Source organism: Agrobacterium sp. 719_389 (genome assembly GCF_900188475.1).
GTDB lineage: Bacteria > Pseudomonadota > Alphaproteobacteria > Rhizobiales > Rhizobiaceae > Agrobacterium > Agrobacterium radiobacter.
In genome coordinates, this window is the sequence record NZ_FYEM01000013.1 from 114,679 (window position 1) to 162,873 (window position 48,195).

The 48,195-nt window shown below is 57.2% G+C and carries 33 protein-coding genes and 2 tRNA genes (1 of these 35 only partly in view); 21 read left to right on the forward strand and 14 right to left on the reverse strand.

Going from position 1 to position 48,195, the window contains the following annotated elements; all coding sequences use genetic code 11:
* Window positions 1-822, reverse strand: partial view of an ABC transporter permease subunit gene (locus tag CFB10_RS21545; protein WP_020009146.1) — the 5' portion only. It extends 108 nt beyond the left edge of the window; 822 of the gene's 930 nt are visible here — the first part of the coding sequence; it begins with the start codon at window positions 820-822; its stop codon lies off the left edge, out of view.
* Between the two features lie 246 nt (window positions 823-1,068).
* Here CFB10_RS21545 and CFB10_RS21550 point away from each other — a divergent pair, with 246 nt between their 5' ends.
* Window positions 1,069-2,856, forward strand: a complete 1,788-nt coding sequence (locus CFB10_RS21550; protein WP_020009145.1) for a heparinase II/III family protein — start codon at window positions 1,069-1,071, stop codon at window positions 2,854-2,856.
* Between the two features lie 10 nt (window positions 2,857-2,866).
* A complete protein-coding gene (locus CFB10_RS21555; protein WP_020009144.1) occupies window positions 2,867-3,664 on the forward strand; it encodes a hypothetical protein in 798 nt (265 codons plus the stop codon).
* A gap of 56 nt (window positions 3,665-3,720) precedes the next feature.
* On the opposite strand, the gene CFB10_RS21560 is transcribed toward CFB10_RS21555, so the two are convergent.
* The 7 genes from CFB10_RS21560 to CFB10_RS21590 all read right to left on the reverse strand — a co-directional run bounded on the left by CFB10_RS21560 (window position 3,721) and on the right by CFB10_RS21590 (window position 15,481).
* The gene (locus CFB10_RS21560; RefSeq protein ID WP_026363389.1) at window positions 3,721-4,473 is read right to left on the reverse strand and encodes a FadR/GntR family transcriptional regulator; all 753 of its coding nucleotides are present in this window, start codon (window positions 4,471-4,473) and stop codon (window positions 3,721-3,723) included.
* Between the two features lie 145 nt (window positions 4,474-4,618).
* A complete protein-coding gene (locus CFB10_RS21565) occupies window positions 4,619-5,629 on the reverse strand; it encodes a 2-hydroxyacid dehydrogenase (protein WP_020009142.1) in 1,011 nt (336 codons plus the stop codon).
* Window positions 5,630-5,691: 62 nt separating this feature from the next.
* Window positions 5,692-7,314 (reverse strand): ABC-F family ATP-binding cassette domain-containing protein, encoded by a 1,623-nt coding sequence (locus CFB10_RS21570; protein WP_003506023.1) that lies wholly within the window; start codon window positions 7,312-7,314, stop codon window positions 5,692-5,694.
* Window positions 7,315-7,456: 142 nt separating this feature from the next.
* Window positions 7,457-8,695 carry a TadE/TadG family type IV pilus assembly protein gene (locus CFB10_RS21575; protein WP_020009141.1) on the reverse strand — a complete coding sequence of 413 codons (1,239 nt, stop codon included), beginning with the start codon at window positions 8,693-8,695 and terminating at the stop codon, window positions 7,457-7,459.
* A 169-nt stretch (window positions 8,696-8,864) separates the two neighbouring features.
* Entirely contained in the window at window positions 8,865-9,743 is an 879-nt protein-coding gene (locus tag CFB10_RS21580; protein WP_020009140.1) for a transglutaminase family protein, read from the reverse strand.
* Between the two features lie 4 nt (window positions 9,744-9,747).
* Window positions 9,748-12,153, reverse strand: coding sequence for a circularly permuted type 2 ATP-grasp protein (locus CFB10_RS21585; RefSeq protein WP_020009139.1), 2,406 nt, complete (start codon window positions 12,151-12,153; stop codon window positions 9,748-9,750).
* A 1-nt stretch (window position 12,154) separates the two neighbouring features.
* Window positions 12,155-15,481 (reverse strand): DUF2126 domain-containing protein, encoded by a 3,327-nt coding sequence (locus CFB10_RS21590; RefSeq protein WP_020009138.1) that lies wholly within the window; start codon window positions 15,479-15,481, stop codon window positions 12,155-12,157.
* Window positions 15,482-15,774: 293 nt separating this feature from the next.
* Between CFB10_RS21590 and CFB10_RS21600 the strand changes: the two genes are divergently transcribed.
* Window positions 15,775-17,583, forward strand: a complete 1,809-nt coding sequence (locus CFB10_RS21600; protein WP_020009136.1) for an ABC transporter ATP-binding protein/permease — start codon at window positions 15,775-15,777, stop codon at window positions 17,581-17,583.
* 31 nt (window positions 17,584-17,614) lie between these two features.
* Here CFB10_RS21600 and CFB10_RS21605 read toward each other — a convergent pair whose 3' ends face one another.
* Window positions 17,615-17,809: a hypothetical protein gene (locus CFB10_RS21605; protein ID WP_026363388.1), complete on the reverse strand. Its 195-nt coding sequence runs from the start codon at window positions 17,807-17,809 to the stop codon at window positions 17,615-17,617.
* Between the two features lie 173 nt (window positions 17,810-17,982).
* Here CFB10_RS21605 and CFB10_RS21610 point away from each other — a divergent pair, with 173 nt between their 5' ends.
* The 4 genes from CFB10_RS21610 (at window position 17,983) to CFB10_RS21625 (ending at window position 22,769) form a co-directional block, all read left to right on the forward strand.
* Complete coding sequence (locus CFB10_RS21610) at window positions 17,983-18,372, forward strand: acyl-CoA thioesterase (protein ID WP_020009134.1); 390 nt, start codon at window positions 17,983-17,985, stop codon at window positions 18,370-18,372.
* A 169-nt stretch (window positions 18,373-18,541) separates the two neighbouring features.
* Window positions 18,542-20,785 carry a polysaccharide deacetylase family protein gene (locus CFB10_RS21615; RefSeq protein WP_026363387.1) on the forward strand — a complete coding sequence of 748 codons (2,244 nt, stop codon included), beginning with the start codon at window positions 18,542-18,544 and terminating at the stop codon, window positions 20,783-20,785.
* A 231-nt stretch (window positions 20,786-21,016) separates the two neighbouring features.
* A complete protein-coding gene (locus tag CFB10_RS21620) occupies window positions 21,017-22,057 on the forward strand; it encodes a four-carbon acid sugar kinase family protein (protein ID WP_026363386.1) in 1,041 nt (346 codons plus the stop codon).
* 4 nt (window positions 22,058-22,061) lie between these two features.
* Window positions 22,062-22,769 carry a FadR/GntR family transcriptional regulator gene (locus CFB10_RS21625; RefSeq protein ID WP_003506041.1) on the forward strand — a complete coding sequence of 236 codons (708 nt, stop codon included), beginning with the start codon at window positions 22,062-22,064 and terminating at the stop codon, window positions 22,767-22,769.
* A 47-nt stretch (window positions 22,770-22,816) separates the two neighbouring features.
* Here CFB10_RS21625 and CFB10_RS21630 read toward each other — a convergent pair whose 3' ends face one another.
* From CFB10_RS21630 to CFB10_RS21640, 3 genes are read right to left on the reverse strand one after another with little or no spacing between them, the layout of a single operon-like run.
* Window positions 22,817-23,944, reverse strand: a complete 1,128-nt coding sequence (locus tag CFB10_RS21630) for an iron-containing alcohol dehydrogenase (protein ID WP_020009129.1) — start codon at window positions 23,942-23,944, stop codon at window positions 22,817-22,819.
* A complete protein-coding gene (pdxA, locus tag CFB10_RS21635) occupies window positions 23,941-24,897 on the reverse strand; it encodes a 4-hydroxythreonine-4-phosphate dehydrogenase PdxA (protein ID WP_020009128.1) in 957 nt (318 codons plus the stop codon). Before pdxA ends, CFB10_RS21630 begins: the two co-directional genes overlap by 4 nt.
* Window positions 24,894-26,090 carry an exo-alpha-sialidase gene (locus CFB10_RS21640; RefSeq protein WP_020009127.1) on the reverse strand — a complete coding sequence of 399 codons (1,197 nt, stop codon included), beginning with the start codon at window positions 26,088-26,090 and terminating at the stop codon, window positions 24,894-24,896. The genes pdxA and CFB10_RS21640 overlap by 4 nt, the downstream gene beginning before the upstream one ends.
* A gap of 321 nt (window positions 26,091-26,411) precedes the next feature.
* Here CFB10_RS21640 and CFB10_RS21650 point away from each other — a divergent pair, with 321 nt between their 5' ends.
* The 8 genes from CFB10_RS21650 to CFB10_RS21685 all read left to right on the forward strand — a co-directional run bounded on the left by CFB10_RS21650 (window position 26,412) and on the right by CFB10_RS21685 (window position 36,460).
* Window positions 26,412-27,920 carry an ABC transporter substrate-binding protein gene (locus CFB10_RS21650; RefSeq protein WP_026363384.1) on the forward strand — a complete coding sequence of 503 codons (1,509 nt, stop codon included), beginning with the start codon at window positions 26,412-26,414 and terminating at the stop codon, window positions 27,918-27,920.
* A gap of 76 nt (window positions 27,921-27,996) precedes the next feature.
* Window positions 27,997-28,911 carry an ABC transporter permease gene (locus CFB10_RS21655; RefSeq protein WP_020009124.1) on the forward strand — a complete coding sequence of 305 codons (915 nt, stop codon included), beginning with the start codon at window positions 27,997-27,999 and terminating at the stop codon, window positions 28,909-28,911.
* Window positions 28,912-28,926: 15 nt separating this feature from the next.
* Window positions 28,927-29,850 (forward strand): ABC transporter permease, encoded by a 924-nt coding sequence (locus CFB10_RS21660; RefSeq protein ID WP_020009123.1) that lies wholly within the window; start codon window positions 28,927-28,929, stop codon window positions 29,848-29,850.
* Entirely contained in the window at window positions 29,843-31,486 is a 1,644-nt protein-coding gene (locus CFB10_RS21665; RefSeq protein ID WP_020009122.1) for an ABC transporter ATP-binding protein, read from the forward strand. Before CFB10_RS21660 ends, CFB10_RS21665 begins: the two co-directional genes overlap by 8 nt.
* Window positions 31,483-32,364, forward strand: coding sequence for a dihydrodipicolinate synthase family protein (locus tag CFB10_RS21670; protein WP_020009121.1), 882 nt, complete (start codon window positions 31,483-31,485; stop codon window positions 32,362-32,364). Before CFB10_RS21665 ends, CFB10_RS21670 begins: the two co-directional genes overlap by 4 nt.
* Window positions 32,365-32,561: 197 nt before the next feature.
* A tRNA-Ser gene (locus CFB10_RS21675) sits at window positions 32,562-32,651 on the forward strand.
* A 195-nt stretch (window positions 32,652-32,846) separates the two neighbouring features.
* Window positions 32,847-35,357, forward strand: a complete 2,511-nt coding sequence (locus CFB10_RS21680; RefSeq protein ID WP_020009119.1) for a toll/interleukin-1 receptor domain-containing protein — start codon at window positions 32,847-32,849, stop codon at window positions 35,355-35,357.
* 110 nt (window positions 35,358-35,467) lie between these two features.
* The gene (locus CFB10_RS21685) at window positions 35,468-36,460 is read left to right on the forward strand and encodes a site-specific integrase (RefSeq protein WP_026363382.1); all 993 of its coding nucleotides are present in this window, start codon (window positions 35,468-35,470) and stop codon (window positions 36,458-36,460) included.
* A 1,324-nt stretch (window positions 36,461-37,784) separates the two neighbouring features.
* On the opposite strand, the gene CFB10_RS23860 is transcribed toward CFB10_RS21685, so the two are convergent.
* Window positions 37,785-38,087: a hypothetical protein gene (locus CFB10_RS23860; RefSeq protein WP_141097744.1), complete on the reverse strand. Its 303-nt coding sequence runs from the start codon at window positions 38,085-38,087 to the stop codon at window positions 37,785-37,787.
* A gap of 198 nt (window positions 38,088-38,285) precedes the next feature.
* Here CFB10_RS23860 and CFB10_RS21690 point away from each other — a divergent pair, with 198 nt between their 5' ends.
* The 6 genes from CFB10_RS21690 to CFB10_RS21715 all read left to right on the forward strand — a co-directional run bounded on the left by CFB10_RS21690 (window position 38,286) and on the right by CFB10_RS21715 (window position 47,380).
* Window positions 38,286-38,885 carry a recombinase family protein gene (locus CFB10_RS21690; protein WP_020009117.1) on the forward strand — a complete coding sequence of 200 codons (600 nt, stop codon included), beginning with the start codon at window positions 38,286-38,288 and terminating at the stop codon, window positions 38,883-38,885.
* A gap of 388 nt (window positions 38,886-39,273) precedes the next feature.
* Window positions 39,274-41,373 (forward strand): N-6 DNA methylase, encoded by a 2,100-nt coding sequence (locus CFB10_RS21695; RefSeq protein WP_020009116.1) that lies wholly within the window; start codon window positions 39,274-39,276, stop codon window positions 41,371-41,373.
* Complete coding sequence (locus tag CFB10_RS21700; RefSeq protein ID WP_020009115.1) at window positions 41,370-42,626, forward strand: restriction endonuclease subunit S; 1,257 nt, start codon at window positions 41,370-41,372, stop codon at window positions 42,624-42,626. Before CFB10_RS21695 ends, CFB10_RS21700 begins: the two co-directional genes overlap by 4 nt.
* A gap of 16 nt (window positions 42,627-42,642) precedes the next feature.
* On the forward strand, window positions 42,643-45,885 hold the full coding sequence (locus CFB10_RS21705; protein ID WP_020009114.1) for a type I restriction endonuclease subunit R: 3,243 nt from the start codon (window positions 42,643-42,645) through the stop codon (window positions 45,883-45,885).
* Between the two features lie 285 nt (window positions 45,886-46,170).
* Window positions 46,171-47,103 carry a hypothetical protein gene (locus CFB10_RS21710; protein WP_020009113.1) on the forward strand — a complete coding sequence of 311 codons (933 nt, stop codon included), beginning with the start codon at window positions 46,171-46,173 and terminating at the stop codon, window positions 47,101-47,103.
* Window positions 47,104-47,290: 187 nt separating this feature from the next.
* Window positions 47,291-47,380: transfer RNA gene (locus tag CFB10_RS21715), tRNA-Ser, on the forward strand.
* Window positions 47,381-47,944: 564 nt separating this feature from the next.
* Here the strand turns inward: CFB10_RS21715 and CFB10_RS21720 are convergent.
* Window positions 47,945-48,195: IS3 family transposase (locus tag CFB10_RS21720; protein ID WP_141097745.1), on the reverse strand; the 251-nt coding region annotated here is incomplete at its 5' end.

The following is a 48,195-nucleotide window of genomic DNA, read 5'->3' on the forward strand; positions in this document are numbered from 1 at the left end:
CTCATTGTAGATGTGGTAGACGAGAACGAGCGTCGAGGTGCCGGGGCCGCCCTGCGTGATCATGTAGACCTGATCGAAAACCTTGAAGGACTGGATCGTCAGCATCACGGTGACGAAAAAGGTCGTCGGCGCAAGCTGCGGCAGGGTGACGTGGATGAATTTCTGCCAGGCATTGGCGCCATCCAGCCCTGCGGCTTCGTAAAGCTCCGAATTGATGCCCTGCAGCCCGGCGAGATAGATGACCATGTAATAGCCCATGCTCTTCCACACGCCGAAGAGAATGACCGTGACCATGGCCCAGTGCCGGTCCGCCGCCCATCCCGGCATATCGGCGGGATCAAGGCCGAGCGTATAAAGCAGCATGTTGACCGGACCCATTTCCGGATTGAAAATCATGTTCCAGACGACAGCCACCGCAACCAGCGATGCGACATAGGGAAAGAACATCGCGGTGCGAAAGAAATTGCGGCCGAAGATTTTCTGGTTGAGCAGGATAGCAAGCCCCAGCGCGCAGGCGAGTGTCGCCGGCACTGATGCAACGGTGTAGATGACCGTGTTCCAGAAGGCCGCGATGAAGGCCCTGTCTTCGAAAAGCCGCCAGAAGTTATCGAGACCGGCAAAACGCATCGCATTGGAGCCGTCCCAGTGCATGAAGGCCAGCGCAAAGGCGAAGAGGATCGGTCCGAGCGTGAAAATCGCAAAGCCGAGAAAATTGGGTGCGATGAAGGAATAGGCGACGAGCGCATTTTCTATTCCGCGCCGCCGCTTGGAGACGATCCGGACTTTTTTCCTGCGATAAGGAACCGCCTGCTTGTCGGACATGGTCGTGGTTGCGATTGCCACAGCCTACCTCCCATTGCTGCCGTTTCACCGCGTCATCGGTCTTGGCTGCTGCATTTTCCATTGCGGCCGTGGTCTTCACCCTGCCGCCTCCCGCGCTCTGGATAACACAATATCAATATTGGTCAAACAACTTTGCATAAAGTCAGACAAATTTTCTGGTTTTCTAGAAATACGTATGATAGGAGCCGCATATCGGATTGCGGAACGCGCGGGAGGTTTGAGGGCGTGTTTGTCGAAATGATGCGGCTCCTGCCCGAAGGGCTCGCCGATTTCGGTGTGGAACTGACGGTGGAAAAAATACGGTCTTCAGCGCCGGATACGGTTTGCCGCAGCCTCGTCGAGGCGGCGGAAAAGGCGCTTGGCGAGCCGTGGTCGGTCATTCTGGCGGGCGATTACCGGGAATATAGCCGTACTGGCAATCGCGATCGTTTCGAGGCGCTTTATTTTTCCCGGCGACTGAAGCTGAATGCGCTGGTTCTGGGGGAATGCGCCGAAGGGCAGGGCCGTTTTCTCGATGCCATCATCGATGGTCTCTGGCTGATATGCGAAGAGAGCGGCTGGCAATTGCCCGCCCATAACTCCCATATTCGCGGCGGCCCACGAGATCCTCTGCCCGATCCGCAAAATCCGGTGATAGACCTGTTTGCTGCTGAAACGGGCGCCAACCTCGCCGTGTGCCTGCATTTGCTCGCACCGGAGCTGGAGCGGGCAAATACAAATCTCGTTTCGCGGGTCCGCGCCGCGATCGATCAGCGTATAACAAAACCCTATCTAGCCCGGCATTTCTGGTGGATGGGGAATGGCGACGAGCGAATGAACAACTGGACGGCCTGGATCACCCAGAATGTTCTTCTCTCGACCATGCTATCTCCCACTGACCAGCCGACGAGACGTTCGGTCATCGAAAAGGCGCTCAAGAGTCTCGATGCGTTTCAGAAGGATTACGCGGAAGACGGCGCCTGCGAGGAGGGCGTTCTTTATTATGGCCATGCAGCACTATGTATGTTCGGGGCGATGAGCATTATCGACGCCTGCGCGCCCGGCTCCATGGAGCCGCTTTTTCATGCGCCGAAGCTTCGCAACATGGCCGAATTCATCGCCAACATGCATGTGGCGGGAGATAGGTTTTTCAACTTCGCCGATGCGCCGGCGAAGATCGAGACGTCCGGCGTGCGGGAATATCTTTTCGGCAAGGCCGTTTCTTCGCCGTCACTCCAGGTTTTTGCTGCCGCCTGCTGGAACCGCTCGTCGGACCGGCTTATGCACAAGGAGTGGAACCTCTGGTATCGGGTCCAGGCGGTTCTCTCCATTCCGCAATTGTCAGCGCTTTTGCCTGCAGAACCTGCGACGACCGACATCGCCTACCCCGGCATCGGTCTGGCGATTGCCCGGGACGGGGTTTTCGATCTCGCCGTGAAGGCGGGCCATAATGGCGAGAGCCATAACCACAACGATGTCGGCAGCTTCACGCTTTATAAGAACGGCCGGCCGTTTATCATCGATGTCGGGGTGGAAACCTACACCGCAAAAACCTTCTCTCCGCAGCGCTATGACATCTGGACGATGCAGTCGGCGTTTCACAATCTGCCGACCTTCGCCGGCGTTATGCAGGTCGCCGGGGCAGAGTTTGCTGCAAGAGATTTTGTGACCGAATTCTCTGAAGAGCAGGCGGAAGTCTCCTTCGATATAGCCGGAGCCTATCCTGCCTTGGCAGGTGTTGAACACTATCGTCGCCGCGTCCGACTGCTGCGTGGCAGTCATGTGGAGGTCGTTGACGACTATCAGGGCGGCCGGGAGGCGGTTCTGTCGCTGATGGTTGCGGAAAAGCCTGCCGTCACGCCGGGTGGCCTGATCTTTGCGGGGCTTGGAGAGATCGCCTGCGAAGGCGCAGGAGAACCCGCCATCAAGGCCATCACAGTCAACGATGCCCGCCTTCGCCAGTCCTGGCCGCCGGTGATCTATCGCATCCTCATCCCAATCAAAGCCAAACGTCTGTGCGTGACGATCAGTTAAGGAAGTGCCGATGAAGCTTACACTCAAGGTCGTCAATGCGGTGGGCGATGTTCTGGCGGAGGCCGGGGCGGAGGACGAAGCTTTGCTTGTCTATCGCGCGGAATATTGCGAGGGCGACAGGCTTGTTGTCGCGGTTTCGCAGCCCGGTCACATCTGGCTCGCGCTCGATGCCGGCATGCCGCCGACGCTGGTTTTCTTGCACGGAAACGAATTCATCCTGCCCGTTCCGTCCGCGGCGAAACGCAAATCCTATCCGCCGCAGGCCTTCAGCGGTAACCTTCACCGGATTGCTGCCCGCCGCACACTTGCCGGCGAGATTGGAGTTCGAAGGAATCTGGCCCTGAACCCGTTTGACGATCATGAAAACACCTCGCTGTTTCCGCATGTCTATGCGAGCACCGAAACGCGTGGGGAGCCGGCCTTTGCGGCTCGCAACGTCATTGATGGCGAAAAGGCGAGCGCCGGTCATGGTTTCTGGCCCTATACCAGCTGGGGCATCAACCGCGATCCTGAAGCCTCGTTGACGCTGGTATTCGGTCGTGCGGTCCTCATCGACCAGCTGACCTTTTATCTGAGAGCGGATTTCCCCCATGATGCCTGGTGGGAGAAAGCGAGCGTCACTTTTTCCGATGGTGAAAGCGCGAGCTTTTCCCTGCAAAAAACCGGGGTCGCACAGAGTTTTCCAGTCGCCCCGCGCCGGGTGGAGTGGATCCGCCTACATGATCTCAAGAAAGCGGATGATCCTTCGCCCTTTCCCGCACTGACGCAGATCGAGGTCTGGGGTGCGGATTTGCGGGAAGCGCCGTAGTTCCTGACCGCGCCCTTCAGAGCATAAAGCTAGGACCCAGTTCTACTCGAAATCCCTTAGCTGTGCGCGATGCCGCGCAGGTCGCGCATCATGTCGCGGTAGCGGTGCTGGCTGCCGCGCAGATGCGCCTGCATCGCCAGTTTCGCGACCTGCTCGTTTCGGTCCGATATGGCGATGACGATGGCTTCATGTTCCTTGTGGATCAATCGCCGGTAAGCTGTCTGGTCGCTCTCGCCGGTTTCGGAAACCACGCGCGATTGTGGAATAACGGCCTGGCCGTGCAGTTCGAGGAACTGCGTGAAAAGCGGGTTGTTGGTGGCGGCCGCAATGGCCAGATGCAGCGCGAGATCGGCTTCGCGAATGGAACGGTTCTCTTCGATACATTGCAGAAGCCGGGCGTGACAGTCGAAAATCGCCTCCTCCTGCGATGGCGAGCGGCGAAGGGCGGCGAGCCCCGCCGCTTCGATTTCGAGCGGCGTCCTGATTTCCAGCACTTCCAGATCGGAAGAGAGACGGGCGCGGTCGATACCGGGCGTGGGTGAAGCTTCCTTTTCGCGCTTCAGCACAAAAATGCCTGCCCCCTGGCGAACCTCCACCAACCCGTCGCAGCGTAGCGCCGTGACCGCCTCGCGCACGACGGTGCGGCTGACACCATGGGTTTCCGTCATCTCGATTTCGCTGGGCAAGCGGTCACCGGGTCCGTATTGCCCTGAGGCGATCGCGTTTCTCAGACTGAGGCTAACTCTACTGACCAGAGAACCGGAGGATTTGCTGCGCTGTTTTTGCTGTTCAGGCACGTCGGTCACCATGCATTAAAATCGAGGCAGGCGTGGAGCCTGTCAAATATGTATGATGAATTTCAATAAAACTCAATGATCATACCAATTTTACCCGCTTTCATGCCGAAGTCGCGCAGGATGGCATTAAAAATCTTCCCGACTCTGGCCGGAGACACTAGGCTGGGCCGGCAAACTGCTCGGTGGAAACAGCATGCAAAGCTCTACCGGTTCTGAAAAAGCTCTCGATATTGCCGATCGTGGTGTCCGCGATGTTCGTGAGGGCTTCCTGCGTGAAGAAGCCCTGATGGCCGGTCACCAGGACATTGGGGAAGGTCAGCAATCGGGCGAAAACGTCATCGCGCAGCACGTCGTTGGAAAGGTCCTCGAAAAAGAGATCGGCTTCTTCTTCATAGACATCGATGCCGAGGCTGCCGATCGTGCCGTCTTTCAGACCGGCAATCGCTGCCTGCGTGTCGATGATGGCGCCGCGGCTGGTATTGACGAGCATCACGCCCTTTTTCAGCCGCGGCAGTGTCTCCCTGCGAATGAGGTGACGGGTCTCCGGTGTCAGCGGGCACATCAGCGCCACAATGTCCGATGTCTGGAACAGTTCCTCGCGCGTGACGTAGGCCATGCCCAGCGCCTCGCAATCGGGATTGGGCCGGAGATCGTGGCCGACGAGACGGCAGCCGAAGCCTGCCGCAATGCGTGCGAAAATCGCCCCGATCTTGCCCGTACCGACAATGCCGATGGTCTTGCCGTGAAGATCAAAGCCAAGCAGGCCATCGAGGGCGAAGTTTCCTTCGCGGACACGGTTATAGGCGCGGTGGATCTTGCGGTTGAGCGACAGGATGAGCGCCATGGTGTGTTCGGCGACCGCATAGGGGGAATAGGCCGGCACGCGCGCAATGGTCAGGCCGAGCTTTTCGGCAATGGCGAGATCGACCTGATTGAAACCGGCGCAGCGCAGGGCGATGAGCCGAACCCCCATTTCCGCCAGTTTCTCGAGTACGGATCGTGAGAGGTCGTCATTAACGAAGGCGCAGATCGCCGCCGCTCCCTCCGCCAGCGCCACCGTCTCAAGAGACAGGCGTGCGTCGCAATATTGCATCCGCATGCCAGGGCGCGCGGCGGCGTCAAGGAACTGCCTGTCATAGGGTTTGGCGCTGTAGACCACGATCCGCATCTGTTTCTCCAGTCTCCAAACGAAAGCTGCCGTTACAGGGCGGGGTGCGTCCGGCAGGCAGCTTAGCTGCGAAGACCCGGTGCTTCCTGTCCCGTGCTTTCGACATATTCGGTATAGCCGCCGCCATATTGGTGAATACCATCAGGCGTCAGTTCCAGCACCCGGTTCGAGAGCGCAGCCAGGAAATGGCGATCGTGCGAAACGAACAGCATCGTGCCTTCATAACCCGACAGGGCCTTGATCAGCATTTCTTTGGTGTCGAGATCAAGGTGGTTCGTCGGCTCGTCCAGCACGAGGAAGTTCGGCGGATCGAACAGCATGGCTGCCATGACGAGGCGGGCTTTTTCACCGCCGGAAAGAACACGGCAGCGTTTTTCCACGTCGTCGCCGGAAAAGCCGAAACAGCCGGCAAGGGCGCGCAACGGCGCTTGACCCGCCTTCGGAAAACGCTCCTCCAGCCATTCAAGAATGGTGCTGTCGCCATCAAGCACATCCATGGCGTGCTGGGCGAAGTAGCCAAGCTTGACGCTGGCGCCGAGGGTGACATTGCCGGAATCCGGTTCCGCCGTGCCCGTCACCAGCTTCAGCAGCGTTGATTTTCCAGCGCCGTTGACGCCCATGATGCACCAGCGTTCCTTGCGCCGCACCATGAAGTCCAGCTCACCATAGATCGTGCGGCTGCCATAGGCCTTATTCACCTTCTTGAGCGCCACGACATCTTCGCCTGAGCGAGGCGCCGGCGCGAATTCGAAAGCAACCGTTTGACGTCGTTTAGGCGGCTCGACGCGGTCGATCTTCTCGAGTTTCTTCACACGGCTCTGCACCTGCGAGGCGTGCGAAGCGCGGGCCTTGAAGCGTTCGATGAACTTGATTTCCTTGGCGAGCATGGCCTGCTGGCGTTCGAACTGCGCCTGCTGCTGCTTTTCGTTCTGCGCGCGCTGCTGTTCGTAAAAGCCGTAATCACCGGAATAGGTGGTGAGGTTGCCGGCATCGATTTCGATGATCTTGGTGACGATGCGGTTCATGAATTCGCGGTCATGCGAGGTCATCAGCAGCGCGCCGTCATAATTCTTCAGGAAATCCTCGAGCCAGATCAGGCTTTCAAGATCGAGATGGTTCGAGGGTTCGTCGAGCAGCATCACATCCGGGCGCATGAGAAGAATGCGGGCAAGCGCCACGCGCATCTTCCAGCCGCCGGAAAGCTTGGAAACATCGCCGTCCATCATCTCCTGGCTGAAGCTCAGCCCGTCCAGCACCTCACGCGCACGGCCTTCCAGCGCGTAGCCGTCCAGCTCTTCGTACCGCGCCTGCACTTCACCGTAACGTTCGATGATGGCGTCCATCTCGTCCATCCGGTCGGGATCGGACATGGCTGCTTCCAGTTCCCGAAGCTCCGCCGCCACTTCACTGACCGGGCCTGCGCCTTCCATGACTTCGGCAACGGCAGAGCGGCCGGACATTTCACCGACGTCCTGATCGAAATAACCGACCGTCATGCCCTTCTCGACAACGACCTGGCCCTCATCGGGCTGCTCTTCACCCGTTATCATCCGGAACAGCGTGGTCTTTCCAGCGCCGTTCGGACCGACAAGGCCGATCTTCTCGCCGCGATTGAGCGCGGCGGAGGCCTCGATGTAGAGAATGCGGTGACTGTTCGACTTGCTGATATTTTCGATGCGGATCATGACAGGGCCTGTGAATGGGAGCGGCCCTCCTATGCCACGGGCCGCTGCCGCTGTCACCTGCCATGCGTGTCTTGCCAGCCATGCAGTCTGGCGACATCAGCCCCGAAGCAATGCCGTCCCCCGGGGCTTCCTTGTGCGCTTGTCAGTTGGTGAGCGTAGCTATGCTGCCTGCGGCCTTGCGGGCGATTTCACCAAATGCGGTCACGATCTGCTCCATATTCTCGGGCGCGTAATAATTATCGGCGCTGGAGGCGCAATATTGCAGCAGCGATTTGCCCTTGTCCGGCGCCATGAAGGCGACGCTGAAAATCTTGATTCCGTCTTTCTTGGCGGTCTCGCAGGTGGTGCGTACCGACTGGTCGATGCTGGAATTCCAAGAGGCGCTGTTTCCCGTCATTTCGCCATCGGTCATGAGAACGATATAGCGCTCGAAGGATTCGTTACCCTGTGTTTTATGTGCTTTCGCTTCATCGGGGTTAGATTTTTTAAGGGCATTATAGGCGGCAGTCAGGCTGCTGCGGGCATCCGTGCCGCCGGTCGGAAACTCCGGGATTTGCTTGTCCACGTAGCTGACCACGCTGCTCGTACCCCAGCTGATGGACTGGGCCGCATAGGTCTCGTGCGTATAAACCGAGGCGCCCGTGCGAACGAGTTCGGAACCGCCGCTAGCGGTATAGGTCGGGTCAGCCTTGTTCAATGTTGCGACGAGGAACCCGACGGCGGTTTTGAGCGACGTGGCCTTGTTGACATAGCATGGACTGGATGTGACCTGCGCTTCGCTCTTGCCCCAATTGCTTGAAGTATAGTTCGGGCACGATTTTTTCGCGGTATTGATGGTATCTGTCTTGAAAGACATCGATCCCGAGCGGTCGAGCGCAAGATACATGGAGATCGGCGCGCCCTTGTCGACGGTGCTTTTTGCAGTGCCCGTTACCGAAAGGTTGAGCGTACTTGCTCCAAGGAATCCAAGCATCGGATTGAGATTTATGCGGCGGTTGATCGTGGTCTCGACCGTGTATGTCTTGCCGCGCTTATTTTCAGTTGTCGTGATGTTGGTTGGAGAGTTTTGCTCCAGCTCCTTTTTCTCCTGCTCGGTCAGGGGCTTTTCCATCTGAGCTGCAATAAAGGCCTTGGCGATCTCCTTGAGCTGTTCGTCGCTCAGTTCGCCTTTTTTCAGGCGGGCCTCGGTGGCCGCTGCAAGAGCCGCAGAATCCGCCGTATTCTGCATGTCTGCTTTCGCCTGCATGACGTTCGCAAGCTCCATGCCAGCGCCGGCAACACCCAGCAACACTGGCAGCAATATGGCCGTCATCATACCGAAATTGCCGCTGGTATCAGCAAGAAAACGGTACTTCTTTTTTTGATGTGTGGAGGCGGTCATAGTGGTGCTCAACGATTAGAATATTCGATTGAGCGCAGGAAACCCGCAAACGATGTAGAATCCGCTAACGTGACCGGTTCAATTTTACGCAGCGTTCAATTTGGTGCAGGTTTCAAAGTATTTTCAAGAATTGTTTCGCACGATGGCCGCAATAATACACATCGTGTCATTATTGGACGGGGATGACGTCGACGGCCTGTTTTATCTGCTGGTTGCCATAGCTCTTCAAGACACCGATCACCGGGGCGACATCGGAATAATCCCGGCCATAACCGACGACGATGTGGTCGCTTCCCGCGACGATATCATTGGTGGGATCAAGCTCCAGATAACCGGTTGCCTCGCCGCACCAGATACGAACCCAGGCATGCATGGCATCGGCCCCTTCCAGCCGTTCCTTGCCCGGTGGGGGAATGGTACGCAGGAAGCCGCTGACGTATCCGGCGGGAATGCCGAGGCTGCGCAGCGCCATGATCATGATATGCGAGAAATCCTGACACACGCCGCGCTTCAGCTTGAAAGCTTCCGATGGCGTCGTATCCACGGTCGTCGCCTCGCCATCATAGGTGAAATCCCTGTGGATGCGTTTGCACAGAGAAAGCGCGATTTCGCGAATGGTCATTCCGGGTTTCAGCAATTCCCGCGCATAGGCGGATATCGCCGCGTCCATTCCAATCCTCGGGCTTGCGCCAATGAAATGGTGCGGCGACTGGAAATCGAGTGACCAGACATCGGCAAGCTCCTGCGGCAGGCGGTAAAGCTCTGGAGAGAAATCCGCCGTCAGCGCCTGTGCCTCCACCATCACGCGGGCCTGCATGCGGATGTCGAGCTTTTCATGCGGAGCGCGAAGATGCACCGAGGTGGCCGATTGATGAAAGAAATCATCGAAGGCGACACGTTCTTCCGGCGTCGGTGAAACATCGATGGAACCGGCGACAAGCCGCTGCCGGCCGGGAATGGAGAGCGGCAGGACACGGATGATGTGGCGCGCGCCGTGGGCCGGCGTGTCGTAGGTATAACCCATATGCAGGGAAAGGTCGTAGAGCATAGGATTATCCAAGATAGGTCCGTGCAAGAACATCGGAGAGATGTTCCATATCGGTTTCGAGCTGACGATAGATCGCGCCGTTCATGTTTTCAGGCGTCATGACCGCCAGCCCGGAATGCAGGCGCATCGCCTCGCGGTAGAAGGGCGACATCTGGCCATTGACGAAGGCGTTCGGAAGCTGCTCCACCTCGGTGCGGATCTCGTTCAGCTGGAACAGGATCGAACGAGGATTGAGCGGGTCGAGCGCCAGAAGATCGGTCACGGTCAGGCCGGCCGTGCTGACATTGTAGCGGCGGCGATGGGTCATGACGCTGTCGCCGATTTCGAGCAGCATGTCATAGGAACCGTCAGGCGCGTCCGGGCCGGTCATATGGCCGAGAAGACGTGTCATGTGCAGGCCGCGTTCGAGATAACGGCCAATCGACAGGAAACGCCAGCCGGTGAAGCGATACATGTTTTCGTGCACGAGACCGGCAAAGCCCGCAAGCTTGCGCAAGAGGATCGTCATGGCATGGGTGGCGTCATCGCCGGGGGCCACCTTCGCGTGGAAGCGGCGGGCGGTCTTGGCAAGGTCGTTCAACGCCAGCCATCCGTCAGGCGAAAAGCGGTCGCGGATATTGCTGGCGGAATAAAGCGCGCTGTTGATGTTGTTCAGCAGGCTTTCCGGCACGGCATCGTTCATCTCCACGTCCAGCGCTTCGAGATAGCGCGTCACATGGGCGAGCAGCGGCTGGCGCGGATCAGCGGATTCGGCATAACGGCCGTGCCAGGCACGCAGGATACGCAGGGCGCCTTCCGAACGCTCGATATAGCGGCCAAGCCAGAAGAGATTGTCGGCCGCACGGCTCGGCAGGCTTCCCGGCATGTTTCGGGTGAAGCTTTCTTCCGCCGGCAGAAGCGTGGTGCGTTCCACCGGCTTGTCGCTGACGATCCAGACATCCGCCGCGCTGCCGCCCGATTGCATGGCGATTGCGGAAACGTCGTCGCCGCTTCCAATCCGTGCGAAGCCACCCGGCATGATCTGCCAGCCGTCCTGGGTGCGGGCGGCAAAAACACGAAGGCTCATCGGGCGCGGCACGAGCTTGTTGTCAATATAAGCGGGGGTGGTTGAAAGCTTCACCACTTCCTGACCCACCAGCTTGTGACCATCGGAGGCGAGCCAGTCGCTGATCGATTCCTTCGCCGTTTCACGCAGCGAAGAGCCGAGGACGGATTGGCCGTTATCATCAAAGAACGGCATCCGCGAATAGGCGGGGCCGATGACCATACCTTCAATATTGCCGGCAACATGGCGGCGCTCGGCCTCCTGCCCGCACCACCATGTGGCGATGGAGGGCAGCTTCAGTTCTTCACCGAGAATGTGGCGGCAGATACGCGGCATGAACGCGAGCAGCGCTCGCGTTTCGAGAATGCCGCTGCCAAGCGCGTTGACGATGGTGAGCGCTTCATTGCGCAGCGCCTGCACCATGCCCGGCGTGCCGATATGGGATTGCTGGTTGAGTTCCAGCGGATCGGAATAGGAAGCGTCCAGACGCCGCCAGAGAACACCGACCGGTTTCAGCCCGGCGACGGTTCTGACCATGACACGGCCGTTGACGACGGTCAGATCCTCGCCCTCCAGTAGCATGAAGCCGAGATAACGGGCGATATAGGCGTGTTCGAAATAGGTCTCGTTGGCGGGGCCGGGCGTCAGCACCGCGATCCGGTCATCAGGATGTTTGCGGTGCGCCTGCAGCGTATCGCGGAAAGCGCCGAAAAACGAAGCCAGACGATGCACATGGGTTTCCGCATAGATGTCGGACAGTGCGCGGGTGGTCGCCACCCGGTTTTCGAGCGCGAAACCCGCACCGGAAGGCGCCTGCGTCCGGTCGGCCAGCACCCACCAGTTTCCATCGGGCCCGCGGCCGATTTCAAACGAGCAGAAATGCAGATAATGGCCGCTCGCCGGTTTCACGCCGACCATGGGCCGCAGATATTCCGGATTGGAGGCGATCAGCGCCGGCGGCACGTAACCTTCCTTCACCAGCCGGTTTTCGCCGTAGAAATCGGCGACCATGGCTTCCAGAAGGTCAGCGCGCTGTTTCAGACCTTCGGAAAGGACGGTCCATTCCCTGTCGTCGATCAGCACGGGAATATGGGAGATCGGCCAGTTTCTTTCGCTGCTGCCCTTGCCGTAATCGCGGTAGAACACGCCGGCATCGCGCAGATAGCGGTCGGTGCGGGCGAAGCGCTCATGCAGCTCCCGTTCCGACATGCGCGACAGGGCGTCGAGCAGGGTTTTCCAGACCGGCCTCACCTTGCCGTTGGTATCGAGCATTTCGTCGGCGACGCCCGGCAAGGGGGAATATTCAAGCCCGCGCGGTTGCGCGCTCGTTTCCGTTTTGCGTTCCGTTGCCGGGGCTTTGGACAATTTACACTCCGTAAGGCCGACGCAGATCAAGCGTCAGCGGAAATTCTGGCGACACGGTTTCCACCTGTAACGGATATTGCCCTGCCGTATGTCCCCATGGTTCGAAACGGGCGAGGCGGCGTGCCTCGGCCTCATTGCCGTTGACGGGAAAGGTCTCGTAATTGCGCCCGCCCGGATGAGCAACATGGTAGATGCATCCGCCGATCGATCGCCTCGACCATGTATCATAAATGTCAAAGGTCAAGGGTGAATTGACGGGTAGAACGGGATGCAGGCCGGAGGCGGGCTGCCATGCCTTGAAGCGGACACCGGCAACCGCGACGCTGCGGTTTTCCGTCTGCGTCAGTGGAACGGCGCGGCCGTTGCACGCCACGGTGTAGCGGGTGGGATTGGAGGTTTCCAGCCGCACCTGCAGGCGCTCAACGGAGCTGTCGACAAAACGCACGGTGCCGCCAATGGCGCCCTGTTCGCCCATCACATGCCAGGGCTCCAGCGCCTGGCGCAACTCAAGTTTCGCGCCCTCATATTCCACTTCGCCGAAGAAGGGGAAGCGGAATTCCTGCTGGGCGGTGAACCATTCCGGTTTCACGTCGAAGCCGTTTTCCCGGAGATCGGCGAGCACATCCAGAAAATCCGCCCAGATATGATGCGGCAGCATGAAACGATCGGCGAGCGCCGTGCCCCAGCGCACGAATTTGCCGGCGGCCGGATTTTTCCAGAAACGGGCAATGAGGGCGCGTATCAGCAATTGTTGGGCAAGCGACATGCGTGCGTTCGGCGGCATTTCGAAACCGCGAAACTCCACAAGGCCGAGGCGACCGGTCGGCCCGTCAGGCGAAAACAGTTTGTCGATGCAGATTTCGGCGCGGTGGGTATTGCCGGTCACGTCTGTCAGCAGGTTGCGGAACAGGCGGTCGACCAGCCATGGCAGCGGCGGCACGCCCTCGCCGGGGGCGGGCACCTGCGCAATCGCGATTTCCAGCTCGTAGAGGCTGTCGTGGCGCGCCTCGTCGATGCGCGGCGCCTGACTTGTCGGGCCGATGAACAGGCCGGAAAAGAGGTAGGAGAGCGATGGATGTCGCTGCCAGTGCAGGACGAGACTCTTCAGAAGGTCAGGACGGCGCAGAAAAGGGCTGTCATTGGGGTTCGCCCCACCAACCACCACATGGTTGCCGCCGCCGGTGCCGGTGTGGCGGCCGTCGATCATGAACTTGTCGGCGCCGAGACGCGACTGGCGCGCTTCTTCATAGACGGCCGTGGTGATATCGACACAGTCCTTCCAGCCCGCGGCGGGGTGGATGTTGACTTCGATGACACCGGGATCGGGCGCGACGCGGATGACATTGATACGCTCGTCATGGGGCGGCGCATAACCTTCGATATGGACGGGCAATCCGAGATCGGTTGCTGCCGTTTCGGCAGCGGCGATCAGTTCCAGATAATCCTCGATGCGCTCGACGGGCGGCATGAAGACACAGAGCCGGCCATCGCGCGGCTCGACGGACAGGGCAGTGCGCACCGCGCCGCCGATTTCACCCAGCGTCTGCTCGATGCGCTCCTGTCCCGCCCCCTCGCTCGCCTGGAAGGAAGCCTCAGGCATGGCGCGGCCCGATGGTGTCAGGACATCGGGAAGCGGTCCTCTCGGGATCGAAGGGTCGGCCTCGTGAATATAAGGATAGGCGGATGGCGGCACATGAGGCAGCGTGCCGAGCGGCAGGCGGTAACCCACCGGGCTGTCACCGGGAACGAGGAATATTTTACCGCGTCGCGTTTTCCATTTTTCGCTGATCCAGCGCTTGCCGGCGGCGCGTGCATTCCACGCCTGAACGGGAAGAATATAGCCGGTCGGTGTCGTCAGTCCACGCTCGAAGACGCGGGCAATGCGGTTTCGCTCTTCCGGGTCTTTCAGTTTGGAATTGGACGGGTCGACATTGTCGGGAAGGCTGCCTTCCTTGATGATCCATTCGGCCGGATCCTCATAGGCCGGCAGCACCAGCTCCGGCTCGATGCCGAGGTGGCTGGCTATGCCGTCCAGCAGTTTCTGCGCATCTTCCGCCTTGACGCCTGTATTGGCGCCCTCTTCGGCGATCAGCGCCGGGTTCTGCCAGATCGGCAGGCCATCCTTGCGCCAATAGAGCGAGAAGGTCCAGCGGGGCAGGCTTTCGCCCGGATACCATTTTCCCTGTCCGTAGTGCAAAAAGCCGCCCGGCGCGAAACGCTCACGCAGGCGGCGGATCAGGGCGTCGGCCTTTTCGCGCTTTGTCGGCCCGACCGCGCCGGTGTTCCACTCGTCGGATTCGAAATCGTCGATGGAAACAAAGGTCGGCTCGCCGCCCATCGTCAGGCGGACGTCATGGCTATTCAGAACCTCATCGACCTCCTGGCCGAGCGCATTGAGTTCCTCCCAGCTTTCATCCGAAAAAGGCTTGGTGATGCGCGGCGTTTCGGCAACCCGGCGGACCTGCATGTCGAAGGCGAATTCCGTGTTGGCATGGCCATAATAGCCACCGGAAATCGGTGCGGCATTGCGGTAATGCGGCGTTGCCGCCAGCGGAATATGGCTTTCGCCGGTCAGAAGACCGGAGGTGGGGTCGAGGCCGATCCAGCCGGCGCCAGGCATATAGACTTCCGCCCAGGCGTGAAGATCGGTAAAATCCACCTCGGTGCCGGATGGGCCATCCAGCGCCTTGAGGTCTGGCGTCAGCTGGATGAGGTATCCCGACACGAAGCGGGCTGCGAGGCCAAGATGTCTCAGGACCTGCACGAGCAGCCAGCTTGTATCGCGGCACGACCCCTTGCCGGAGGCGAGCGTTTCCTCAGGCGTCTGGACGCCGGGTTCCATGCGGATGACGTAACCGATCTCCTGTTGCAGGCGGGCATTGAGGCCAACGACCATGTCCACAGTCGGTTGCCCCGGTGTGTGGTCGACGGTGGCCATGAAGGCGGCGAGCAGCGGGCCGGTCGGTTCCGGCTTCATGTAGATGGAGAGATCGTCACGCAATTCCTGCGGATAATCGAAGGGCCACTTTGTCGCTTCCTCCTCAACGAAGAAATCAAACGGATTGTAAACCGTCATATCGGCGACAAGATCGACCTCGATCTTAAATTCAGTGGCCGGTTCGGGAAAAACGAAACGGGCGAGGTAGTTGCCGTAGGGGTCCTGCTGAAGGTTCACGAAGTGATTGGAGGGTGAAACCTTGAGCGAATGGCTGATGACGCGGGTTCTGGAGTGCGAGGCGGGCTTTAGTCTTATGATCTGTGGTCCAAGTCGAACCGGGTTGTCATATTTATAATGCGTCAGATGATAAATGCTCGCTTTGATCGCCATTAATCTGCCTTGCCCGGTTTTTCCGGTTTATGCGGTTTGTCCGCCCCTCTGAAATTATTCGGATTTTGTGCAATGCAGGAAAAGAAAGCAAGGATCATTTCCGGGGGCAATCGCATTGTTGGCTGAGACCACGATGTTTGCCCGAACGAAGAATTGCCCGGGCTTTTCAATCACCGTCGCGGAGATTTCGCCGGGATTGTGGACAAGGTTAAACAGCATGTTATTGCTTGGCATCGCAAGGCGCAGAATCGCGACCCGCTTTCTTTGCCGACTGACGTTTCGGAATGGAATGAATGGCAACAACCGTGACCGACGATCAGCGCAAAAGCGCGGCTAATCTTTCGGGTTTCGATCTCGATTTTCCCGCCCAGCTGCGGATGATGGGGCGCGCCTTCTGGACATCGCCGGTACGCACCCGGCTGATTTTGCTGTCGATCGCGCTGCTCACGGTTATATTACTCACGGCCTATGGGCAGATCAGGCTCAATGAATGGAATGCGCCGTTTTACAATGCGCTGGAACGGCGCGATCTCGATGCCTTCATTCATCAGCTCGAGGTCTTCGCCATCATCGCGGGACTGCTGCTTCTCCTCAACGTCATCCAGACCTGGCTGAACCAGATGACGGCGCTGAACATGCGCGAAGGTCTTGCCAAGGATATGGTGGATCAATGGCTGAAACCGGGTCGCGCCGCCCGTCTTGCCGGTTTCGGCACGATCGCCATCAACCCGGATCAGCGTCTGCATGACGATGTCCGCAACCTTGCGGAAAGCAGTACGGCGCTTTCCATCGGTCTCGTGAATGCGACGATTCTGCTCGTCAGCTTTATCGGCGTCCTCTGGTCGCTCTCGGCCGGTTTCACCATCACCATCAGCGGCGATACTTATGCTATTCCCGGCTATATGGTCTGGGCGGCGATCTTTTATGCCGGTTCCGCCTCGCTTCTCAGCAATCTCGTCGGTTATCGGCTGGTCGGGCTGAATGCCGAACGTTATTCCAAAGAAGCGGAATTGCGTTTTTCATTGATGCGGGCGAGCGAAAACCTTGCCGCCATTGCGCTTGCACGTGGTGAGAAGAACGAAAGGCGGCGGATCGGTATCGATATTGATGCGGTGCTTGGCGTCATCCGGGGCCTTGCCATGGCGCTGACGCATCTCACATGGGTCTCGGCAGGGTATGGCTGGCTGGCGGTGGTGGCGCCGATCCTGATCGCGGCGCCGGTCTATTTTTCCGGCAACCTCACCTTCGGCGGGCTGATGATGGCCGTCGGCGCCTTCAACCAGGTCAATACGGCGCTGCGCTGGTATATCGACAATTTCGGCCCTATCGCCAGCTGGAAGGCGACATTGCAGCGCGTTTCCGTCTTCCGAAACGCCCTTATCCAGATGGACAGCGTTGAACAGCACGGCCTTACGATCGATCTGCAACGCAGCGCAGAAAATGAAAAGGTCCGTCTGCAGTCGGTCACGATCTGCCGTGATGCGGGCGGGCAGGATATGGAGCGTGGGTTCAGGCTGCGCGAGGCTGAGATCGAGGTCGGGTCGGGCGAACGGCTGATGATAAACGGCGAGCAGGGCGTGAACAGGCGGCTGCTGTTTGCGGCCATGGCGGGGCTCTGGCCCTGGGGGCAGGGCAGGATCGAGATGCCCGAACAATCCGACACGCTTTTCATCGCCCAGCACGGCTATCTGCCGTCGGGTTCGCTGCGCGAAATCCTCGCCTATCCGCGCGCGCCGCAGCGGTTTACAGATGCGGATTATCTCGCGGCGCTCACCGCATGCGGGCTTGGAGAAATGGCCTCACGTCTCGATGAAAATATCCGTTGGGACAAGAAACTGGATTCGGATGAGCAGGCCAGCATCCGTGTTGCCAATGCCCTGCTTTTGAAGCCGAAATTCCTCGTGATCGACGATTTGCTGGAAGGGCTCGAAAAACAGACGCAGGATACGCTGGCGGAGGTTTTGAATGGGATCGATGGCGCGGCGATCATCTATATCGGCCGGTCGGAAACATTCCTGTCGATCCTCACGCCTCAAGTGGCCCATCTCGACCACACCTTTCCGAAGGAAAATATTTCCAGGCCCGATAGTGCTCCGCAGTAGATCGTCGGGCTGGGAGCCTGATGGGAGCGGATCAGAGCCGCAAATGCCAGCTGTCTGAAGCGAGCCGTTGCTGTTTGACGAGGCTTATCGTGGCTTCCGGCTCCACCTGCGAGCGCAGGGCAAGTGTGCCTGTCGCCAGGCTGATGGCGACGACGCTTGCAACCGCCAGGACGATGCGGTCGTAGCGCTGCTGTATTGTGTTGTTTCCACTCCAGTCATAGGCCATTCGCACGCCCTCGCGTTTTTTGGAATCGTGCCCCATCATGGTTAACCGAAGCTTACGATGGCCCTGTGATTCCTTGCTGTTTTGGAAGGGCTGCCGCGAAAAATCGGCTATTGGCGGATAGGGCGCGGTTGTTTAAGTCCGGCAGCGGGAGGTTTGTGAAAGGATTTTGAGACATGGACCAGCAACCGCCCGCCGACATGGAACTCACGCTCAGAACGCTTGCAATGCCCGCCGACGCCAACCCGGCCGGTGATATTTTCGGCGGCTGGGTCATGTCGCAGATGGACCTTGCCGCTTTCGTTCGCGCCAATGATGTGGCCGGCGGCCGCACCGTCACCGTGGCAGTCAATGAGATCGTCTTCAAGAAGCCGGTCAAGATCGGCGATACATTGTGCGTCTATACCAGGATCGAAAAGATCGGCCGCACCTCCGTCACGCTCAAGATAGAAGCCTGGACCCGCAGGCATTATCAGGATTCACGCGAAAAGGTGACGGAGGCCGTCTTCATCATGGTCGCGGTGGATGACAATGGTGAGCCGCGCCCCGTCCGCAAAGGGGCTTGAAGGTCGCCGTCTTTTCAAAGCAACGCCAAAGCGCCTGCCGAAGGAATAAAGAGCACAGGCGCTTTGGCCTTGCGCGCCATTCGATATCTCTCCGCTCAATACTTTCGAAATATCGAATTTATTTATCAATTTTTGCGATCAAGATATGGAATAGGACGGGGATCAGGCTTTGACCATTCCAGGTGTTGTTATTGTCGGCGGCGCTCACGGCACGCTTGCCCTTGCGCGCAGCCTTGGCGCCCTGAATGTGCCCGTCCATTATCTTACCCACGATTCCCCCTTGCCGGGCTGGTCACGCTTCGTGCGGCAAACAATTCGCTGGGCTGGCCCGCATGATGCCGGGGCAATCGTGTTCCTGCGTCAAATGGCCGAGAAGCACGGTTTGAAGGGCTGTCTGCTGGTGCCGTCCGGCGATGGCGAGGTCCAGCTCATTTCGCAGCACCGTGAGGAGCTTTCCGGTCTTTACAAAATCGTTCTGCCGGATTGGGCGGCTCTGCAATGGCTGTGTGAAAAACCGCTGCTTTACAAGCGTGCGGCGGAGCTTGGCGTCAGCATTCCCCGGACCTATGCATTGACATCGGACGCCGACATCGATGCGCTGGATGTGATGTTTCCCGTCATTCTCAAGCCCAACATGGGGGGCGGTGATACCACGATTGCCCGGGCGAAAGTGATCCGGGCGAATGATCGCCAGGCGCTGAAGACCGCTTTCGCCGATGCGAGTGGAGAGATCGGCGCTGGCAACGTCGTTGTGCAGGAACTCATTCCCGGCGGCGGAGAAAGCCAGTTTTCCTACGCGGCACTGTGGCTCAATGGAGAGCCGGTGGCCGAATTCACAGCTCGGCGCGCCCGGCAATATCCCGTCGATTTCGGTTATACCAGCACCCGTGTCGAGGTTGTCGATAATGGGCAAGCGATCGATGCGGCTCGAAAAATGCTGAAATCCGCAGGCCATAGCGGGCTTGTCGAGGTCGAGTTCAAGCTCGACGGCCGGGATGGCGAGTTGAAACTTCTCGATGTCAATCCGCGCCCATGGTCGTGGTTCGGCCTCTGTTCGGCCGCGGGCGTCGATCTTGGTGCTTTGCTGTGGCGGGTCGCGAATGACGAACCGACAGCTCAGCCCGCCAGCGCGCGGCAGGGCGTTTCCTGGTCCTATCTCGTCCGCGATACCGTTGCGGCTTTCACCCTGGCCACGAGGGGGCAGACGAGGATTGGAGACTATTTCGCCTCTTTCGGCAAGATACGCAGCTGGGCCTCCTTTGCGCTGAACGATCCCTTGCCGGGCCTGATCGATCTGCCGCTGACAGTCTTGAGGGTCATGAAAAAACGCATCCTGCCCGGTCTGGCGTCAGGGCAATCGAAGACGGGATTTTTACCGCCGTTCAAACGCCTCGTAAAATATGGGGCCATAAGGGCGGGGTTGGAAGTGAGTTCTTTCCCGCCTGTCCGGTCGGCGTTTTCGTCCTTTGCCGGGTGTGGTGTGATTTTTACACTTCACCATGTGCGCCCGGGCAGGGCTGTTTCGGCCTTTGCTCCGAACGTTCAATTGTCAGTTACGCCGCAATTTCTGGAAGAGGCGATACAGGCTGCGCTCGAATGTGGCCTCGTTCCGGTCCATCTGCACGATCTGCCGTCTCTGCTAGCCGATAACCACGAAGGTCGATCATTCTGCGCCTTCACGCTGGATGATGGCTATCGCAATAATGCCGAGTATGCAGCGCCGATCTTCCGCAAATATGCCGTGCCCTACACGATTTTCATCACGCCGGGCTTTGTCGAGCGAACACGCAGCCTTTGGTGGGAAACCGCCGCTGCCCTGACGCAGAAGGTCTCGTCTTTCGAATTCGATTTCGGGGCGGGGCCGGAGCAGGTGGCATGCGCCAGCCCATCGCAGAAAGCGCAGGCATTCACGCGGCTTGAAGATTTTGTCCAGAACTTTTCGGAAGACGAGGCGGTGGAAAGAATCGACCGTGTCGCGAGTCAACATGGCGTCGAACCCATCGCGATCGTGGACGAACTCGTCATGGATACGGATGAGCTCAGGACGCTGTCGAAAGATCCTCTGGTTCATTTCGGCGCCCATACCATGACGCATGTGAATATGCGCAAGATCGATGCGGCGCGTCTGGTTTATGAGATCGCAGAATCGGCGCGCCGGGTGGAAGCCTATACCGGCCATCGGCCACGGTCCTTTTCCTATCCCTATGGCTGGGTAAGGGCGGTGGGAGAACGCGAAGCGAAAGCCGTTCACGACGCAGGATTTTCTGCGGCCGTGACCACGCAGGCCGGCGTTATTGGTCCCCACAGCCTCGAAAAGCCGACGCAGTTGCCGCGGGTATCGCTGAACGGACGCTTTCAGAAAAAACGTTTTGTCAAAGCGCTCATCTCGGGCCTGCCCTTCCGGTTCATCTAGCAACCTCAGCCTTCGTCATCTTTGCCCGTCCAGCCATGTGGGGCTGCGGTCCGCGTTTGACATCCCCTGTCACTATTTCCGAATTCTGCTGTCGCTCTGCGGGCGTCTTCGCAGCCGTTTGGTCAATTCGAAATGCGGTGTTGCAATTTTTGTTATTCACATCCCATTATCTATTGATTATAAATAAATTTATCGATGTAAAACATTACAACTTTTATAAAGGCCTCGTTGGTGCTGCTGATTTTTGCCGATGATCTGACCGGAGCGCTCGACGCCGCCGCCCCCTTTGCCGGGCGTGGGCTGGAGACCGAGGTTGCGATCGGGCTTGACGGTGTGCGTGCAGCGCTCGCGGATGCGCCTGCCGTCCTCAGCGTCAATCTCGGCTGTCGTGATGGCAAGGCGGATGAAGCCCGCCGCCGCACGCAGGAACTGTTGGCGCTGGTTCCGGCGGGTACAATTCTCTTCAAGAAAATCGATTCCCGCCTGAAGGGGCATATTGCAGCGGAAATGGATGCGATTTCCTATCGCCACGCGCTTGTCGCGCCCGCCATTCCGGATTTTGGCCGTGTCGTTGCTGGTGGAGCCGTGTCCGGCTTTGGCGTCGAAATTGCCATTTCTGTTCATGAAAGGTTGGGCGGGCACGCCGGCCGCTGCACGATACCGGATACACAAACGACGGGCGATATCAGGGAAGCTCTCGCCGCCGCGCAGGCGGAGGGGGCCGATCTTCTGGTCGGCGCGCGTGGGCTTGCCGAGGCGCTGGCTGAGGCGATGACGGGCCAAACTGTCCCTGAGGCAGCGGCCGTTCCAGCTGGCAAGGGGCTTTTTGTCATCGGGTCCCGCGATCCGATTACGGTGGAGCAGGTTGACGTTCTTGGGAGTGTTGGACCTTTCTCGATCGTTGAGGCGCCGAATGGTATGGTGCCCAGTCATGCCGATGAGGATGCCGGCCTGACGCTGGTTCAAGCGACACAGGGCGCGGAAAATCTGTCACCGCTTGTGGTTTCAGACCGGCTGGCGGAAGGCGTCGTGCCGGATTTTACCGCCGGAGCGGTAAGACTGCTGTTGTCGGGCGGAGCCACGGCCGAAGCCGTGCTGCGAGCCATGGGCATTTCACGCTTGCGTCTTGCCGGCGAATGCCTGCCGGGTCTCGGCGTCGGCTGGTCCGGAGACCAATGCATCATTGCGAAGTCCGGCGGTTTTGGGCAAGCTGACACGTTGAAACGGATCGCGAAAATGATGCTTGGCGACAATGACGCTGGAGAGAGCTGACCAGATGGGGCTGATGAAAGAAACGGCGCGCAAGGCACTTCCGGACATTATTTTCGAGAGAATGCACCGGGCGATCAAATCCGGCGCTTACAAGCCGGATGAGCGGCTGCCGACCGAACACGAACTCGCCATGGAATTCGAAGTATCGCGACCGGTGGTGCGCGAGGCGCTCCGGCGGCTGCGCGAGCAGGGTTTCATCTATTCCCGCAGAGGCTCCGGCAGCTATGTCCGGGCCTTCGGTCTGCGTGAACCGCTTGGCTTCGGGCAACTCGAAAACGTTGCTGATCTTCTCAACTGTTACGAATTCAGGCTGACGCTGGAGCCGGCCGCCGCCGCAGCAGCGGCATTGCGGCACGATGGCGAAAGGCTTGCGGCGATCAGGAAGGCTCTCGAACTGATGCGCGACGCGACCAATCGCCAGTCTCACCGCGAGGACGCTGATTATCAGTTCCACCTTGCCATCGCGCGGGCGGCGCGAAACAGTTATTTCTCCACCGCGATGGAAGCGCTGAAGGACCATATTGCAGTGGGAATGAAGTTCCACGGCATGTCGGTGAAGCGAGAGGCATCCGGTCTGACGCGTGTTTTTGCCGAGCATGAGGCAATCGCAAAGGCGATCGCCGATGGGGATGCAGAGGCGGCACGCCAGCTGATGCTCCAGCACCTGACCGGATCGCGCGACCGCCTGTTTGAGTCTTCGCACACGGATTAATCGGGCGGCAAAGGCCGATGCGCGTGTCCGCGCACCGGATTTTTTGCTCAGAAGGCGTGGCGGTAAACGCCCAGCACATCCTCGAGGCTCATGTCGACGGGGTTGTTGTCCATAAGCCGGCGGATGGCATGCGCATCCTCAGCGTAGCGGGGAAGATCGGCTTCAGTCGCGCCGTGCCGTGCGAGCGACATTTCGATGCCGAGCCCGGCACAGAAATCCGTCGCCGCCTTGCGCAGATCATCAGGCGAAAGATGTTCGCGAAGCCCGAGCGCTCCCGCCACTTCCGCCGTCTTCGCAGAAACCGCAGGCTGGTTGAAGGCCAGAACATGCGGAAATACGATGGCGTTCGCCAGCCCGTGCGGCAGGTTGAGAAGCGTGCCGAGCGGATAGGCGATCGCGTGACCTGCCGCCGTATTGACCGGGCCGAGGCAGATGCCGCCATAATAGGAGGCGAGCATCATGCCTTCCCGCGCTTCGGTATCCGCGCCGTCGCGGACGGCGCGCGCCAGATATTTGCCAACCAATGCAAAGCCCATGCGGGCGAAGCCGTCGATCATCGGATGGGCCTTGCGGTTGGTGAAGGCTTCAACGCAATGGGCCATGGCATCCACCCCCGTTGCCGCCGTAACGGCTGATGGCACGGAGTAGGTCAGCTCCGGGTCGAGCAGGGCGAAATCCGCAATCAGATAAGGGCTTTCGACTGCGATCTTGTTGCCTTTGACGGGATCGGTAATGAGCGAACGGATGCCGGCCTCCGAGCCGGTGCCGGCAGTGGTTGCGATCTGCACTAACCGCGTGTCGCGCCCGGCAACCCTGTTCGGTCCTGCCACATCCTCCAGCGTCTGGCTGGAATTCCAGAGCGCCGCGACCAGTTTTGCCACATCCATCACCGAACCACCGCCGAGGCCGATGACGAGATCCGGTTTGGTGGCGCGCGCCGCGGCAAGGGCGGCATCGAGCGTTGTGGTGTCCGGCTCGCCGGGAATGGCATCGAATATGGTGAAAGGGCCTTGCAATTGCAGCCGTTCGGCAAATTTCGCCGTCAGCGGTGTGGCGATAACCAGGGTTGATGCGGTTTTTCCCGCCCAGGCGCCGACCTGTGAAATGGTGCCTGCGCCAACGGCGAGCCGTCGGGGCTGATGGATGAGAATGGGAGCTGTAGACACGGTGCTCATTCCTTCCGTTCCTTGCCCGCCACCAGCTTGCGCGCATAGGCGATGGCCGCATTCATGTTGCCGTGATTGGCGATGCCCTTGCCGGCGATATCAAAAGCCGTGCCGTGATCGACGGAGGTGCGGTCTATCGGCAGATCGACCGAGACGTTGACGGCGGTATCGAAAGCAACAAGCTTGATCGGGATATGGCCCTGATCGTGATATTGCGCGACGACGAGATCGAAAGCGCCGGAATAAGCCCGGTGAAACACGGTATCGGCGGAAATCGGTCCCTGAACCTCGATGCCTTCGGCGCGGGCGTCAGCGACCGCCGGCGCAATCTGGTCGTCATCCTCGGTGCCGAACAGCCCGTTTTCACCACAATGCGGATTGATGCCGGCAACCGCGATGCGCGGCCGCTCGTAACCGATGCGCTTCAGATGCGCGTTGCCGGCGCGGATGGTCGCCAGTACCCGCTCCGTCGTCGCCCGGCGAATGGCCTCCTGCAGGGAAACATGGGTCGAGACGTGAATGACTTTCAGCCGTTCGGAGGCGAGGAGCATATAGGCGGCCGAGGAGCCGGTGAGGCTGCGCAACATGCCGGTGTGGCCGTCATAATGGTGGCCGGCGAGGTTCAAGGCTTCCTTGTTGATCGGCGCGGTGACGATGCAGCCGATTGCCCCCGCTTCGGCATCGCGAACCGCCTTTTCGATGAAACGGAAAGCGGCGTCTCCAGCCACAGGCGACAACGTACCCCAGGGCAGCGGCGCGCCGTCCACGGCCAAGTCGACCACATGCTGAGAGAGATCGATATCAACACCAAGCGCATCCCGCGCCGCTTCCAGCGTCGCGAGATTTCCGTAAATCCGCGTCGCCGCGCGATCCGACGCGGACATGTCCGCCAGCGCCCGCACCGTGATCTCCGGGCCGACGCCGCAGGGGTCCCCCATGGTGATGCCAATGATATTGCTCATCTTTGTCTCCCGTCGTTCTCGTCAGCCCAGCCGGGCGCCAGCCGGACATATTTGATTGCACGGCGATGATAGGTGTAGCTCGCATGCAGCGTACCGTCCGGCGCTTCCAGAAGCCACGGATAGGACATTTCCAGATTGCGTCCATCCGTCGAATCATTCGAAAGGCAGGTGCCCGGCCCGTCTTCGATCAGGATCCGAGTGGTAAAACTGCGCCCGTCATCATTGGAGAGGCAGATCGAAACCGGCGCGCGCGGCACACCCCAGACCGGCACACAGCCACCGCTCGGATCGGCATCCGGCCTGTCGTCTTCCTCTCCCAGCTCGTCATAAAGCGAGGCGCGGCGATCGCTCGACTGCGCGGCGTTGACGGGATTGCAGATCATTGCCAGCCTGCCATCGTCGAGCCTGATCACGGCAATGGAGGAATTATTGTTCGGCACATCGGTCGGCTTTGGCTTTGACCATGAGCGGCCGCCATCGACGCTTTCCGTGCGATAGACGAAATCGGCCTGGCGGCGGCGGAAGAATGCGGCGTAGTCCCCATTCGTCACTGCGACCGGGCTCATATGCACACACCCGATCGATTCCTCCAGCTCCTGCAATTGCCATGTCGCGCCATTGTCCGTGGATATGCCGAGTGCTGCCGTATCATGGCTGCCGTTCCATTTCTGTCCCGGGCGCTGAATGCAGCGGAAGATCGGCAGCAGCCAGGCGCCGTCATCGCGAATGCGCAGCGGTGAACGGATGAAGCAGCCCTTCGGAAGATCGAGAAAGCGACCATCCTCGGCGGACAGCTTTTCCGGTGCTGCCGGGTCGTGCGTTACCCGCGCCATGCGAATGCGGCATTCATCCTGATTGCCGGAGGGCTGGGCGGTGTGAAACAGCCAGAGAACGCCATCCGGCGCGGTGAAGAGAACCGGGTTCTGTTCGGAGTGGGCGGGGTCATGGCTCAGCCGCTGCGGCGGTCCCCAGCGGGTTGCACCCGCTGTTAGCACGGATGCGAAAATCGAAATATCCGATTTTCCTTCCAGCGTGCCGCCAAACCAGGCGCAGAGCAGGGTACCGTCATCCAGAAGGTGCAGGAAGCTCGCATGGTTCTGGATCATGGGCGACGGCAGGAATGCTTCCTGCCGGTTTTCCGACACGGCATGCATGGCTCCGGTCATGGTGTGAGCGATGTCATCAGGGGTCATCGTGGTCTCCTCTTGCCCTGATGAAAATGACATATTCAAAAAGTTGTCAAGTTTAATTGATAAAAAAAGACGCGCTTCTGTTTTTCATATATAAAATTAACTATATGTTTTTAAATAATAAAAATAAGAGATTTGATGTGAATAAAAACCGCTTTTGAAAAATAAATTGACAAAAAATTCGATAACGTCGATGCTCTGTTTACGGGTGGAGGAGACAATCATCCGCATGCCATGCTCCTCAATGCAGGAGACGGGGCTTTTAGAATGTCCCTTGCGGTGCGCCGCCATGTTGCTGAATTTCTGATCTGGGAGGAGAACGGAATGAAGAAGTCATTGATTGCGGGCGCCCTTGTCTTGGGTTCCCTCAGCGCCGCGGTTTCGCCGGCGCTTGCGGCGTCGGGGCCGATCAAGATCGTGCTGGCGGAAGAGGCGGATTTACTTGAGCCCTGCATGGCCACCCGCTCCAATATCGGTCGCATCATCATGGAAAATGTCAGCGAGACGCTGACCGAGCTCGATGTGCGCGGCAAGAAGGGCGTTCAGCCGCGCCTTGCCGAGAAGTGGGAGCAGAATGCCGACGGAAGCTGGCGTTTCCACCTGCGTGAAGGCGTGAAGTTTTCCGACGGCACGGGTTTCGATGCCAAGGACGTCAAGCACAGCTTCGAACGCATCATGAGCGACAAGAACGCCTGCGAATCCCGCCGTTATTTCGGTGGCATGACTGTGACCCCGTCGATCGTTGACGATCACACGATCGACTTCAAGACCGAACCGGCGCAGCCTATTCTGCCGCTGCTGATGTCGCTTGTCACCATTGTTCCCGAAGAAACCAAGATGGAGTTCATTCGCGAGCCTGTGGGCACCGGGCCCTATAAGCTGACCAACTGGACGCCGGGCCAGCAGATTGTTCTCACCGCACGCGATGATTATTGGGGCGCCAAGCCGCAGGTGACGGAAGCGACCTATCTTTTCCGCGCCGATCCTTCGGTTCGCGCCGCCATGGTGCAAACCGGCGAAGCCGATCTTTCGCCTTCCATTTCCCAGCTCGACGCCACCAATGCGAAGACCGACTTTTCCTATCTCGACAGCGAGACGGTCTATATGCGCCTCGATCACAATATTGCGCCGCTGAACGATGTGCGGGTGCGCCGCGCGCTCAACCTTGCCATCGACCGGCAGGCCTTCCTCGGCACGCTGGTTCCCGAAGGCGCCGTGCTGGCCACCGCGCTCGTTCCGCCGACCACGCTTGGCTGGAACCCTGATGTCAAGGTCTTCCCTTATGACCCCGAGGGCGCAAAGAAGCTGCTCGAGGAAGCAAAGGCTGCCGGCGTGAAGGTGGATACGCCGATTACCATCATCGCGCGCACCGCGAATTTCCCCAACGTCACCGAGATCATGGAAGCGATCCAGCAGCAATTGCAGGAAGTCGGCTTCAAGATCGATCTGAAATTCGTGGAAGTGGCCGAGCACGAAAGCTATTACTCCAAGCCCTTCAAGGAAGGCCGTGGACCGCAGATCGTCGCCGCCATGCACGACAACTCAAAGGGCGATCCGTCCTTCACCATGTTCTTCAAATATGCGACCAAGGGCACGCAGTCCGGCTTCTCGGACAAGAAGGTGGATGATCTGATTGAACGTGCATCCGCAGCGGTCGGTGATGAGCGCGCCAAGCTCTGGTCGGAACTCATCGCCTATCTGCACGACGATGTGGTGGCAGATGTGCTGCTGTTCCACATGGTCGGCTTCTCCCGCGTTTCGGAACGGCTGGATTTCAAGCCCACCATTGCAACGAACTCGATGCTGCAGCTTTCGGAAATCGGCATCAAATAAGACCCCGCGTCTTGTCAACTGAGAAGCGGCGGCGCAGCGAAAGCTTCGCCGCCGCATTGAAAAACCGGAGGCAACCATGCTGAGCTTCATCCGAAAACGTTCCGTTGCAAGCCTGATCTCCCTGGTCGGCCTCATCGTTATGGTTTTCTTCCTGTCCCGCCTGACGGGGGACCCGGCCGCGTTGTTTTTGCCGGTTGAGGCTTCGGAGGAGTTGAAGCAGCAGTTTCGGGCGCTGCACGGGCTGAACGACCCGCTGATGGTGCAGTTCCTGCGTTATGCGGGCGATGTGATGACGGGGGATCTCGGAGAATCGCTCCGAAAAGCCCGCCCGGCGCTGGACGTGGTGCTGGAGGCTTTCGTCTGGACACTGTGGCTCGCGGTCATCACCATGTCGCTTGTCACCACCGCCGCAATCGTCGTCGGTTCGCTTGCGGCTTTCCGCTCCGGCGGCTTTTTTGACCGCATGGCCTCGAGCATTTCGCTGATCGGCGCTTCGGTGCCGGATTTCTGGCTGGCGATCGTGGCGATTGTGGTGTTTTCCGTCAATCTCGCCTGGCTGCCCACGTCAGGCACGGGCTCCGTGCTGCACTGGATATTGCCAATCGCGGTTCTGTTCGTGCGCCCCTTTGGCATCATCGTGCAGGTGGTGCGTGGTTCGATGATCGGCGCGTTGTCCTCTGCCTATGTCAAAACGGCGCGGGCCAAGGGCGTAAAATCGGGACCCATCATCTTCATCCACGCCTTGCGCAACGCCATGCTGCCAGTCATCACCGTCATTGGTGATCAGGCAGCGAGCCTTCTCAACGGCGCAGTCATCGTCGAGACCATTTTCGGTTTTCCCGGTGTCGGCAAGCTGATGATCGATTCCATTCTTCAGCGCGATTTCAACGTCGTGCTGGCCGCCATTCTCGTGACCGCTCTTGCGATCTTCCTGATGAATCTTCTGATCGATATTGCCTATGCGCTCCTCGATCCGCGTATCCGGCACTGAGGAGGCCCTTCAGCCATGAGCGTTTCCAGCGCCGACACCGAGATCATTGCCGAGCCTTCCTTCTCAACGCGCATGCTGCGCATGTTGTGGGCGGATAAATTTGCGCTGTGCGCCGCGATCTTCCTCATCATCGTCGTTATCCTCGCCTTTGTCGGCCCGGCATGGCTTGGCGATCTGGCGACGAAACAGAACCTGCGCGGGCGTAACCTCGCCCCGTTCGACTGGCAGCGCGAGTGGTATTTCTGGCTGGGGGCAGATGCGCTCGGCCGTTCGCTTCTCGCGCGCATCGTCGCCGCCACGCAAAATACGATGATGATTGCGGCCGGCGCGGTGCTTCTTTCCGCTATTACCGGCACTGTGCTCGGCCTGATCGCTGGTTTTTCCTCCAACCGTGTCGGCCAGATCATCATGCGGCTCGCGGATGTGATCATGTCGTTCCCATCGCTTTTGATCGCGGTCATCGTGCTTTATCTGCTCGGCTCCTCCATCCTCAACCTGATGCTGGTTCTCGCCATCACCCGCATTCCCGTTTACATCCGCACCACCAGGGCGGAGGTGCTGGAGGTGCGCGAACGCATGTTCGTCCAGGCGGCGCGCGTGATGGGCGCATCGGGCAAGCGCATCCTGTTCCGCCATATCCTGCCCGTCGTGCTGCCGACGCTGACGACGCTTGCAACGCTTGACTTCGCCTATGTGATGCTGGCGGAAAGTGCGCTGTCATTCCTCGGCATTGGCATTCAGCCGCCGGAAATCACCTGGGGTCTGATGATCTCGCAGGGGCGGCAATATCTCACAAATGCCTGGTGGCTTTCCTTCTGGCCGGGGCTTGCCATCATTCTCACCACCCTGTCGCTTAACCTGCTGTCCAACTGGCTGCGCATCGCGCTTGATCCGGTGCAGCGCTGGCGGCTGGAAATGAAAGGCCGCAAGCATGGCTGACCATCTTCTCGAGATACGCAACCTTTCCGTTGAGTTTCATACCGCAAGCGGTGTCGTCCATGCGGTGAAGGATGTCTCCTACCATATCGACCGCGGCGAAACGCTGGCTATCCTCGGCGAAAGCGGTTCGGGCAAGTCGGTATCATCGTCAGCCATCATGAACCTCATCGACATGCCACCCGGACATATCAGCAGCGGTCAGATATTGCTCGACGGTCAGGACCTTCTGACAATGCCGGCTGAAGCGCGCCGCGAGATTAACGGCCGGCGTATCGCCACGATCTTTCAGGACCCGCTCAGCCATCTCAATCCGGTCTATACCGTCGGCTGGCAGATCCGCGAGGCGATGACCACCCATGGCATGGACAAGGCAAAGGCCGAAGCGGAGGCGAGGCGGCTGGTCGCACGCGTCGGCATTCCCGATCCGGATGGGGCCTTGAAGAAATACCCGCATGAATTTTCCGGCGGCCAGCGCCAGCGCGTGATGATCGCCATGGCGCTGGCGCTTCGGCCCGATCTCCTGATCGCGGATGAACCGACCACCGCGCTTGACGTGACGGTGCAGGCCGAGGTGCTTTCGCTGCTCAAGGAATTGCAGCGGGAGACGGGCATGGCCGTGCTCATCATTACCCATGATCTCGGCGTCGTCGCCGAAATCGCTGATCATGTGGTGGTGATGGAAAAGGGTGTTCTGGTTGAGGCCGGCACGGTGCGTGAGGTCTATCGCAATCCGCAGCACCCCTATACCCGCAAGCTCATCAGTGCCGCACCCGGCAGGGGTGAAATGCACGAGCCGCAAGCGGCGGACGAGGCGCTGCTCAGCGTGCGCGACGTGCGCAAGCGTTACGGCGCCTTCGAGGCGCTGAAGGGTGTTTCCTTCGACCTCATGGCGGGAGAAACCATTGCCGTCGTCGGCGAAAGCGGTTCCGGCAAATCGACGCTGGCGCGCATTCTCTTGCGGCTCGACGAGCCGGATGCGGGCAGCGCCTTGTGGAAGGGTCGCGATCTCTTCAAGCTTTCGCCTGCGGAACTCTTTGCGCTCCGGCGTGATCTGCAGATGGTGTTTCAGGATCCCACCCAGTCGCTCAATCCTCGCATGACGGTGTTCCAGCTGATCTCCGAGGCCTGGGTCATCCATCCGGAGATATTGCCCAAGGCAAGATGGCGCGAGCGGGTTGCCGAATTGCTACATCAGGTTGGTCTCTCGCCGGAACATATGCGCCGATATCCGCACCAGTTCTCCGGTGGCCAGCGGCAGCGGATCGCGATTGCCCGGGCATTGGCGCTGGAGCCGAAAATTATCATCTGTGACGAGGCGGTGTCGGCGCTGGACGTTTCGGTGCAGGCTCAGGTCATTGCGCTTCTGGATAAGCTGCGCCGCGAAATAGGCCTCTCCTTCATCTTCATCGCACATGATTTGCCGGTGGTTCGGGATTTTGCCGATTACGTCATGGTCATGCAGCGGGGAGAGGTGGTGGAGTTCGGCACGGTCCGCCAGGTTTTCGAAGCGCCGCGTGAGGCCTATACCCGTGCTCTTCTGTCCGCGAGCCTCGATCCCGACCCAGACATGCAATCTCGGCGTCATCCGGCCGCCGCCGGCGACGTCATTGCAAATTCAAGCGGAGTTATTTCATGACCAAGCAAGCTTTCGTCGCGCTCGTCACCTGTTTCAACGAGGACGAAACCATCAATTATCAGGCGACCCGCGCGCAGGTGCGCCGCCAGGTGGCCGCCGGCAACAACATCATGTGCGCCGGCACCAATGGTGATTTCACCGCGCTGACGCATGAGGAAAAAATCCGGCTGACCGAAGAGGTGGTGGATGAAGTTGCCGGTCGTGCCAAAGTCATCGTGAATGCGGGCATGCCTGCCACTTTCGAAACCCTGCAACTTGCCAAAGCCTTCGACCGTATCGGTTTCGACGGCATCGCCGTCATCACGCCCTTCTTCATCGCCTGCACGCAGGATGGTCTGATCCGCCATTTCTCGACGGTGGCTGACGCCGTTGAAACGCCTGTCTATCTCTACGACATTCCCGCCCGCACCCAGAACCACATAGAGCCGGAAACTGCACGCAAACTCGCCACCCATGGCAATATCGCCGGCATCAAGGATTCCGGCGGCGCTCAGCAGACGCTCGAAGCCTATCTTCAGGTAGCGAAGGAGATGCCTGGTTTCGAGGTCTATTCCGGCCCGGATCACCTCGTTCTCTGGTCGTTGCAGAACGGGGCGGCAGGCTGCATTTCCGGCCTTGGCAACGCATTGCCGGATGTGCTCGCCAACATTCTCAGTGCTTTCAACGCCGGCGATATCGCCGAGGCCGAACGCCAGCAGGCAATCTACGCCGACTTCCGCACCGATCTCTACGCACTCGGTTTCGCGCCGGCCATGGTCAAACGCTCGCTTTATCTCCAGGACTCTTCCGTCGGCGCCAGCCGCCAACCTGCCCTTCTGCCGGATAAAGAGCAGGATGAAAAAATCCTGGAAATCTTGCGGCGTTATCAACGGATCTGACGCTGCTATCGAATGTGGCGCGCACCGCTGAGGATAGTGCGCGTCATCTTAAAAATATCTGCGAAAACGGCCAGAAGCCGATGCATTTCCCCAGCCTCATCCATGACTAATAATTTGTGACACAAACACGAAATTCCCCTTGTCAGCCCGGCCATTGATGTTTAAGAGGGGCGCGCAACGCAAGCGTTCGCGCATGCGGAGAGGTGGCAGAGTGGTCGAATGCACCGCACTCGAAATGCGGCATACCTGCAAGGGTATCGTGGGTTCGAATCCCACCCTCTCCGCCATAATTTGCCTTCCTTCCAAGTGCTTCCAAACAGTCACTTGAGATAGCCCCATCTTCAAGATCAATGCTGTGGTGGGATAGGGCCACTCTTGAGGCGCTTTGACTCTAGCTAGTGCGTTTCTTTGACCCGTAGCCGCGCGGTTGCAATCACCCAATTTCGCGAATAAATTGTTTCGATGGATATTCGGGGGCGGAAATGAAGGCTTTTTTATCGCATTCGTCGAAAGATAAAGGTTACGTGGAAGAGGTAGCGTCGTTGATGCGGCCGGGAAGCTACGAACTTGACTCGGAGACGTTCGACGCGGGCCTATTAAATTCACAAGCAATTATACAAGCGTTGCGCCGTGCCGACCTGTTCTGCCTATTTTTGTCATCCAACAGTGTGCAGTCGGCTTACGTCGAATTCGAGCTGTTGCTCGGGCTAGAGTTCATTGCTAGCGGAAAAATAGCCAAGTTTTTAGCAGTTTGCTTAGATGAGGAAGCTTTTTCCCAAGCGTCGGCGAACGCAAAGTTTTTTAACATTGTCAGAAAAAGGCTAACCCCGGAATCCGCTGTCCGGTTAATCGAAGGAACGTTGATCTCGACTGGCAAAGCTGACGAGATTGGATTTAACCCTTTTCTAGGTCGCGAAAAAGAGCTGCTGGAATTAGAGCGTCAAATTTCAGACCACAGTAGACCTGCCGCCAAAGCCCTTTTCATCTCCGGCAATCACGGCTCAGGCAGAAAAAGCCTAGCCAAAGCTTTTTATCAAACCCAATTTCCCCGCTCGGGAAAAATGATTCCGGAGATCAAGATAGATGACTTCACAGGGATCCACGAGCTTTATAGAAATATTTTGAGCACTCTTCGTCCAACGTTGACCGCCAAGGAACTCCGTAGCCGAATTCAAGCGTTTGAACTAGTCAACCTTGACGAACAGAGACGGCAAACTGCAGACCTCCTAAATGCTCTGCTGCCTGCTCAAGAAGCCGCTTTTCTTGTCGATAACGGCGGGATTCTAACTGATTCAGGCAGTCTAACTGATGAGATTAATGGCCTTATTTCGAAATTGGCCACAAGACCACATCCGCCGGCAATTATTATTGCGCCGCGCATGATTCCATCCAAGTTTAGGAGACAGGAGAACGATCTTGCTTATGTCGGAGTTAGATCATTATCCTACGAGGCTACCAAGCGGTTATTATCTCGTCTTACAAAGGACAAGGATATAATCTTGTCTGATGAGGCAATGGACGAACTGATAAAGTTAAGTGATGGTCATCCGTTCAATATATATCGGCTAATTCAAGAAATAGAGGAGAGGGGCGCGCTTTCTTTTCTTTCTAGTCCCAGCGATTTCTTGGATTGGAAGCATAGGCAAAGTTCAGAATATCTAGCAAAGCTGTATCTGACCGAACTTGATATACAAATACTTGCTTTACTGCGAAGTGTTCCTGAATTGGACTTTAGCGCGATAGTGTCCGCTCTATCCGTCGATGCAGAGACTACGAGCGATGCGCTTTCAAAACTTTCTCACCTGCATGTCGTCGACGGAACCGCTGACCGCTTCCAGATTTCGCCTGCGCTGCGGGTTGCTGTCGAGCGTGACCGAAGAATTAAACTGCCGAAAGCTGTCGAACAAAATGCTATGCGCAATATCGCTAATTCGCTGTCAGTAAGGCTTGAGGAGGGAACGGCATCAATCTCTCTTGTAAACACGGCAATTATTGCGTCGCTTGACTCAAGCGAGAACTTGTCGGGTTTTGCCGCTGCATTTCTTTTGCCCTCTCACTATGTCTGGATGGCGAAAAGATACTACGATCAAAAATCTTGGGAAGACAGCATTCGCCACGCCCGCGAAGGCCTGAAAGGAGCAGCAAGATTATCGATTGAGGGTGTCGTTGCCGCTTGCCGCTACCTATGCCTTCCGGGAGCACGGATCGGTGATGCCGATGCGTTTGACGAGGGAATGAGCAAGCTGGAAGCTATAAATACCACCAATTGGGTAGGTAGTAATGTAGCTTTCCTCAAAGGCTTTCAAGCTCGTCTCAAAGGCCTTCTTCCAAAGGCTGAGCCGCTTTTCAGGCGTGCTTATGAATTGTCGCCAGGAAATACATCTGCAGCTAGAGAGCTGGCTTCAATCTGCTTAGCCAGAGATAATCTAGATGAGGCAGAGCGGTTTGCCCGAGAGGCCTTTGGGCAAGCTCAACGCAACCCGTATGTGGTCGATATATTTCTCGCAGTTCTCATAAGAAAGCATGGACGCAACGCAAAACGCGTTTCTGAAATCAATGAAATGTTCGATGTATTGGAAAAAGTAGGTGAAGAAGGAGGGAAATCTTTTTATACTACTCGCAGGGCTGAATTCGAGCATCTTTGGGGCAGTAATAAAGAAGCGCTCCGCTTGATCGAACTGGCGATAAAAAAGACTCCCAGACTATTTGAGCCGCAGAGGATTTACGCTGAAATACTGCTTAAAGACGGAAATAAAATTAGAGCTTCTTCTGTTATCGACGGCATGCGAGAAATGGTGAATGCTCGCGACGTTGAAGATAGTAGAACGAATTACCGTGCTTATCTTGTTACCTATTCGCATTATCTAATCGAGATTGGCGAGTGGGAGCAGGCAAAAAATGTGTATGAGGATATCAACATATTTTCAGACAAAGAACGAGAAGCCGCAATCAAGGAAATTGAAGTTACGCAGGGCTACTCTTCCCGGCGTTAAGGAGTGTTATTTTGTTCGAAGCCTGAGTAGAAAACTGGGTGTGGGGATAATCCTTGGCCCCCTCTTCGGGGCATCCTACGCGTGATCGACAATGAAAGTTGGAGGTCACGATGGCAACGATCCGGAAGCTCAGAGGGCGCTGGCAGGCTCAGGTTCGTCGGCGTGGCATGAAGCCCAGATGCAAATCGTTCGACACGAAGCTCGAAGCTGAGAAGTGGGCGCGCGACCTTGAAACACAAGTCGACCGGTTCGGTGCTGCTCCGGACACGAAAATCCTTGAAAGCACGACGCTCGGGCAGCTTCTCGAACGTTACCAGCGCGAAGTTTCACCTCTGAAGCGCGGGTCCGTCCAAGAGACACAGCGGATCGACGTGCTCCGTCGCCACGAACTCGCATACAGGACGATGATCGGACTGAGCCAGCAGGACATTGCGTCGTTCCGTGACGAGCGGCTTCAGAGTGTAGCTCCATCTACTGCTGTCCGCGAACTTGCGATCCTGAGCCACGTCCTTGAAGTCGCTACCCGCGATTGGGGGCTGCCGCTTGCAAAGAATGTCGTGAAGCTGGTTCGCCGTCCGGTGATCCGTAATGAGCGGAGCCGTCGTCTTGCACAAGATGAGGAGCAACGGCTGCTTGATGCGTGCGACGCTGGAAAGATACCTTTTCTCGGCACATTGTTGGTGGTTGCCGTCGAGACCGGGATGCGCCGTGGTGAGCTTCTCGGTTTGAAGTGGAGTGACTTCTCTCACAATCGTCGGGTGCTTTCGCTCGCTCTTACCAAGAACGGTTCCGGTCGTGAGGTTCCTCTGTCACAGCGGGCATTCGAGTCGCTGATAGCTTGGAAAGAACACCCGACCGTGGATCAATTTATGATTTTTCCGATGCGTGCTGGGACGCTGGAGCAGGCATGGAGAAGGTTGCTGCTGCGTGCCGAGATAAAAGGACTGCGCTTCCATGATCTCCGTCACGAGGGCGTCAGTCGTCTTTTCGAGCGGGGACTGAACGTGATTGAGGTGAGCAGCATCAGCGGACACAAGGAGCTGCGCATGTTGAAAAGATACACGCACCTCGTTGCTGACGATCTCGTGGCGCGTCTTGGGTAGGTGATCCACGAACTGTTTGCGCTGTTGTTCTGCGCCGGAGGACAGCGAAGTCCTAGAAAAATTCGACTTAGCCGTAGGGGATGCCTTGGGTTGCCACCGAGTTTCGGAAGCCAAACCACCTCTCCTCCGAACGGACGGACATTTACATTCCGACAAATAAGTGGCGTCGGACGCGCTGGAATAGTTGTAAATCGACCGGAATAGCAAGCGGGGCTGGCAACGGGTTTCTTACGAGCAATAAGAAACTCGTTTCCTCTATCTTTACGCTAAGTTGACGCTAAACCGGCGACTTCTCGTTTTTTTGTTCATTTTTGGCGTGTTGAGTCCCGGAAACTATTGAACGTCTGATGAGAACGCTTTTTTCGTTTTGTTTGGTGGAGCAAAAAGACGCCGGTAGCCACCTGTAGATTTCATGGGGCGTCGGCCGTCGTGTTCATGATAGATATGAGCGTGAAGTAGGCTAAAACAGCATTACCTTAGTCATTCTGAAAACAACCATCTAATAGCCCTACCAAATAACTGCGGAATAGAGCTATCCCCCCTCCCTTAAGACTGAAGCATAAAGCTCTGGCAACAGCCAAAGTCAAAACATTGATATGTCTAGACCGTCTCAAGGGAGGGGGGATACTATGTAAATCTGCGTCTACAGAGAGCTAAAGCAAATAGCGTTAATCTACGCGGAAGGCGGATGCCGTTTTCCTTCCATAATGCCGTATCCGAGATACCTTCGTATCTCCATCGGTTAGTCGCAGCACGGAGTGCCGAGACCGCATTCCCCGCAAGCATACGTCTCAACCTGTAGGGAATTTCGGGATGTGGTCCACGCCGTAAAGGCGACCACACAGAGCCCGAATCTTTTGGTGTCCATTCGTGCAAACGCACAGGCGACGAAGCACATAGGCTGTCCATGATCTTAGTCACGGGGTCGCGCTACGCCCTTCTTTCCCTTCATGTCCCGAACCATGGCGTTGCCACCTCAACAAAGGATGGCTTGGACGCTTGCAATGTGACGTCGGGGATTGGACCCGGAGCCTTCGAGAAAATCATCTTTGGGTGATTACTCCCTAAGAAGATCGAACAAAGTTCAACTGGAGACAATATAGCATTTTATTGGGGGATTACGAACAAATTTCACGATTTTTCGTGAATTCGCCAGAAATTTTCGCCCGTGCAATAGCGCCACATAGAGAGTCGCACGCGCGCGTCTGCTATATACTAATAGATTTACAGCGAACATTGAAAATCGTAGCCAGTGCGCTTCTCTGTGTCAGTGTGATTGTCTCAAGCGCCAAGTATCGACAGCGTAAATTCCATCAAATCCGGACTATCCCAACCATGGCCGTTCTGGGTCCTGAGGCTTGCTCGTGAACTCGCTTCCAGCCTTCCATTCAAAATTTTCTGGCTGTGAAGGCTTTTTCGGCTTGACCGATGGGTCTGCTCTTTTGGCGCGATTAGTCCGTCTGACTTGTTCGACCGGAGACAGGCCAGCAACGACTATGAGCGCTACAAAACTGAAGCAGAAACCCAGAACAAACCAACCAAGCGCATTACGATTTTTATTCGCAGCAACGATTGCGCTGCCGCCGCCAAAAACACACCCCGACACAATCAGCAAAAATAAAAACATTGCTATTTCCCCTTCAGCCGAACGACCCGAGGGAACGAAAGGGAACCTTTGTCCGATAGAGGTCAACTGTAACTGCTGATCCGGTCGCATCTCATGGTTTCAAGGGCTTCCGGCCAAGCTCCATTTAATGACCGACAGAGCGAAATCGTTCCTTTATGTCAATCGCTTAACAGTCATCGGAGCGTAAGGGGATTGGAGATGAAGCTGGTCGGTTATGCCCGTGTATCAACGGTCGAGCAGAACCTCGATATGCAGATTGCGGCGTTGAAGGCGGCTGGTTGCACCGAGATCTTTACTGATCACGGACTATCCGGTGCCGACTTCCAGCGCCCTGGTCTTCTCAAGGCTCTTAGGAAAATCAAACGGGGAGATATGTTCGTCGTTTGGCGACTGGACCGGCTTGGACGATCCCTTGTCGACTTAATTCAGACTGTGAACGGGCTATCGAAGAGGGGCTGTGACTTCCGGTCGTTGACTGAGAGCATCGACACATCTTCATCGGGTGGACGGCTGGTTTTTCACATGATGGCAGCGATGGCAGAATTTGAAAGAGCTATCATCAGCGAGCGGACCAAGGCAGGGATGGAAGCTGCCAGAGCGCGAGGATCTCGCCTTGGACGCCGTCGCTCGATGACAACAGAGCAGACCGAGGCTGCGCGCTTGGCAATCGAGATCGACTTGGAACCTGTCGCCGAGGTCGCGGCGACATATGGCGTGCATCCGAAAACGCTGGCACGGCTCCTACGCTGTGACCTTAAATCGAGTTCTTCAAGCCAGCGGCAGTTGCAGCCACGGTAATCGTTTTGTGCTTTCCGGCTTTCAGCTCTGCGTAGACCGTGGGAAATTCGTGTTTCAGGCGCTCTTCGTTATATACGCTATCGCGTCTCTACTTCTTCGGCATTTCAAATCGGGTCCGGCTCAAATGTCCCGTGTGCAGCCGCGACGACACAAAAGTGCCAAAGAGATTCGCTGGCGCGCGCGATCTGATTTCTGCACTCCGACATCGATCAATAGCTCCGAGCCAGCCAGTGATGGCCACTGAGTCAAAGAGAAGCGATTGCGTTGCCAGGCGTGACCATTGACGGACGCAAAGCCGCGGGTCTGCTCCCTTTTGATCATAGGTTGAACTGGAATCTACTCCGATTGCAGGTTAAGACCGTGCAAAAACACATGCAATGGGTGGTTCGTGGATCAGATTACCAACATCGAAAAGCGCCTCTGGGGTTCGGCAGATACGCTCCGTGCGAACTCGAATTTCGCCAGCAATGAGTATTTCATGCCCGTCATGGGCCTCATCTTCCTGCGCCATGCCTATTCCCGGTTCCTGAAGGTGCGGGAGGAAATCATTCCAACCCTCCCCAGTCGAGGCGGCGTGGTTCGAGAGCTGACGAAGGAAGATTTTTCTCGCCGTGGTTCGATCTATCTGCGGCCTGAGGCTCAGTTCGACACGCTGGTCGGTCTGCCGGAAGGGGAAAGTGCTGCTGCGACTTTGATCGCTGCGATGGAGAGCATCGAGGCCGACTATGAGACACTGAAGGGTCTGCTTCCCAAACAGGAATATGCAGAGCTTGACGACGACGTGCTGCGCCAGGTGCTACGCATTTTCAATGATCCGGCACTGCAAAAGGCCGATGGCGATGTCTTCGGTCGCATCTACGAATACTTTCTAACCCAATTTGCGGATCAGAAGGCGCATGACAACGGTGAATTCTTCACTCCTGTTAGCATCGTTGAAACCATCGTGAACGTGATTGAGCCGACCCGTGGCAAGGTCATCGACCCGGCCTGCGGGTCAGGCGGCATGTTCGTTCAGTCGGCGCATTTCGTCGAGGCAATGAAGGCCAATCCGAACGAGCAGCTGACGTTCTATGGGATGGAGAAGAATCCGACGACCATTCGGCTGGCCAAGATGAACCTCGCCGTTCATGGCCTGGATGGCGATATTCAGAAGGCGATCAGCTATTACGAAGATCCGCATCAGGACCATGGCCCCTTCGATTATGTGATGGCGAACCCGCCCTTCAACGTGGATGAAATCGATGCGGAAAAGATGAAGGACGACAAGCGCCTGTCCTTCGGTCTGCCCGGCGTCAACAAAACGGGCAAGGTGTCGAACGGCAATTATATCTGGATGTCGTTCTTCCATTCCTATCTGTCACCGCGCGGGCGAGCAGGCATTGTCATGTCCTCGCAGGCATCATCCGCAGGCGGCAAAGAGGCGGAGGTTCGCCAGGCATTGGCGAAGACTGGCGATGTGGACATCATGATCGCCATCCGGGGCAACTTCTTCTACACGCGCACGGTGCCGTGCGAGCTGTGGTTCTTCGACAAGGCCAAGCCCGAACACCTGCGTGACAAGGTGCTGATGATTGATGCGCGGCACGTGTTCCGCAAGGTCACACGCAAGGTCTATGACTTTTCACCCGAGCAGATGCGCAACCTCACCGCCATCACCTGGCTTTATCGTGGCCAGTCAGAGCGTTTCACGGCGCTTGTGCAAGACTATCTTGAAACGGCGCGGCTTGAGGCCACGGCTGCGGATTTCACCGACCTGCTTGGAGCGGTTGACGAAGCCGTTGCCTTCTTCGCTGCCCATCTCGGTGCAGAGGAGGCCCCCACCAAAGCCGCCCAGCAGCTGCGTGCCGATTGCGACGCTTTCAAAAACACTGCAGGAAAATTGATTGCCGCTCCAGCCGAGATTGCTGCGTTGAATGATCGGCTGACAGTCATGCAGCCAGTGGGCGACAAGGCCAAGACACTGATCAAGGACATCGACGCGCTCTCGAAACTGCTGCAAAAGGCGCAAGAAGTGTTGGTGGTCAAAGGCGAACAGCAGATTGCAGAGCAGACCGGCGAGGCAGCGGCGAAGCGCGTGACGGCGGAGGTGCGCAAAGTTGCATCCGACGGTAAGAAACTGCTGGCAGCGATTGTTGAGGCGCGCGTTGCCTTGACCGGCGATCCCTCGGCGCAACTGACCGTCAAAGGCAGCCTAAAACGCTTCCGCTATTTCGAGAGCCAAGTCCACTGGCTGCTGTCGCGCTTTCCGCAAGGCGTGCTTTGCGATGTGCAGGGGCTGGTCAAACTGGTCGACCAAGATGCCTTGGCCAAGAATGATTACAGCCTGACACCGGGGCGCTATGTCGGCGTGGCACCGGAGGTCGAGGATGACGAGTTCGATTTCGAAGAGACGCTGCGTGAAATCCATCTGGAACTGGACGGGCTAAACACCGAGGCGGCGGAACTGGCCGAGGTGATCGCGAAGAATTTTGAAGAGCTGCTGGTATGAGTTGGCGCGAAACCACCATCGACGAACTGGTGCACATTAAACACGGTTTCGCGTTCAAGGGGGACCAATTTAACGATCATGGGCCGTTTGTCGTCCTAACTCCCGGAAATTGTCAAAACGGTGGAGGCTTCAAAGACAAGGGCGAAAAAGAGAAACGCTATTCAGGGGAGGTGCCAGACGGCTACCTTCTGAAAAGCGGCGATCTCATGGTGGTGATGACGGATCTTGTGGGAAATGCACCAGTTCTTGGAGGCTCGTTTATCATACCTGAGGACGGAAAATTCCTACACAATCAACGACTGGGACTCGTAACACTTAAGCGGGATGCAGAAGCAAGCTCCCGTTTCGTTTACTACCTGTTCAATACGGAAACCTACCGAGGTCAAGTAAGAGGATCCGCGAGCGGTGCTACTGTCCGCCACACGAGTCCCGGCCGGATTGGTGCATGCAAAGTGCATATTCCCGACCTCTCCACGCAGGAGCGCATTGCGTCCCTCCTCTCGGCTTACGACGACCTGATCGAAAACAACCGGCGGCGGATCGCATTGCTGGAACAGGCGGCGCGGCTGCTCTACCGCGAATGGTTCGTCCATTTCCGATTTCCTGGCCACGAGGCGGTCAAGATCGTCGACGGCTTGCCGGAGGGCTGGAGTATCCGATTGCTTGCAGACCTGTGCGTGGAAGGGGATGGCATCCAGACAGGCCCATTTGGAAGCCAACTCCATCAGTCAGACTACACGGACACCGGTGTGCCTGTGGTTATGCCTAAGGACATGAAAGAAAACAAAGTCGATTGTGACGTGATCGCCCGCATCCCGGAATCGCTTGCCGATAAACTCGGGCGGCATCGAATGTTACTCGGTGACACTGTTTATGGGCGTCGCGGCGATATCGGACGCCGTGCATTCATCGGGAAGCGCCAGACCGGATTTTTCTGTGGCACCGGCTGTTTGCGGATCAGGCCAGATCCCGAAAAGATCAACGCGCGTTACCTTTTTGAAACGCTGGGTTCCCCTGCAACCTCGGGCTTTATCGTAAACCAAGCGAAAGGTTCAACAATGCCAAATCTAAGCGCTGGGGCATTGAAAAAAGTTCCGGTGCTGTGCGCGCCTGATGCGCTCCAGGTGCAGTTCACGGACTTAACTGAGCCGATGCTTGAAACGGCTGAGATTCTTGGTGAACAAATCATTCGCCTCATCCGTGCGCGGGATCTTCTGCTTCCTCGCCTGATGGATGGACGCATTCCCGTCTAAAGTGTAGTTATTCCCCATGAATGATTACACCGAAGATCACCTTGTTCAGAAAACTATGGCTGACTACCTCACGGCCGAACATGGCTGGCGCGTTGTCATAGCCTGGAACAAGGAGAGCTTCGGGCCTGACGGCACGCTAGGCCGCAAGTCTGACAAGGACGTGGTGCTGACGCGCTATCTCTCCGAGGCGCTGGTTCGCTTGAACCCAGGTCTCCCAGAGGAAGCCTATGTGCAGGCGCTGCGTGAGATCACCGACATATTCGGTTCGCAATCGCTGCTCCATATCAACCAGGACAAATACGCCCTGCTCCGTGATGGCGTGCGGGTAAGATTTCGCCAGAACGGCGAGCAGCGCATGGAACGCCTGCGGGTGTTTGATTTTGACAATGCCGAGAACAATGACTTTCTCGCTGTGCGGGAATTGTGGGTGCGTGGCTATGCCCACCGTCGGCGGGCCGACATTGTGGGTTTCGTCAACGGGCTGCCGCTGATGTTCTGCGAGCTGAAGCGCCCCGACAAGGACCTGAAACGCGCTTACGCCGAAAACCTTTCTGACTACAAGGACGCGGTCCCACATCTGTTTCACTTCAACGGCTTCGTCATTCTCGGTAATGGCCATCTGGCCAAGCTGGGCTCGATCAGCGCAGATTACGATCACTTCTCTGACTGGCTGAAACTGGACGAGGCCGAGCAGCGCGACCAGCTGCTGCCGATGGAAGCACTGCTGCGGGTGGTCTGCGACAAGCGGCGGTTCATGGATCTCTTCGAGAACTTCATCCTGTTTGCCGATACCGCGAACGGACCAGTGAAGATTCTGGCGAAGAACCACCAGTTCCTTGGCGTCAATCGTGCGGTCGAGGCGGTTGCGAACCGACACGCTCTGAAGGGCAAGCTGGGCGTATTCTGGCACACGCAGGGTTCCGGCAAATCCTTCTCGATGGCGCTGTTCACGCAGAAGGTGCATCGCAAGCTGGGCGGCGATTACACATTTCTGGTGCTGACGGACCGGACCGACCTGGATAACCAGATCTACAAGACCTTTGCCAGCGTGGGCCTTGCCAACAACGACAAGGACCCCTGTCGGGCGGGATCGGCGCAAGAGTTGCGGGATCTGCTGGGCCAACAGAAAAAGGCGATCTTCGGCATGATTCAGAAGTTCACTTATGATCAGGCCAAGGCCGGCGTCTATTCGGACCGAGACAACATCATTGTGGTGACCGACGAGGCGCACCGGTCGCAATATGGCACGCTGGCGCTCAACCTTCGCAAGGCGCTGCCAAATGCCGCCTTCATTGGTTTCACCGGCACGCCATTGTTCTCGAACGATCAGATCACGAAGCAGGTCTTTGGCGCCTACCTTTCGACCTACGACTTTCAGGATGCCATTGAGGACGGCGCGACGCTTCCGCTTTACTACGATGCGCGCGGTGACAAGCTGCAACTGACAGGCGGCGACCTCAATGAGAAGCTTGCGGCAGCCATTGCCGATGCAGAAATCGATGACCCAGACGTCGCCGCCAAGCTTTCCGATGATTTGAAGCGCGAATATCATGTGGTGACTGCAGAACCCCGGCTTCGCCATATTGCCCGCGATTTCGCCTGGCACTTCTCCTCGAATTGGGAGAGTGGCAAAGCGATGTTCGTTGCCATCGACAAGATCACTGCCGTGCGGATGTATGACTTCATCTCCGACTCCTGGCAGGCACGGCTAGCAGAGCTGGAAAAGGATCTGGCGCATGTTTCGGACGATCAGGAACGTGTGATCCGCAGACAGCAAATCGACTGGATGCGCAAGACAGAGATGGCTGTTGTCGTCAGCGACGAGCAGAACGAGATAAAGAAGTTCAAGAACTGGGGCCTAGATATCATCCCGCATCGCAAGCGGATGAAGGATGGTTTCACCGTTAAAGAAGTCGTCGGTGGTCGCGAGATCGAGAAACGCCTCGATGTGGAAACCGCCTTCAAGCGGGAAGACCACCCGTTCCGCATTGTGATCGTTTGTGCCATGTGGCTGACTGGTTTCGACGTGCCGTCCCTTTCGACGCTTTACCTGGACAAACCGCTTCAGGCGCACACCTTGATGCAGGCGATCGCCAGAGCGAACCGGGTGAAAGAAGGCAAGAACAATGGTCTGATCGTTGACTATTGCGGCATTCTCAAAAGCCTTCGGAAGGCGCTGGCGACGTTTGCCGGACATACCGGTGGCAAGGGGCCGCTTGGCGAGGGGGGCGATGAACCTGTCGTTGATCCGCTCAACCCACAGGAGACGTTGCTCGGAGAACTCGCAGAAGCGATCCATATCGTTCGCCAGGGGCTGCGGGCCGATGGCTTCGAACTCGATCGACTGCACGAAGCAATCGCATTCGATAAACTCAAGGCGCTGAAAGACGCCAAGGAGCTGATCAACGCGAATGATGAGAGCCGCAAACGGTTCGAGATCGCCGCACGCGCTGTCTTCCGAAAATACAAATCCTGCCTGACATTTCCGGAAGTGGAGCGACACAAGCCGGACTTTCAGGCCATCAATTACATCTACGCCTCGCTGCAGGAAGACAAGCTTGCTGCTGATACGTCCACCATCATCCAAAAGCTGAACGCCATCGTTGGCGAGGCTATTGATATCCGTCCGGACAGCGCTGACGATAAGGTATTCGATATCTCGAAGGTGAATTTCGAGCTGCTGCGCCGAGAGTTCGCCAAGAGCGAACGCAAAGCCAGCGATGTGCAGGATCTGCGCACTGTTCTTCAGGAGCGGCTCGCAAAAATGCTGGCGGCCAATCCCACCCTACAAGATTTCCAGGATCGTTTTGGCCAGATCATCAACGACTACAACAAGGAAAAAGACAAAAACACGATCGAAGCCACCTTCGAAGCGCTGATGCGGATTGCAGCGGACCTCGAGGCAGAGGCGCAAAGTCATGTGGCGCTCGGTCTGACGCAGGAGCAGAAGCCAATCTTCGACCTGCTGATGCGCGAGGACCTGACAAAGGAAGAGATTCGGCAGATCAAGGCGGTCTCAGTAGAAGTGTTGAAAGCCATCCAGCGGCGTATGGAAGAGGTTCAGGACCTCTTCGAAAAGCAGAGCACCCGTGACGACTTGCGCCAGCAGATTTACGATCTGCTCTACGATGACAGGACAGGGCTACCGGCCTCGAAATATGACGAAGACGACCTGGACGAGAAGACGGACGTTCTGTTCCAGCATTTCATGCACAGCTTAAGGCCGAGCGGTTATGCCGGGTTTGCAGCGGCGAATTGAGGATCTGCAGCGTGCTATTTCACGCTAGTTTGGACTTCGGCCTGCGCGCGGCTAGTGTATCCACTCCACTCCACTCCACTCCACTCCACTCCACTGCGCGAAGGGGAAGTCGATGATCATTTGCTTCATCCGTCGCGAGCCGAACGGCCAGCTTTTTTTTAGCGCGCTGTAAGGGGTTTGGTAGGGGTTTGTTTAAACTGCTATTCTACGTTGAATGCCAAATGCAGAGTGGGTTGTGTCGTGCAGATATTTGAGAATTTGTTAGTAAAAAGTTCTGGAAGATTGATGGCTATTGGCGCATCTCTCTTATTTGGAGCGCTGTTGATACCTGGTTACAATGAGCTGATCAATTTGTCAGTCGCAATCGCTGGTCTTTTTTTGATAATGACCGGCGGCGGTGTCGAGTTACTTACATATCTTCAGCAATCTAAGGATGAACGAGACGGCAACGGTGATATAGGAGAAGGGTCGAACTCAGAGGTCTCTAATCTAAAGCTTGCCGTCGAAAGCCTTTCGCGCGAGTATAAAAGTGGGCTGTCAGAGCAAGAGCGAGTAGCACTCAAAAATGATGCTATTAAACTGATCAGCGGAGATCTTCAGGAGAGTTTGGCCACTTACTGGAAGAAGCAGTTTCAGAAAGCAGAGGAAGAACTCTCCGGAAAAAAAGTGCTTCGTCAGTCTGCCGCCAACTCTCGTATACGGCTGAAACGAGAAATAAGTGATCTAGGTCGACGAGCAAATGTGAACTTGACCATAGGCGCACTCATCTCCTTTTCCGGAATAATATTCCTAAGTTATTCAGTATATTTAGCAAATGACGATCTAAGCGGTGATGTGGATCTTGTTCGCATAGGTTTGAAGTTTATTGCGCGATTGTCTGTTGTCATTTTGGTTCAGGTTTTCGCTTACTTTTTTCTGCGGCTATACAGATACTCGCTTTACGAAATAAAATATTTCCAGAACGAGCTTACCAATGCTGATATCAGGTTCAGCGCTCTTTACTCGGTGATCTGCTTTGCTGACAAGGCTTCAGTGACCTCCGTAGCGAAGTTGCTTGCACAAACCGAGCGGAATTTTGTGTTAAAAAAGGGCGAGTCGACAATCAATCTGAGGCGGGAGGAGCTCGAAACTGCGCAAGAGGCTACGGTGCTTGCGGTTTTAGAGCGCCTGACTGCGAAGGCGGGCTCGCAGGCGTCATCGGCGCGAAAGTCGGAGTAACACGTGCCAAATGTAGACTTCCGATTCCCCAGGTCGACCATGCTCTAGAAAACGTCGGCAAAACCGGCTGGACACCGTCCGGCATCCTTTAGGTGATAGGGCGCAAACGGCACACTGCGTCCACAGCCTTCTGAAACTCCATCCAGATTTTTCACCGATATGAACGGCCCGCGGTGCAAAGCGTGCCGGAGAGGTGGCAGAGTGGTCGAATGCACCGCACTCGAAATGCGGCATACCTGCAAGGGTATCGTGGGTTCGAATCCCACCCTCTCCGCCATATTGAGCCTTGGGTGACAAGGTTCTTTCCAAACTTTTTCGCCAGCTGGAGCCAGGGTTATCTAAAGCTAACTGACGCTGGGCCACACTCAAGGCGCGCTACCAGTTGCTGAACGTTAGAATGTCCTCTTTGAGCACTAGATGAACTGGGCCACCCAATTGCTCATCCCAAAACGGTTGACGAACATTATCAAAACCTGCGCCTAACCACTCTACGACTTTCACTGTTTTCCCGCTGCGTTTCTGAGCTATCAATTGATTAAGATGTAGATCGTTACCGGAATAACCAAACAGAACTATCTCTGAGCTCTCATCCACAGCCCTTCCGAGAAACTGCCAATAGGCCTGAAGAATTTCCGAGGCCTCGATGATCGCCCTCTTGTGTGCAACGTGCGTTAATACGATGTGCTGCCCTACGTGTTTTAAGTTCCGCGAGCTTTTTCGCAGGGTTGAAGACGACAGCTTATGAGGTTTTGACTTATCTCTGTCTGCAAATAAGGGGCAACCATGCAAATGCAGATACCATCCGCTCTGAATAGCCCCGAGTTTCGTAGACACCCTCGGGTTAGATTTTCTGCTGCTTCTCGAACTCGACGGGCGACAGCATCCCGTTCCTGACGTGTTTGCGTTTCGGGTTGTAGAACATTTCGATGTAGTCGAACACGTCCTGGCGTGCTTCATCGCGTGAACGGTAGACTTTGCGCCGTATCCGCTCTCGCTTCAGAAGATTGAAGAAGCTCTCGGCCACCGCATTGTCATGGCAGTTGCCGCGTCGGCTCATCGAGTGAACCAGATTGTGGTGCCTGAGGAACGAGG

Bases quoted from the DNA above. Each gene is read 5' to 3' on its own strand.
- CFB10_RS21555 (WP_020009144.1), top strand. From the start codon at position 2,867: ATGAAGCTTACACTCAAGGTCGTCAATGCGGTGGGCGATGTTCTGGCG.
- CFB10_RS21625 (WP_003506041.1), top strand. From the start codon at position 22,062: ATGGGGCTGATGAAAGAAACGGCGCGCAAGGCACTTCCGGACATTATT.
- CFB10_RS21610 (WP_020009134.1), top strand. From the start codon at position 17,983: ATGGACCAGCAACCGCCCGCCGACATGGAACTCACGCTCAGAACGCTT.
- CFB10_RS21580 (WP_020009140.1), bottom strand. From the start codon at position 9,743: ATGCTCTACGACCTTTCCCTGCATATGGGTTATACCTACGACACGCCG.
- CFB10_RS21680 (WP_020009119.1), top strand. From the start codon at position 32,847: ATGAAGGCTTTTTTATCGCATTCGTCGAAAGATAAAGGTTACGTGGAA.
- CFB10_RS21630 (WP_020009129.1), bottom strand. From the start codon at position 23,944: ATGAGCACCGTGTCTACAGCTCCCATTCTCATCCATCAGCCCCGACGG.
- pdxA (WP_020009128.1), bottom strand. From the start codon at position 24,897: ATGAGCAATATCATTGGCATCACCATGGGGGACCCCTGCGGCGTCGGC.
- CFB10_RS21640 (WP_020009127.1), bottom strand. From the start codon at position 26,090: ATGACCCCTGATGACATCGCTCACACCATGACCGGAGCCATGCATGCC.
- CFB10_RS21560 (WP_026363389.1), bottom strand. From the start codon at position 4,473: ATGGTGACCGACGTGCCTGAACAGCAAAAACAGCGCAGCAAATCCTCC.
- CFB10_RS21710 (WP_020009113.1), top strand. From the start codon at position 46,171: ATGGCTATTGGCGCATCTCTCTTATTTGGAGCGCTGTTGATACCTGGT.
- CFB10_RS21700 (WP_020009115.1), top strand. From the start codon at position 41,370: ATGAGTTGGCGCGAAACCACCATCGACGAACTGGTGCACATTAAACAC.
- CFB10_RS21565 (WP_020009142.1), bottom strand. From the start codon at position 5,629: ATGCGGATCGTGGTCTACAGCGCCAAACCCTATGACAGGCAGTTCCTT.
- CFB10_RS23860 (WP_141097744.1), bottom strand. From the start codon at position 38,087: ATGTTTTTATTTTTGCTGATTGTGTCGGGGTGTGTTTTTGGCGGCGGC.
- CFB10_RS21590 (WP_020009138.1), bottom strand. From the start codon at position 15,481: ATGGCGATCAAAGCGAGCATTTATCATCTGACGCATTATAAATATGAC.
- CFB10_RS21660 (WP_020009123.1), top strand. From the start codon at position 28,927: ATGAGCGTTTCCAGCGCCGACACCGAGATCATTGCCGAGCCTTCCTTC.
- CFB10_RS21600 (WP_020009136.1), top strand. From the start codon at position 15,775: ATGGCAACAACCGTGACCGACGATCAGCGCAAAAGCGCGGCTAATCTT.
- CFB10_RS21690 (WP_020009117.1), top strand. From the start codon at position 38,286: ATGAAGCTGGTCGGTTATGCCCGTGTATCAACGGTCGAGCAGAACCTC.
- CFB10_RS21655 (WP_020009124.1), top strand. From the start codon at position 27,997: ATGCTGAGCTTCATCCGAAAACGTTCCGTTGCAAGCCTGATCTCCCTG.
- CFB10_RS21670 (WP_020009121.1), top strand. From the start codon at position 31,483: ATGACCAAGCAAGCTTTCGTCGCGCTCGTCACCTGTTTCAACGAGGAC.
- CFB10_RS21705 (WP_020009114.1), top strand. From the start codon at position 42,643: ATGAATGATTACACCGAAGATCACCTTGTTCAGAAAACTATGGCTGAC.
- CFB10_RS21570 (WP_003506023.1), bottom strand. From the start codon at position 7,314: ATGATCCGCATCGAAAATATCAGCAAGTCGAACAGTCACCGCATTCTC.
- CFB10_RS21605 (WP_026363388.1), bottom strand. From the start codon at position 17,809: ATGGCCTATGACTGGAGTGGAAACAACACAATACAGCAGCGCTACGAC.
- CFB10_RS21685 (WP_026363382.1), top strand. From the start codon at position 35,468: ATGGCAACGATCCGGAAGCTCAGAGGGCGCTGGCAGGCTCAGGTTCGT.
- CFB10_RS21575 (WP_020009141.1), bottom strand. From the start codon at position 8,695: ATGACCGCCTCCACACATCAAAAAAAGAAGTACCGTTTTCTTGCTGAT.
- CFB10_RS21665 (WP_020009122.1), top strand. From the start codon at position 29,843: ATGGCTGACCATCTTCTCGAGATACGCAACCTTTCCGTTGAGTTTCAT.
- CFB10_RS21650 (WP_026363384.1), top strand. From the start codon at position 26,412: ATGAAGAAGTCATTGATTGCGGGCGCCCTTGTCTTGGGTTCCCTCAGC.